The sequence below is a fragment of the Salinibacillus aidingensis genome, from assembly GCF_055393355.1.
On sequence record NZ_AP043759.1, the window covers coordinates 629,362 to 687,032 of the forward strand.

A 57,671-nucleotide genomic window follows, 5' to 3' on the forward strand; every position below is an offset into this window, starting at 1 on the left:
GTCTTTGTCAACAATTACCTGTTCAAGAGATTTTGAGCTTTCAAATACCCGTAAATCCAGACCACTTCTTACTCCCGTTATTTCGATGACTTCTAAATCAGGCATTTTGGAAAGAATACCTAAATTTTTTCCGGAAGAGATAAGCTGTGTTGAACCATCAATGACGAGTTTTTTCAGGTTACTTAACTCGATCATGGTATCAATAGGAACCGCGATTCCCTTTAATTGTAAAGTTTCCAGGCGGGACATTTGCCGTATATAAGTAAAATCTTTTTGCAGTAATTCCCCGAACCTATCGGAGTTTGAGGGTTCAAGTGTTAAACTTTCAATGGCCTTAAGTTTTTGTTCATCAATTTTTTCCGGCTGAATCCCCATGGATCTTGCGATGGATTTTACAAGCAGACTGGATGCATCAAGCGGATACAAAGCGTTGCGAACAAACCTATCATTTTTATAGACCATTCCATTGGATTTATAAGTAATATTAGCGAGCTCTTTGTTCTGATCTAAATAGTGAATGGCCGCGTAATCGGCTTTATCCTGTTTCCAGGCAATCCTGAAATTCACACCTATATCCCCTGATAAAAAAGGGGCTTTCTTTACCTCCAATTGTCTATGCTTCGTTTTGTCTGTCCCAAGGAAGTGATATTCTGTTATTTCCTGACCGTTCGCTTTATCAGTATAAGAGATTCCTTCTCCAAAAACGTGTTCTGCTTCTGTTTTTGTCATGGAAAGGGAAAAATTGGCTTCTATTTCTGAAATCTTGCTGGACACTTCTTCAAATGGTACTCTTTCTCTAGCAGATTCGGTATCCATATCCGAGTCCGTCTGATTAAAGTCGATGAAACTGGAACCTGTCATTATTAAACCTAAAACTAGAAAAGCAGATGCCAATTTAGGGAAGAGATGCTTCTGCTTCTTTATTTTCTTTTTGTCACTTGCTCCTTCCATCCATTGATAGAACCGGTCCTTATTTTCCTGTGTCACTGTTTTGGAAGGACCAATATATTCCTCAAAACGTTGCTTTAATTTTTTATGATTCAAGGAAATCACCCCCAAGCTTGGATTTAAGCTTCTTTTTTCCCCTCATGAATCGGGTTTTCACCGTAGATTCATTGATATCCAGAAACTCACTGATCTCCTTTAAATGATAAGACTGGTAATATCGTAAAACAAAAATTTCTCTGTATTTAACCGGTAACGATAGAATAGCCTCAACTAGATTTGTTTCAGCTTCCCTATTTAACAACTGTTTTTCTGGAGTCTCGTTTATTTTTTCTGCAGGAGTTTGGTCATCAAAGGATGTGAATAGTCTATGGATGGGCGAACGTAAATAATCCTTGCATTTATTGATGGCGATTCGGTATAACCAGGTTTTCAGTTTCGATTTATGCTGGAAGCCATCTATATTTTTATATACACTAATCAGAAACTCCTGAAAAATATCATCGGTTTGGGCATCATTTTTGACATATGTATAAATGAGAGCTTTAATATTTTCACCGTAGTGATTGAAAATAAGTTCCATAAAATCTTCTTTGGTTTCAAATGTGATTTCTCTGTTATGGTCAGGAAAATCTTTGTGCAAGCTCATCACCTCGTCTCCCTTTTCCGTTATCCTCTTTATCCATTAGACGGTTGATTTCCTAAAAGGTCCCATTTTAAATGAATATTTTAGCATAAATAACCAATATATCTGATCAGTTATTAATCTTTAAATGCCTGAACACATACTGGTAATTAGAAGGACTTCACGAGCAAATGTTGAAGTTCTTAATTATACACATAAGTTTTTAAAAAGGAGCGGATGAGTATGCCTTTAACAGCTTCACAGTACATCGAAGTAGACCCTGGCGTTGAGCTTTTTGTTTATGATGTTGGAGAAGGGGACCCGATTGTTTTTGTGCCGGGATTTACCTTTACAGCGGATGTTTTTCATCATCAGGTGAAACACTTTTCAAAGACCAATAGAGTCATTGTTGTGGATCCAAGAAGTCATGGCCGTTCCACGATTACAGTCCATGGAAATGATTATGTCACCCATGGAACAGATTTAGGGAAGGTGCTGGAACAACTGGATATCAAGGATGTAACCCTTGTTGGCTGGTCCTTTGGCTGTTTTACGGTTTGGGAATATGGGAAGCAGTTTGGCTATGACGCGGTGAAAAAGATGGTACTGATTGATATGCCGCCCAAGTCTCTGTCGGTGAATGAAGAGGACTGGGTGGAAGGTCCCCTCGATGATATTGCCGGAATTTACACATCTTCACTGCGAAAACCTCAGGGACACAGAGCTTTTATTAAGGATTACATCACTCAGGTTATGGTTCAAAGAGAGTTGTCAGATGAGGAGCTGGCCTGGCTTGTAGGAGAGTCCTTAAAAACCCCTTATTACATTGCTGCAAACCTGTTTGCATCCGGCATGTTCTCTGATTACCGGGAGGAGGCGGCACAAGCCAGTCAGAATGTACCTACATTAACTGTACTGGCGGAGCATTGGGCGGATACTGCAAAGGCCACCATGAAAAAGGTGACACCGGAAAGTAAGTTTGAAGTCCTGGGTGGTCATATGATGTTCTGGGAGTACAGGGAGCGGTTTAATCAAATGCTGGAGGCGTTTTTGCAGGAGTAATGACAGGTTGGATGGATGAAAGGGGAATGACTAAGTTATGATGATGAAACTAAAAGTAGTCAAAATGATTCTTGCAGTGTTAGTTATTATTCTATCTGTCTATACGATATTCACAACCAACATCAAAGCTCTTTCATACGGAAATTTTTTCATAGGTATCTTACTGATGGTGATTGGGATTGAAGAATTTCAGAAAAAAAGAAAAGGACAAAGCTTTCTATCCATTGCAGCAGGTTTATTTGCCTTATTTGCTTCGTTTCAGATCTTTACTTCTTTGAGTTAAAATAGGGATTTAAAAAAAAGGGGGTTAATCATGCCAAGGCTCCACAAAATCGCTTTAACAGTCTCTATACTTCTATTACTCATCCTAAATAAAAAAGTCTATGAAAACAGGGTCACCGATTATCTCGTTGAAGAACAGGGGTATAAGAAGGAGGAAATAACATCCGTTGAGGGTGTCTGGGGATTTAAAATGCCCAAATTTTATACCACCGTTACTTTTGAAAATGAACCTTATGTTGAGTATACCTACTATGCTCACGATGGGGTCCGGCAATTTGACTATGAAATAATTGACGGTAAACAAAAGGAAATGTCCGTTGAGGATCTGAAAAATCATGAGTAGGATAAGACCCTTTTTACCTTCAGTTTTAGGGACTGCTGACATAGTTCGTAAAAAGAGTGTCATGATTTCATCAGAAAATCATGACACTCCTCAATATCTATTCTATTCTCCCAGGTATTCCAGGACATCTTTAATTGTTTCTTGTGAGGCAATCAAACCTCTGTTCGTCCAGTTACTTTGGTCGTTCAGTATATAGACATTTCCGTTTTCGGCAGCAGGGGTGCTCTGCCACACTGAACTGTTTTCCAGGGTAGTGATTCCCTGTTCACCTTCTTCAGCAAGGATAAAGACATGATCTGCTTTTAACTCTGACAGTTTTTCAAGAGAAATAGGATTCCATTTGGTCTGAGCATCACCTAGGTTTTTTACCAGTTCAGGTGGGGTAACGCCCAATTCAGAATACAGAACTTCAGCACTGTGGCGATTTTCTTCAAAAAGGAAGAATTGATTACCGGTTGCCCATATAACGGCAACGGTTTCATTTCCGACAGTTTGGGAAAGCTGCTCTTTTGCCTCTTTTACTTTATCATTATACTGGTTTAAGACCTTTGTTGCTTTGTCGTCTTTATTAAGAATTTCTCCAAATACTTCTAACTGTTTGCGCCAGCTATTGGTTGTTTCTTCTTTCATAACAAAAGTAGGAGCAATTTTTTTATAGTCTTCATAGGATCCTTCATAACTGTCAATCCCATGCTCCAAAATAATCAAATCTGGTTGATGCTTTAAAACCTGTTCTACAGGCATATTCCATTCAATTTTGGGTATATCCTTCAAATCCTGCTCCAAGTAATTTTGCAGTTGATTTCCAATCGCCCATTTTGCAACGGGAGTCACGCCCAATGCAAGAAGGGTGTCCTCATGGAAAGGCGCTATAATTTGCTCAGCATCACTGGGGAGCGTCACTTCTCCCATTTGGCTATCAACAGTGACTTCGTTATTTTGTTCACTTTCATCTTTCTTTTCTTCTGTGTTACTTTCGCTGCATCCAGCAACAATGAGAATCGAGGTTAACAAAATTGTACCCATCATCAAACGAATTTTGTTAAATTTATACATATGTATTCTCCTCTATGATATAATTCTATTCATGACAATGATAATCATTATCGATTAAAATGTCAATTGACACTGGATATCAATTGCAAAAATTTTAAAACTATTTTACGTTAGATTTATGACAAATAGCAGAAGTATAGGAGAATATGATGTTATCGATTATCCACCGTTCAGGTATTTTAAAAATTCTTATCAATATTGTGATTATCGTTGCTTTAATGTTTTCTATTGGCATGTCTGTAGCCTTAGGGGCTGTTGATATTCAATTGTCTACGGTCTGGGAGGCTCTATTTGATTTTGATAAAGATGTTACCGCCCACCAGGTCATCCAGGAGCTTCGACTTCCCCGGGTATTGGCTGCCGCGATGGTGGGGGCCTTCTTATCGGTCTCAGGTGCCATGATGCAGGGAATGACCAGAAATCCATTGGCATCCCCATCGGTTATGGGAGTCACTCATGGTGCATCCTTTGTCCTTGTGCTGATGCTGGCCTTTTTTCCAGCGGTCTCAAACCTTGGATTAACATTAGGATCATTTATAGGAGCTGGACTGGCTGTGACGCTCATATTTATGGCAGGTTCCTTATCAGCTGGGGGACTTACTCCTGTAAAACTGGCTTTAGCCGGGGTTGCCATTGGTACAATGCTGAGTTCCTTATCATCGGTAATCGCCCTGCATTTCCAGCTCGAAAAACAACTCGGCTTTTGGCTTGCCGGGGGATTGGCCGATGCGAATTGGACTTCTGTTAAAGTTTTAGTGCTTACCGGTCTTATAGGTATGCTTATTGCCTTGAGCATCTCCAAATCAATTACAGTCCTGAACCTGGGTGAAGATATTGCAACTGGTCTTGGGCAGAACCATTTTATAATCAAGGTTTTTGGGATTATAACGGTATTACTTTTAACGGGAGCAGCCGTATCTGTAGCAGGAGTGGTCGGTTTTGTCGGATTAATTGTTCCGCATATCACCCGGTTTATTATTGGTACGGATTATGGCTGGATTGTTCCGACATCAGCTTTATCGGGTGCACTGTTACTGGTTTTAGCGGATATTGGAGCCCGTTTAATTAATGCACCCTTTGAAACCCCGGTAGGAGCCCTGACATCTCTTATTGGAGTCCCTTTTTTCTTGTATCTTGCCCGTGGCAGTAGTGGGGAGGGAAAATCATGAATACAACCAATCAAAAGAAAAACAAACGCTTCCCCAGCTTAGTACTTTTACTTAGTTCACTTATTTTCATTATGTTTTTTGTAACTTTAAGTACAGGAGTCATCCCGATTGCACCAATGGAAGTCATTCAGACCCTGCTTCTTCAGGGGACCGATCAGCAGGAACTTGTACTATTTGACTTTCGATTACCGAGCATTGTGTTAGCCATCCTAATTGGAGCCGGGCTGTCCGTATCCGGGGTGATTCTCCAGGCTGTGACACATAATGAACTAGCTGAACCAGGTATTCTTGGTATTAATACGGGTGCAGGACTTGCTGTTGTGTTATTTATTTACTTTTTCCAGGATACAATGGGGGCAAATATGTCTACTTTTGTCATGCCACTATTTGCTTTGATTGGTGCATTATTTGCTGCACTACTAATCTATGTAATAGCCTGGAAAAATGGGGTCAGTCCGATCCGACTTGTTTTAGTAGGGATTGGCGTAAATGCTGGGTTCAGTGCTGCACTCATCATTTTCCAACTGCAAATGGATCCTCAGAATTTCAGGCAGGCAACGGTCTGGCTATCGGGGGATATATGGAATCCCGGCTGGATGTCTGTATTAGCCCTGCTTCCATGGATTTTGATCCTGAGTTCCTACGCCCTTTACAAAGCGAATGTTTTGAATGTATTACATATGGGGGATGATGTAGCTGCGGGGCTAGGTGCGAAGGTTGAAAAAGAAAGACGAATTCTGTTGATTATTGCGGTTGGGTTAGCAGGTGCCAGTGTAGCAGCTGGAGGAGCCATTGCTTTCCTTGGATTAATTGTTCCTCATATTGTACGAAAACTAATCGGTCCCCATCATCAATACATCATTCCTGTTTCCACTTTAATGGGGGCATTATTGTTAATGACAGCAGATGCCATCGGAAAAAATGTATTAACTCCGACTCAGGTCCCTGTAGGTATTGTTGTATCGATTTTAAGTGCGCCATATTTTGTTTATCTTTTAATGAAATCGAAGTAATAGAGGAGGATCATGTTGGGTAATCAGCCGAACGACCTACACGATGTAACCATTATAGGGGGAGGACCTGCAGGATTATTTTCTGCCTTCTACAGTGGCATGCGCGAAATGAAGACAAAAGTAATCGAGTACTTACCCTTTTTAGGAGGAAAGGTTCCCTATTTTTATCCTGAAAAGATCATTCGGGATATTGGCGGAATCCCTCAGATATCAGGTGAAAAATTAACAGAGCAATTGGTTGAACAAGCCATGACATTTCATCCTTCCGTTGTTTTACGAGAGCAATGTAATGAGCTCGAGCAGCTGGATGATGGAACGTTTGTGTTAACAAGCGATAACGGGAACAGGCATTTTACACGGACGGTAATTCTCGCAACAGGCTTTGGGACTCTGAAATCGGTGAAACTGGATTTATCAAATGCATATGAATTTGAAGGTAATAATCTACGCTATTCTCCTAAACGCTTACATCAGTACAAAGGCAAGCATGTGCTGATTTCTGGTGGAGGTAACTCTGCCGTTGACTGGGCGAATGAATTAGAAGCGATTGCTGAACAAGTAACGCTGGTTTATCGAAAAAACGATTTTTCCGGGATTGAGAGCAATGTATCTAAAATGAAGCATTCAACGGTTGAGGTGAAAACCCCTTATTTTATCAATGGTTTAGCAGGTGAAGGGGGACAAGTTACACAGGCTGAGCTGAAAAATGTGGAAACAGGGGAGACAGAGGTTTTATCTGTGGACGAGATCATCGTCAATCATGGCTTTGAAATTGATTTAGGGCACATTGGCCAATGGGGAATGAAGATGGAAAACGGTAGTATCCAAGTAAATGGTAAAATGGAAACCTCCATTCCAGGTGTTTTTGCAATAGGAGACATTGCAGACTACCAAAACAAACTGCCATTAATTGCAGGTGGATTTAATGAGGGTCCTATTGCAGTGAACAGTGCAAAGAAATACATTCACCCAGATAAAGAACTCAGTCATTTGTTTTCTACTCAGGTAGGTGCCTGTCACCACCCGAATTTTGTCGAATAATATTGAGGAGGTTGATTTCATGCAATCTTTAGAAGGGAAGAAAGCTTTAATTACTGGAGGAAGCAGGGGAATTGGACGTGCAACGGCATTAGAGCTTGCTAAGGAAGGTGTGAAGCTCGGTTTAATAGCGAGGTCTGAAGATAGCTTTACCCAGATACGAAGCGAGTTAAATGAAATGGGGGCGACCTATGTCACTGCAGCGGCAGATATTTCACAGGAGATTGAAGTTCAGCAGGCGGTCAAGGATATCACGGAGCAGCTTGGTACGATCGATATATTGATTAATAATGCAGGGGTTGGAGCCTATGGACCATTTATGGATATTCCGACTGAGACGTGGGAAAATCTGATGAACGTTAATGTGCTGGGGATGGTTCATGTGACAAAAGCGGTTCTGCCGGGCATGATTGATCAAAAGCAAGGGGATATTATTAACATTTCGTCCATGTCAGGACTTAAGGGTACGAAAGGTTCGAGTGCGTATAGTGCATCAAAATTTGCCGTGATTGGGATGAGTGAAGCGTTAATGCAGGAGGTCCGTCCGCATAACATTCGGGTAAACGTCTTTACACCAAGCCTTGTGGAAACCGATCTGACCAGAGAAGATGGGGAAAGAAATCCGGAAAAATTTACACAGCCTGAGGATTTGGCAGAATATATGACCAGCATTCTGAAGCTTGAGCAAAGATCGTTTATCAAAACATCTGCTATATGGGCAACAAATCCTTTTTAAAAAAAGTGCAAAAAACTTTCATCCAACCCTGAGTTCATTGGAAACTCAGGGTTTCATTTGTTTCCAGACATACCCCTATCTGATTTGGGTTAATACCATTTATATCCTGGATTTTTATACAGGAAGAATAAATCAGATCAATGGTTGTTGTTCAAGTATGCTGAACCCATAGTCCTGTTTCCAGGAACCGTCATGTAATTCATTAAAAACTTATATTAATATATTTTGCTTTTTCGAATAGGTTGATAAGGACAGGCACTATTTAAATAACTATCTAAAGGAAGGAGCATAGGAATGGAAGGCTTCTGGCTTATCGGCCGAATCATTTTTGGTATTTATTTCCTTATGACAGGTTTTAATCATCTTACCAATTATCAGGGGATGAAGCAGGCCACTCAGCAAAAAAATGTTCCTTTAGCAGGAGCAGCTGTATCAGGTTCCGGTCTGATTCTTATTTTCGGGGGGCTATCCATACTTACGGGTCTGTATGTTGGTATAGGCGTCCTGCTTCTCGTTGTATTCCTGATTCTTGCGGCAATCCTGTTTCACAACTTCTGGTCTTTTGAGGATCCCATGCAAAAAATGGGGGAGGAAAATCAATTTATGAAAAATATCGCACTGGCCGCAGCCCTGTTAATGATGCTGCAGATTCAGGACTGGACCTGGTCTTTATAAATAAAACCAGGGAAACAAAGGGAGGAGACACCCTCCCTTTTTGTTTACAGGAATTCAAATATGGGACATTTTACATAGCAGTAAAGTCTCTCTTCATAAAAGTGTTATTCATTCCAAACTTTTTCAAGAGCTTTTTCAAAGGTCTCCAGGGGTTGTGCACCTGAGAGGGAGTACTTCTGATTGATGACAAAAAACGGTACCCCATTGGCTCCGATTTGTCGGGCCATTTGTTCATCCGCTCTAACATCATCGGCATAGGCCGTTTCGTCATTCAGTACTTCTAATGTCTTTTCCCGATCCATCCCTGTTTTTTCAGCGATATCTGCAATGGTGTCGATATCCCCTACATTTTTATTTTCTGTAAAATAACTGTACAGAAGGTTTTCCGTTAGTTCTTTCTCTTTACCTTGTGTCTGTGCATATTTAGCCAGACGATGGGCATCAAAAGTATTCGTTGGCTTCATATTGTCATAGTTATATTCAAGCCCGATATCAGCGGCCTGTTCGATAATCCCCTTGTTCATTTCCTTAACCTGCTCAATGCTGGAACCAAATTTTGCAGCCAGGGATTCATAAATACTTTCATCGGTATAGGCTGGTGCATTTGGATCGAGTTCAAAGCTCTTAAACTCCACTTCCACCTCATCTTTATGGGGGAATTGTTCCAGTGCCATTTCCAAACGTCTTTTTCCGATATAGCAAAATGGGCAGACAAAATCAGACCATACTTCAATTTTCATAAATAACACCTCAATTATTAATGTTTTGCCCCATTGTAGCATAGGTATGTCCGGTCGCTAAACGTACTTGCCTGTTGTATGGAAAAGGGGAAGTATAACTTATTTTGAGTGATTCGGATGAATGAATTGTCATTTCCGAAGAATATAGAGGATATCTTTGGATACCTTAAAAGAGACTCTAATAAAGGTTAAGGTGAAAAAGCTATGTTATCCAAAAGACATTTACTATTTAATCTGGCTATAATCATCTTTCCCTGGCTGTCACTACTACTTTTAGGGAAGCGCAATGTGAAGCGGTTTTCAATAGCCGGGATTGTCATTGTGATTATCGAGTTTATTAATCATAAGACTGGTCAGAAACGACAATGGTGGGCGTTTTACGATAAGAAAAAATCTTTTATAACCAATGAGCTTCCTTTTAGCATCGGTCCCTATATGCCGATTGCTATGTGGATTCTAAGATTTTCGTACGGGGACTTTAAAAAGTTTTTACTGACAAATGCAGTATCTGACGGCATTTTTGCTTTTGTATTAATGGATCTTCTCAGGAAAATAAAGATCGTCAGACTAAACCGCTTAAATCATGTTCAATTCTTTTTTTATTTGTATTATAAGGCGTTTATCCTTTATGGTGTTCAGTATTGGGTTGAAAACAGGAGAAGAAAGGAAGAGAATAGCTAACACATAACTTTTATGAGGGACATTTATTCAACGGTGTTTCCGAGTGGTTTTGTCCTTCAATACCTTTTTTTAAAAGAATGGTTTCCCACCCGAAATTATCATTTAATAAACGATTTGGTACAGCATTTCCAATAATAGTAAGATGCTTGGATCTGTAAGAAGCAGTTTTTTTGCTTATCATGGGTTTTAAAGATAGAATTTCCATAACTTCTTTCTTGGCATTGTATCCCACATAATGGAAATGTATGACGTAACCAAAGGAGAGAAAGTGAATGGAAATGATAACTGTAAATGAAAAGCAGCAGCTCGTGGAAGCCACCCCGCTAACACTGGTGATTGGCAATTTTGATGGTGTACATAAAGGTCATCAGGTAATCCTTCAAAAAGCAAGAGAACAGATGAAGGACGGAGAAATCTTAGCTGTAATGGGTTTTGCAGATCACCCGCTTTGGGTGTTAAAAAATGATCAGGATTTTGATAAGAAAATTACCCCGGAACAGGATAAGCTTCATTTGCTTGAACGATTGGGGGTAGATAGATATTATCATTTAAAAATTACGAAGGATGACATTAAAACAACCTTCTGGGAATTTGTTTTTGAGCAATTATCAAATTTAAAGGTTAATCGAATTGTCATGGGTGAGGGTGCTGATTATGATGAGGCTTCCCATACAGAGTTCCTGAACCTTTGTGATTGGCAGGGAATTGAAGTAACTGTGGTCCCAAAAGTGAAAGTGAATGGGACAAAAATCAGCAGCAGAACGATTCGGGATTATATTAAAGAAGGACTGATGGATCCTGTTCATGCCTTGCTGGGACGTCCATTCACGGTAACAGGTACAGTTGTTCATGGGGAAAAGATGGGACGAAAACTTGGCTTTCCTACCCTTAATCTTGGCGAGGTCGATTCTTATGTTGTTCCAAAGCCCGGCGTTTATTTAGGGATTGTCGGTATTCATGAGGATGGGGTTATTTCGGAGTACTGGAATACACTCATTAGTGCGGGATATCGCCCTGCCGTAAATGGACACAGATATCTGATTGAAGCCCACCTGCTCAATTTCTCTGGTGATTTATACGACAAAACCGTCTCCGTCTCATTTTTACGTTTCATGAGAGAAGAATTGAATTTTGATAATCTGGATGACTTGGTAGAGCAAATGGAGAAGGACAAGATAGAAGGAGAAAAATTAATGGGACAAAATTGGTGAAGAAATCCCTTAGGAGGATTTTATTATGGATGTATTAGAGTAGGAGAGGGGGAGGGCCCTCGTTTTTCTTGTTTCAAATTCCTTTTATTGGTAACATCAGGACATGAGGGATAAGGTTTCTTGTCCCAGTGATGAAGGAAACGACTAGGAAAGGTGGAAATGAAGATGAAACATGTTCAGCTCAAAAATGATCAAATCCCCCCAATTGCCTTGGGGACCTGGTCCTGGGGAAGTGGGGCAAATAGCGGAGAAGACATTTTTGGTAACAATCTTACAAAAGAAGATTTAAAGCCAATTTATGATGCTGCGATGAATGCTGGATTTAACTTGTGGGATACAGCTGCTGTTTATGGAATGGGCGCTTCTGAAACGATTTTAGGAAGCTTTACTAAAGATTCGAACAATGCGGTTATATCAACTAAATTTACTCCAGGTGCTCAGGAGGAAATGGAAGAGTCCCTTTCTGAAAGCTTAAATCGCTTAGGTGTTGATCATGCGGACATCTATTGGATACACAACCCTAATGATGTTGAAAAATGGACAGCTGAGCTAATTCCTTTAATGAAGAGTGGAAAAGTCAGACATGCGGGTGTTTCCAATCACAATCTTGAGGAAATTAAGCTAGCTGCTTCTATTCTGGAAGAGGAAGGCTTAGAATTATCTGCCGTACAGAACCACTATAGTTTATTATATCGCTCTTCAGAAGATGCAGGAATTATTGACTGGTGCAATCAAAACAATGTTGTTTTCTTCTCATATATGGTACTAGAGCAGGGCGCATTAACCGGAAAATATACACCTCAAAATCCTTTTAATCCTGAAACGAGGAGAGGAAAAGCGTTTACTGTTGACGTCTTGGAAAAATTGAATCCATTATTGGAAAAAATGAAGAGCATGGGAGAAGAACAAGGTGTGGAACCTACTCAGATTGCAGTTGCCTGGGCAATGGCAAAGGGAACCGTACCGATAATAGGTGTAACAAAATCCAGACATGTTGATGGTGCAGTTTCCGCTGCAAATGTGGAGTTAACCGATCAGCAAATAAAAGACTTAGAAGAAACCGCAAAGGCAACAGGAGTGGAAATCAAAGGTGAATGGGAAAAGGAAATGAAATAGTGCTTTCTTTTCGGGTGCCTGTCACCACCCGAAATTTGTCGAATGAAAGGCAGGTTCATAATCCCTTTTACATCTGGGATAATGAACCTGCCTCTTTCCATTCTGCCCCCATTTCACTGGACTGCATTTCCTGTTTGTACTCTTCTGATTTAAAGTATCGATCATCGAATTGGTTCATGAGTAATAATAAGCCAAATATTAGAGTGAATGCGAGAGCGAATAGCGAAATCGTCCCGGCTATTGCGGCTAACACAAGCTTTTTCCATCCGAGCCTTCTAAGCCTCTCTAACACTTGCTACAACCCCCCAATTAGCAAGGAAAAAGTTCTAATTTACCTCCTTAATATTATAACAAAATCCAGTTAAAAATGAATAGATACAGGACACGATGAACAGGACTATGGTTCCGGGATTATTCGACAAGAAACGGGCGGTGACAGGCACCACCCCAACGAATAACCAGCCCCAAAACCGTGCAAGATATGTATAAGATTATTCGACAAAAACCGGGTGGTGACAGGCACCAGCCACACCACCCCAGGGAGGAATGTGTTATGCCTATTCAAAATGATCATGAGATTCAACAGTTGCATGAGATATCTGAGGAATTGGAGCAGGCCGCTCGTCAGGCGATTAATGATGCTGATCCTGAAGCAATGAAAAAAATCCAAAAACAGCTTCGGGGGGTTCAGGACCAGATTCAGGAAGCGCGCGGAAAGGCGATAAATGGAAGTGGCGGTTCTGGTGAGCCTTTATTTGATGCACAAATGCGTGTGGAGGAAACTCAGCATCAAATGGAACGAGCCATTAACAATATTAGTGCTCAGCAAGATGATGTACAACCATAATCTGAAGGGGACCCAATTGGCATCTGTATGGAAGTGGTAAACCCCTCCGTATGAACAAACAAGCTGCCAACATACAGAAAAAGCAGGTCTATTCCGTTACTGAAAGGAAAAACTTATTGATAAGCAATTTTGGAGGTTTAATTACCTCCATTTTTTTATGTTACTGGCTGCCATTTCGTAATTGTGTATGGCTGTACTTAAATCTAAGTAACAATAATTACATAACTATAACCAACAAAAATTTATTGTAAAACAATAAATTTTATATTAAAATTAAGCTGATCAAAAATTAGTGAGGTGCTTTTTATGAAACGTGGATCAACTCTCTTTTTAAAGATAGCCGTGATTCTTATTGGAATTCCGATTCTTGCCTTATGTATATTGCTGCTGCCTCAGATAGCCAATGAAGCTATTGAGCATGCAACACGGGGAGCAGAGTTGGGTTATATTGTACTTGGCCTATTAGCGGTAATGTATCTTTCGGCTATACCGTTTTATATTGCGTTGTATCAGGCCTTTAAACTTTTAAATTATATTGACAGGAACCAGGCCTTTTCGGAATTATCGGTTAGAGCTCTAAAGAATATAAAATACTGCGCCATTATCATTAGTGGCTTGTATGTGGTGGTCCTTCCGTTCGTCTATATTATAGCGGAGTGGGATGATGCACCAGGTCTTATTTTAATCGGAATGGTTATTGCTGGGGCGTCCTTGGTTATCGCAGTCTTTGCTGCTGTTCTCCAAAGACTTTTACAGGAAGCCATTCATATAAAATCGGAAAATGATTTAACGGTCTGAGGTGAATAAAATGGCAATTATAATTAATATTGACGTAATGCTTGCGAAAAGAAAAATGAGTGTAACAGAGCTTTCGGAAAGAGTCGGGATCACAATGGCAAACCTTTCTATACTAAAAAACGGGAAGGCAAAAGCTATTAGGTTTTCCACTTTAGAGGCAATTTGTAAAGCATTAGATTGCCAGCCCGGAGATATTTTAGAGTACAAAAAAGAAGATGATACTTAAAAGATAAACAATCGAATCTTAAGGGGGACCAAACCATTCTAAAAGAAGGAGAATGGTCCTTTTTATTGAAGTAAAAAGACTAAAATTTATGGCAAATATCAATTAAGTCATAAAACAAATGAATATCTGCCCATTAGCGTCGTGTTCCATCCTAATCATACCTGGCGTATTGAAAAGCTGGAGCAATAGTGAGGACGGGACAGTTCCTATCTCCCTCTGCGAATGAGCTTATTCCGTAACGATACGGGATAGGCTTTTTTTGTATTATGGGAATTTGGAAATAAAGTATTTTGCAATTGAATGAGAAAATAAATCTGTTCCAGCTGTCATGCTTTCTAGTAATCTACCCTAGTTAAAGCGATTTATACTTATCATATAAGTGGATTTATTTCTAATTAAATCAGATGCCCTTACAAGAAAGGGGGGTTCGCATATAGTAAAGTGAAATCTATTATAGAAAGGAATGATGAAATTGCCTCTAAATAATAGACAAAGAGCTCTATTACGTATGCTTAATCAGGTAATGTTAAGAAATCTTGTAGTAGCGAATAATAGTACCAGAGAGACGGAAAATAATTTAATTGATTTACCTGATTTTAATTTTAACTTCGATTTAGATGGTGATGGTGACGACGAGACGGATAATGGAAATGGTACTTCAACAACACTAAGAGATGTACTATCAGATTTGACTAATGAGCAAGTTGAGGTCACGACTTCTTTTGGTCCCGTGACAGGAACATTAATTGCTGTACAGAGTAACTATGTGGTCATTTTGGAAACTACTGGTGACACAGTATTAGTGCCATTTGAACAAATTCAGTTTGTAAGTGAATTATAAAAAGGAGGGTATACGGAATGTTTCAAGATACGTTTGCAGAGGAACTTGCCAGACGTGTAGGTTCTATGGTTGAAGTTGCCACAGATGATAACCTGATAGAAGGGGTTTTATCAACCGTAACCGATGAATTGATTCTGGTTATCAATATTACCAGTGGTTACGGACAAAATACGAATATTTATATTTCCTTAGATGCCATCAGCTTTGTTCGTTTCCCAGTGGCGGCAGCATAGGAATAGATAAAAAAAGAATATAGTTAAAAAGGCGACTCGATTTGGAGTCGCCTTTTTAATTGATGAATGATCTTTAGTTTTATTCAGGATACTCCATTATATTTGGAAGAAGGGATTTGATGGTATGATTCTAAAATAACAGCATACGATATTTAGTGAATGATCTGGAATTGGAAATTTTGTTAATGATGATAAATCGCATTGCTGATTTCTTTGCTCATTTGTAAAGCGTTAATCCCATCGTCTCCTGAAACAGAAGGGGTCCTTTGAGACTCAATACAATCAATAAAGTCTATTAACTGAAGCTGCAGTGGCTGAATATCGTTATCAACTGTGATTGTTTTAGTGTTCGTATCACTGGACACTTTCATTCTTCCTGCTAAAATGTCAGCTTCCACTAAAGCACCCTCTGTCAATACCTTTATCGTTCGTATCTTTCTTTTAGATTTAAAGCTTGCTGTAAATTGAGAAATTACTCCTTTAGAGGATTTGGCTATTACAGTTGCATGCTTTGGGGTGTTTTCAATAATGGTTCCAAGGGTATAAAAGTCTGTCACGTTGTCTTTCAGAAGCTTACGCAAAATATAAAGATCATGAATCATTAAATCCTCTACGACATCAATATTTTTCATTTTATTATCATAGGGATTCATTCTATGAAAGTCGAATCCAATTATTTTTTCGTTTTCCAGTTCTTTTGAAAGCATATTAATCAGTGGATTAAAGAGTTCAATGTGTCCGACTTGGAGTTTGACCCCTGCCTGAGAAGCCTTTTGGATTAAATCCTCTGCTTTTTCACCGGTATCCGTAATTGGCTTTTCCATTAACATGTGTACCTTGTGTTCGGTGCAAAGTAAGCCAATATCATAATGGAATTCCGTTGGTACAGCAATACTAACTGCATCAACAGATTCAAGAAGTCTCTTTAATGACTGAAACTGCTTCACTTTATACTTCTCGGCAATACTTCGTCCTTTTTCCTCATCATTATCGTAAATTCCGATAAACTCGCAATACTCTTTCATAGATAAATACGTTTTGACATGATTTTCCCCCATATTTCCAGTTCCTATTACACCGACTCTCATAAAAGATTCTCCTTACTATTCATGATTGCACAAGATATTCTATGCATGAGCAAGTAATTGGAATAGATTATTTATAATGAATAAATCAAATTTGGCAATGGTCCTGACAAGAATTAATAGATTTTAAGCGGAAAGGAGCTATATATCCATTGTTGAACCTTTTGTTTATTACCGAAAATACGTCAGGCCTGTTAAATAAGCATTATTTTTACTTAGAGCAGGAACTTTCGAAGACTGCGCATGTGAGGGTGTGGAGAAAACCGGGTCATATAAGCTATATTTTAAACCAAATAGAGCAGAGGCCGGATTTTATTCTGCTATTAAACGATATAGATCGACGCATGTACCCGACGATTAAAGGGCTGGCGAATATTGATATTCCCACTGGCCTGTTTGTGAATGATGTTCATCGTTTTACCAGACTTAGAAAAAATTATATTGATCAAAATCAAATTGCGTATCTTTTTTCTGTTGTCCGGGATCCATTCCTTGAAATCTATCCAGAGTACCAAAATAAAATGAAATGGCTTCCCCATGCTGTCCATTTAGATATTTTTAAGGATTATGAGTTGGAAAAGGATATCCCTTTATTAATGATGGGGGCAGTCAGTGATTATTATCCTTTAAGGCAAAGGATATTGGAGGTATATGAAGGTCAGGCGAATTTTGTTTACCACCGGCATCCAGGATACAGACATTATAGTAAGAAAGAAGAACAACAGCATATCATTGGTAATCGGTACGCCAGGGAATTAAACCGGGCACAGATTACGTTCACTTCACCGTCCGTATTCCATTATCCGGTTTTAAAATATTTTGAAGCGCTAGCCTGTAAGACATTACTCCTCGCTCCAACCTTTAATGAATTAGAGGATTTAGGATTTATTCCAGGGTCTCATTTTGTTTCGATTAATGAACATAATTTTAAGGAAAAGGCAGCCTATTTTCTCGAACATGAAACTGAGCGAAACAGGATTGCAGAACAGGGATACCACTTCATACGAAAAAAACATTCCACAAAACTACGAGCACAACAACTTGTTGAAATAATAGAATATATTTTAAGTAACAAATAATAAAGGAGTTAGATATCATGTCGATTCCGGAAAGTGTTCAATTAGGCCGTAACACAGTTATTGAGAAAGATGTTGTGATTGGTGAGAATGTTGTCGTTGGTCATAATACGGTTATCCTGGAAGGGACTCATATTGGGGATGACGTTACGATTGGCAGTAACTGTGTGCTTGGGATTAAGCCAGGTGGAAGCCAGCGTATGAGAAAGAGTACCGAAAAGAAAAGTCAGCTTGTAATAGAATCAGGTACGCGAATGGGGCATTTGGTTTCAATCTATTCTGGGACACATATTTCTCAAAACGTGTTTATTGGTGATCAGGCGAGTATTAGGGAAAAAGTGGCTGTTGGTGAGGAGTCAGTCATAGGCCGATCTGCGGTAGTTGAATTAAATTCAACGATTGGTAAGGCTTGTACGATACAAACCCTGGCTTATATAACAGGTGATACTACCTTAGAGGACCATGTATTTATTGGACCGTGTGTATCTATGTCCAATGATAAGTATATGGGGGCAAAAGACTATAATTTACAAGGAGCCTATATGAAAGAAGGAGCTAAGATTGGGAATAATGCGTCGATACTACCTGGGGTAAACATCGGCAGGGATTCGATAGTAGGAGCAGGTTCCGTCGTGACGAAGGATACAGATGATTATACAGTGGTTGTCGGCGTTCCTGCCAAGGAAAAATAGATCTTAAAACTACCTTTCTATTGATCCACATGAATACGAATGAAATAGAGGTGAGTCGATTGGAATCAGACCAAATGAAGAATATTACAGTTGTGCTGCATGATCGTTTTACGGGAGTTGGGAAAAAAGTAGGCAATGAATTATATGTACCGGTATCCTTAATCGAACAAGGCTATGATGCGGAAAAAGTATGGAACGCGGATAGTAATCAATTAAACATCCATGTCACGAAGGCACGCGCAACAAAAATAAAAGACTATCAATCCCAGGGCAACTATTTACATTTTGATAAAAATAGAGTGGAAAACTGGAATGTGGAATTTGATGATTCTGATATTCCCAAAACGGTTTATTCGTTTGGGAAGTATTATAATCCGGCTACCATTGCTCAATATGGACTCGAGCACTATAGTCTTTATCTGAACAATAAAGATGAACAAAGCAAACGGAAATTTTTAATAGTAGCGGATTGGTTTTTAAAAAATCAGGATAGACAGGGAGGCTGGCCTTATCCATTTGATTTTGCCTATTTCCCCGGACGGAATTTGAATGTGAAAGCTCCGTGGTACTCATCAATCGGATTAGGAATGGCGATGTCAGTTTTATCCCGTGCAGCCTTTCTTACAAAGGATAGGACCTTTAGTAATGCTGCTTTAAGGGCAAAATTCCTTTTTAAAACACCTGTGCCCAGGGGAGTAGTAGCTAAATTCGAGGGCAAGTATTTATTTTATGAGGAATGTCCAACTAATCCTCCATCTTATATCCTAAATGGTTTTATGTATTCCTTAATTGGATTATATGATTTATACAAAGCAACGGGAAACCAGGAATGTAAACGACTATATGATCAAGGCATTGTGACTCTGAAAAGAATGCTTCCTTTGTATGATTTAGGAAACCGTACCGCATATGACTTAACTCATTATACAACAGATGCAGGCTATCCAAACGTAGCAAAATGGGGCTATCATGTTACCCATATCCATTTGTTAGCTGCATTACAATCGATTGAAAAGAACCCGAAAATGGGAAAGATCCTTTTAAGGTGGGAGAACTATTTAAAAGGAATAACTGCAGAAAAAAGCCAACAGAAGTAAGGAACCTTACTTCTGTTGGCAGACCTGCCCATCAAGTTAATTTATTCTGCTGTTAATACGTTTAGAATTTCCTGAGCCGTTTTTCCTGTACCAAAAATCTGTGGAAAATCACTTGGAAAGTGGAGGGTCTGAATACTTTTCAGGATTTTTTCTTTATTTGCGCCAACTAATCGATTTCCACCTGATTGTAAGGTTTCCACCCACTCTGTTTCATCTCTTAATGTAAGACAAGGTACTTGAAGCATATAGGCTTCCTTTTGCAATCCTCCTGAGTCTGTAAGAATCATGCTTGCTTCAGAGGTGATGGTTAACATATCAAAGTAGTCCAGAGGTTCCACAATTTTAATAGTGGATGATGCTAGCAGATTGGATAATTGAAACTGTTCAATCTTATTTTTTGTCCTCGGGTGGAGAGGGATCACAACGGTTTTTTCTAATTGTTGAAATGCCTCCAGGATCGCGGCTAATCGTTCAGGCTGATCTGTGTTTTCAGCGCGGTGAACTGTTGCTAAATAATAGTCTTTTGGTGAAAGGGCGAGGTTTTGTAAAATAGAAGATTGCTGTAGGGCTACGTCTTTAAAATAAAGAACAGAATCATACATAATATCACCTGTGATGTGGACACCCTTTGTGATTCCCTCTTTTTTTAAATTTTCAGCTGCAGATGAAGTGGGACAAAACAGCCAGTCAGAGAGATGATCAGTCACTTTCCGGTTAATTTCCTCGGGCATTTTTCTATTATAGCTTCTAAGTCCTGCTTCTACATGGGCGATGGGAATGTGAAGCTTTGATGCAGCCAAACTGCCCGCCAGTGTAGAATTGGTATCTCCATATACAAGCACCACATCTGGTTTAACGGTTCGCATAATGGATTCTAATTTTTCCAGCATGTCAGCTGTTTGTCTTCCGTGAAATCCTGACCCTGCCCCTAAATGATAATCGGGCTTTGGCAGCTTTAATTGGTCGAAAAATACCTTGGACATATTGTCATCATAATGCTGCCCGGTATGAACGATAATTTCCTTTATCTCCTTGAAAGGCTGAACAGCTTTCGACAGCATACTGGATTTAATAAATTGAGGCCTGGCCCCGACAACGGTTAAGATTTTCATTTTATTCTCCTTTCAAACCAATGTTTTCACCTTTCTGCCATCCACTTAATGCGAAATGAACTCCAAATGATACAACATTTATATATAAAATAAATATAATGAAGAGTGTTATTGGATAAAGAAAAAGAAAGGAGCTCATAAATATGGCCAAAAAGGTATGTATGCTTGTTGCTGATCATCCTTTTTTAGATTCGAGAATCTTTAAACGGGAAGCTCGGAGTTTAAAAAAATTGGGCTATGATGTAACTATGATTGTTCCAAGAAAAAAGGGTTATCTCTATGATATTGATGGAACACCAATTAAGGATCATTTTTTGCAGCAAACCTTCACCTATGAAGGAATCAACTTCGTAACGTACAGTTATGAAGAAAGTCGAACCCCGCTAGGTAAGGTATTATCCCCTGAATCACAGTGGGAACAGGGGTTTTCCAATCCCCTGACAAAATTAGGAGTAGAGCAGGAGGCAGACATTTACCATGTACATGAATATTTATCCCTCTTTGCAGGTGTTGGTGTAAAAAGAATCTTACAGAAAAGAAATAAGAACGTTAGACTTGTGTATGATAGCCATGAATTGACACCTGACCCCTTTGATTCAAACAGTCCTAAACATTTAAGAACGAATTTAAAAGAAAAACTTTTATTAATGTTAAAGGAAGTAGATTATGTAATTACAATTTCTCATTCGATTAAATCCTGGTTTATATCCCAAATTCCCAGCCTTCCTGTAGAAGTCATTTACAATTCCCCTCCACTTGCAAAAGACTACTCACCAAAAAAATATAATCATAACCGTATGGTTGCCTGCTATGAAGGAAATATCGATAACAATCGCGGAGATAAAGATAAAATGATGCAAATAACGGAGATTTGTACGCAATCTATTAATTTTCATTTTAAGATTATCGGTGGTACGAGATTTGGTGAGTCCTTTAAACTTCCTGCTCATTTAAGAGATAAAATGGAACAAACTGGCTGGGTAGATTATTATTCGATTTCAAAACATATGAAAGATGTGGATATTGGCTGGATAGATTATAAGGATCTGGGTGACTCTCTTAACCGGTCCTATGCCTTACCCAATAAGTTTTTTAGTTATTTGAATAATGGTGTCCCAATTCTGGTTAATCGTTGCCATGAGATGGAAGCTTTTATACGTGCACATCGATGTGGACTGGTGATTGATAAAAAGGATGCCACAGCGAAGGATTACGCTGAGGCTATCCTTTATCTCTCTAAAAACAAAACCCTTTTAAAGGAAATGAGTGTAAATGGAAGAAATGTAATGGAAAAAAATTATAGCTGGGAAAGGATGGAGAAGCGTCTTCATAATGTTTATCGTACGTTATCAGGCCAACAGGACATCTTTTATACGTAACCGGTTATTTAGGTGACATGTTTTTTGACCCAATTTACAGTAGCAGAAATTCCTTCTTTAAATGGAGTAGGATTATACGTACCTACCATTTTTTCTAATTTGCAGGTTGATCCCCTGTGGCTTTTCACATCAGCTTTGCGACCTGGTTTTTTCATAATTGTGCCTTGATATTCCATGACATCAACGATAGTTTCTACGACATACTGAATGGATATTTGCTGATCAGTGGAAATATTTACGACATCACCGGGGGAAATGAGCGGAAAGGCTTTTAAAACAAGGTCAACTGTATCCTCTACGAAAATATAGTCTCTCGTTTGTTGGCCTGATCCATGAATTTCCGGAGCTTCCCCCTTTAATATTTTTTTAATGGTAACGGGTACTACGCCAGCAAGTGGTCCTTCAAAGTTTTGCCTGGGTCCATAGTTGTTAAAAGGGCGGAAAATAAAGGCGTCTAAATCAAACATGTTTACATAGGATTGCAGCATTAAATCCGCTGAAGCCTTTCCTGCAGCATAAGTGGTTTCAGGAATAAGCGGATGCTGTTCATCAATGGGTTTATATTGGGCTGACCCATAGGCTTCTGAAGAGGAAAAATGACACAATGTTTGAAATGCCTTTTTTCGTTGTAGTTCCAACAGGTTTTTTAAGACGATTACATTGGTTAGGAAGGCATGAGAGGGATTGATAAATGAATAATTTAAGGCTTTAGTTGCACAATTAAACACAATGTCAATATTGTGTTTCTCTATAAGATAGGAGAGAATTTCCTGATTTTCTGCATCATCAATATGAAAGACGGCTCCGTTGTCTAAGGCGTGGGTTATATTCTCTTTTTTCCCAATAAAAAGGTTATCAATAATGATAATTTTTCTAACCTTCTCGGCTATTAGTTTATCGACTAAATGACTTCCGATAAAACCAGCTCCTCCAATAACGAGCACATTCCTGTTAGTCAGAGAACGTCTATTCAAATCCAACACTTCCTTTCATCATAATAAAATTAAAAATTTAATCGTGATTGGCCACCATCAACTGTGACAGTGGTTCCCACAATCCAGGATGCTTTGTCTGAGGCTAAAAAAACGGCAACATTGGCTATCTCATCTGTTGTTCCAAGTCGTCCGGCAGGAATTTTATCCTCTGCGTATTTTTTCAGGTACTTTGGATCTTTCTTTAAACGGTTTTGCCAGATCCGATTGGGATGATAGATGGCCCCTGGTGCTATCCCAACGACACGTACATGGTCTTTGATTAGCTCTGAACTAAGTGATTTTGTAATGCTTATCAGCGCGGCCTTTGAAGCATTATAAGAAGGAGCTCCACCAGCTTCTTTACCAAAAATAGAGGAGATATTGATGATTACACCATTCTGATTTTTTATCATCGATGTGCTGGCTAATTGACTTAGATGAACAGCTGAGATGAAATTGACCTCCATTGCCTGTTCAAAGACATTTACGGGTGTTTGTAATACACCTTGTCCATGACTGGCACCTACATTATTGACAAGTACATCAATCGAGCCAAAATGGTCGACAAATTCTTCAATTAATTGCTCTCTTTGTTCCGGGATTGCCAGATCCTTTTGATAGATTTCTACACCTGATTCCTCTTTCGTTTTTGCCAGTTCATTCATACTTCTGGCTGCAATGCCGACGTGTGCACCCTCATGGAGAAACGCATTGGCAATTGCCTTTCCAATTCCTATTGTTCCACCAGTTACCAATACGTTCTTTCCCTTTAAATGTAATTCCATTCTCTTTTGCTCCTTTCTGTGTAGTCCATTTGTTCAAATATGAAAAAATAAGCTTAAAGCTGTTACGAGTAAAAAGGTATTCTGCATATAAATCACTAGAAACACATTTAATTAATTCTATGAATGATGGATTAGGGGTGTTCATACTTCTTAGCATTTTAAAAAGACAGGAGGCTAAATTGTGGGAAAAAGGGTTTGTATGCTATTAAGCTATCTGCCTTTCTTAGATGCACGAATTTTTGAATTAGAGGCTAAAAGTCTGGCAAAGCATGGATATGAGGTAACAATTATTGCTCCCCGTCAAAATGGATTTTTGCAGGATATAGATGGAAAACCTTTTACCAGACAATTTCGGAATAAATCGTTTAAATACCAGGGAATAAAAATAATTACGTATGATTGTAAAAGGAAATCGAATCATCCAAGAACGCATCCGTTGTTTCAACTAGGATTACGGGAACGTGCAGATATTTATCATGCCCATGAACTGAGTTCGTTCTATTACGGAAAGGAAATCAAACTTGCCCTCAAAAAACAAAACGTGAAAAATGTGAAATTAATTTACGACAGCAGACAGGTAACTCCAGATCCGTTTTCCCAATCCATGAAAGAAATAGAAAAGCGACAATCGAAAAAGATTCTTCTCGATAGTTTAAAAGAGGCCGATTATACCATAACCGTTTCGGATTCGATAAAGGCATGGTATTTGTCAATGGATCCTTTACTTCCTGTTGAGGTAATTTATAATGCTCCACCCCTTTCTTCCGATTTTAAGGTTAAAGGAGGAAATCCAAACAGGCTTGTTGCAGCTCATGAGGGAAACGTATCAGATAAGAACCTACACACCATCTATACAATCACTGATTCATGCAGAAAAGTAATGGACTTTCACTTTAAATTAATTGGAGGGCCACGATATGGGGAGAAGATTTCTGTCCCCGATCATTTACAAAGCCGTATCATCCAATCTGGCTGGATTCAGTATGAGTCCTTGTCTTCACTATATTCAGATGTCGATATCGGCTTAATTGAATTAGACCCCACGAGCTCACTAAATCATGCTTTTGCCATGCCTGGAAAACTATTTAATTATCTGAATAATGGAGTTCCTGTTATCGTAAGCAAGTGCAGCGACATGGAAAAGTTCGTGAATACCTATCAATGTGGAATAGTGATCAATCGTTTAAATCCAACTGCTGCTGATTATGTTAAAGGAATGGTCTATCTCAACAAGAATAGGTCAATGCTCAGACGAATGAGTATAAATGCGCGGAAAGCGATGGAGGAGGTCTATAGCTGGGAGCATATGGAGAAACGGTTAATTAACTTGTACAAATCCCTGGATACTGATCAAAGACCTTATCTTTTATCTTAAACTTGTGGAGAGGGGGAAAACGAGATGGGGAAGCAGATCTGTTTTTTAGTAACCGAACACCCCTTTTTAGATGCACGTATTTTTAAAAAAGAAGCGAAAAGTCTGGTAAAACAGGGGTATAGCGTTACGATGATCGTTCCTCGCAGAAAAGGTCATCTTTTTGATGTAGATGGCACTTTTTTTACCAATCGCTTTCAGTCACGTACTTTTGTATATGAGGGGATTAAAATCATTACGTATGAACAAATCGATTTTGAGAAAAAAACGAAACAATTACTTCACAATCTTCTAACCGGAACCCACCACCGTTTTACGGATTCTTTAACACAAATTGGGATTGAGGTTGAGGCTGATATTTATCATGCTCATGAATTTTTTTCACTTTACTCTGGAATTGGAATCAAGCGGGCTTTAGCATCCAGAGGGAAAGCGTGCCGATTAATCTATGACAGTCACGAACTGGAACCAGACCCATTAATTATGGAATCTAAAAAAATAAAAAAAGTGAAGCGTCAAATGCTAGAAGCCATGTTTAATGAATTAGATCAAGTCATTACAGTGTCAGAATCGATTAAAGCGTGGTATCACTCCATCCAGCCCTCCCTCCCGATTGAAGTGGTCTATAATTCTCCACCTTTAGCACCTGAATATGATCGAAACAAGGAAACGGCTGATTTAGTAATTGCTTTTGAAGGAATCTTGGGAAGTAAAAGAGGGAGCTTTCAGAAGTTGTTGCGAGTATTGGAATTGGCTAATGAAAAAATTTCTGTAACAGCCAAAATTATTGGTGGCTGGAAAGAACAGGATCAGAAACCCTCTATACCACCTCATTTAAAGAGTAAAGTTTTGTTTAAAGGCTGGTTGGATTATGAAGCGATTCCCATGGTCATACAGGGGGATGCTGATATAGGTTGGGTCGATCTGGATGCTTCCCATTCTTTAAACAATCGATATGCCATGCCCAATAAATTCTTCAGTTATTTAAATAATGGTCTTCCCGTTTTAGTTAACCAATGTGAGGATATGAACAGATTTATTGAACGTTATCAATGTGGATATATCATCGATAAACCTCAGGCCAACGCTGAGGACTATGCACAAGCTTTACAACAGATATACTTCAATAAGGCACAATTAAAGGAAATGAGTTTAAATGCACGAAAAATAATGGAAACTGCCTATAGCTGGGAGCACATGGAAGAAAGGCTTTTCTCGATCTATGCCCGGTTCGTTCAGGATGATAAAAGTCAACGGAAGATGAAAAAAGACAAAGGAGAGGATGGATAGCTTGAAGGCTTTACACATTCCTTATGGATCACCGATGATAGAACTATGTAAAGCGTTGCAAAAGAAAGGAATTGATGCTACCTCCTGCCACTTTTATGATAATAAGTTTAAATTTAAACCAGATGTATCTCTGCATCTAAACCGGAAAAACAACAAGGAAAGAGAGATTGTATTAGAGCGTTTCTTTCAGGAAGCAATGAAAAATTATGATATTTTTCACTTTCATTTTGGAGAAACCTTTTTTTCCGATAAAAGGGATTTGCCAATCCTAAAACAGGCTGGAAAGAAACTGGTTGTACACCATCATGGATCAGATATTCGAATGTATTCACTAGCGAAAAAAAACAATCCTTACGTTCGAGTGAAACCAGAATGGACCGAGGAAAAAATAACCGAAAACGTGCGGACCCTGTCTCATTATATCGATCATGCGATTGTGCAAGATCCGGAATTAGAGGAATATATAAAGCACACTTATAAGCACACCCACATTATTCCCCACACAGTTGATACTTCAAAATTTATACCTGAATATCCAGAAGGCAAAAAGGTCCCACTCATCGTTCACGCTCCCACAATGCGTGATCTTAAAGGAACAGAATTCATCCTGCATGCGGTTAGAGAGTTAAAACGAATGGGGCTAATCTTTCAATTTCAATTAATTGAAAATAAAACGTATGATCAAACGAAAAGGCTACTGTCCCAGGCTGATATTGTGATTGATCAGTTAAGAATTGGAGCCAGCGGTTTTATTAGCTCTGAAGCAATGGCTCATGGAAAACCGGTTATTTGTTTTATCAGGGATGACCTGGTATCCAAGTACCCGTCTGACTTACCGATTGTTAACGCCAACCCATCTAACCTCATCTATGAATTAAAAAGATTACTGGATAATCCTCAAATATGGAGTGAACTTGGTAAACAAGGCAGAAGCTATATAGAAAAACACCACTCTGCATCAGTAGTAGCTGACAGGTACATCAATATATATAAGCAATTATAATTCTATTATTTAGACATCATAATCTTTGTAAATAATGAAAAGAATCCAGTCAGGCTTTTCATAATCACATAGAATACAATAGATTTGATTACTAGCAGGAGGGGTTGAACAAAATGATAGATAATAGCCCTATATTACCCGAAGTCGCCGTTATCGGGCTTGGGAAAATTGGACTTACGTTAGCAGCTGTTTTTGCCAATAATGGTTATAAGGTTTATGGAGCGGATAAAAACAAAGATGTTGTCAATCAGGTAAATGCAGGAAAGTCTCATATAACTAATGAACCCGGGTTAAATCAATTGGTATTACAAGCTCATGATAACCAAATGCTTTTTGCTACAGATTCAAACATTGAAGCTGTTTCAAAAGCAAAAATCATTGTGGTTATTGTTCCGGTATTTGTTGATGAAAACCATGCCATTGATTACCAATTTATTGATGCTGCCGTTCAGGACATAGGTAAAGGAATCCAAAAGGACTCATTAGTCATATTTGAAACAACGTTACCCCCGGGGGATACAAAAGAGAGGTTCGGCAAAGAAATTGAAAGGCAATCAGGTCTGGGAATGGGCGAAGACTTTTACCTTGCTTATAGTCCCGAGAGAGTTTATTCAAATCGAATTATAGAAGATCTGAAAAATTACCCTAAGGTTATTGGAGGAGTGAATGAAAAAAGCCTGGAACTCGCCTCCGACTTTTATAAGCAGGCTCTTAATTGTGAATTAATGAAAGTAAGCTCATTGGAAACTGCTGAATTTTCCAAAGTGGCCGAATGTGTATATCGTGATGTCAACATTGCGTTAGCTAATGAACTTGCTCAATTTGCAGAGCAAAAAGATATTCATATATCAGAAGTCATCTCAGCAAGTAACAGTCAGCCCTATTCCCATATACATGCTCCTGGTATTGGTGTAGGTGGACATTGCATTCCAATTTATCCTTATTTTTTCATTAACAGAGGATTAAATGAGGGGTTAACCCCTTTATCAAGAAAAATCAATGACAGTATGGCTGATTATGCCCTATCAAAAATAGAGAATAGAATTGATACCCTGAGGAACAAAAATGTTCTGATTTTAGGATTATCTTATAGGGGAAATGTAAAAGAACCAACCCAATCAACAACTTTATTGCTGATCGATCAACTTAGAGATAAACAGGCGAATGTGTTTGTCAATGATCCTCATTTTTCGAATAGTGAAATCATTCAGTTTGGAGCATTGCCCTTATCCTTGAATAATAAATTTATTTCAGAAGTAGACGCTATCATCCTGCAAGCCTTTCACAAAGAGTACGAAAGTTTAACTTTTAAAGACTTTAAGAAATGCAAGCTTGTTTTCGATGGAAGAAATAAATGGAAGGAGGAGGAAATCACTAAATTAGGGATTCAATATGAAGGGATTGGTTAGGGAATCCACTTTAAGGAGGTTTTTTTATGCCTGAAAACGAGTTTCGCCAAGTTCCTCTGCTTGATTTAAAAGAGGAATGGAAGCTAATGAGAACCTCTGGAATTGAAAAGATTGTAGAGGTACTGGATAGCGGACAATATATTTTGGGAGAAAAAGGAAGGGAATTGGAAATAAGGACAGCAGACTATCTCAATGTTCCTTATAGTCTGGGGGTAGCAAGTGGGACAGATGCTTTACAGTTAGCACTTAAGGCGCTGGATATCGGACCTGGTGATGAAGTCATTACCTCCCCATTTACATTTTTTGCGACGGGAGAAGTGATTGTACAGGAAGGGGCAAAGCCAGTATTTGTCGATATTGATCCAGTAACTTATAATCTGAATCCTGCAAAAATAGAGGAAGCCATAACCCAAAATACCAAAGCAATCATGGTTGTTCACTTGTATGGCCAGGTTGCGAACATGGGCGAAATTATGGACATTGCCCAAAAACACAATTTGAAAGTGATAGAAGATGCCTGCCAGGCTATGGGTGCGGAGTATGAAGGGAAAAAAGCGGGGACGATTGGAGATATTGGCTGCTTCTCTTTTTTCCCAACGAAAAACCTGGGTGCATTCGGGGATGCGGGTCTGGTTGTAACCAGTCAGCAGGAATTATATGAAAAGGTTCACTCGCTTCGAAATCATGGCAGCCAAAAGAACTATCAGCATTCGCTAATCGGTATGAACAGTAGACTTGATGAGCTGCAGGCAGCCATTTTACTCATTAAAATCGATTATTTAGAAGGTTTTTTAACAAGAAGAAACGAAATAGCCCGACGATATACGGAGAAGTTTAAAAATAAAGTTAAAACCCCACCAATTGTGAGGAATCGCGAGCACACTTTTCATCAGTATTGTATTGAACTAGACAATAGAAATGAGCTCGCTAAAGAACTGAAAAATAACGGCATCGACTCCGCCATTTATTATTTGATTCCGTTGCATTTACAGGAAGCCTTCCATTATTTGGGCTATAAAGAGGGGGACTTTCCAAATGCTGAACACACAGCCAAACGAATATTAGCACTCCCTATTAATCCCACCCTGTCTGTTGAAAAGCAAAATTATGTGATCAAAAGTGTTCTTCACTTCTTAGACTACAATGGATAAAGAATTCTTGTTTTTTTCAGGTTTATCGCAAGTAAACGGATACCCCACTTCAATACTTTAGGTTCAACCTAAAAGGATGAGTGGGGATAAACTGCCATCAATTATAAGTGTTTTAGAAATTCGTTCCATTTTGGTTCGTATTGTTTCGTAATGCTCTTCTGATGTTCCCGAACGTTATAAACGGTGAAATTTTGATAACGAATCGGTGATATCGATAGTAATCGCAATAAAACACTTACGTCTTCATATAGTCTTCCGTCTTCGAATTCAATGACTGGAAAACCCTCTGCCCGCTTTAAAATGGTGGTACGGTATATTCTTGGGCCCAGAGGAAAGCGATAAGACAGTAAATCCTTTCTCCCGCTAACAGGAGTCCCCTTTGCAACCCCCTTAAATAGGACATCTTCGGTTAATTGCTTCCATTTTCTAAGATTACCATAAAGAACGGCTACCTCACTGGAAACCTCTGATAGATAGTTTTTTATAATCGTGACGGCGTCCGGGTCAAGCCAGTCATCTGCGTCGAGTTCCAGTACATATTCAGACTGAACATAAGATAATAAATCGTTTAAGGCTCTTGCTTTTCCTCCATTTTTCTTATGAAATAGTCTAACGTTTTCGATATTCTCCCATCGAAGAAGCTGTTGATAAGAGTTATCTGTGGATCCATCATCCATGATGAGGATCTGGTCAAAAGGTTCACTTTGTAATAGGCACGAAACAAGAGCTGCTTCCACGTATTTTTCAGAATTGTAATTTGTCATCATGACAGAAAGCGATGGGGCTTTCGACACGGACTTCGTATGCTGATATTTCTGGATTATTTTTTCTTTTTCCAAAACAATTGAAGAGTGATTTTTTCTGGACTGCTTAACTAACCCTTCTTTAAATAGCTGTATGGATGGTGATATTTTAGAAAGCCATGCGGGTAAAAGGGCTTCTTTAAAAGGTAAATGTTTGATGGGCGGGAGTCTGTTCTTTTTAAGGAAAGGGGTGGAAATAAGTAATGGGCGCTGAATTATAATGCTTTGATTATGGTAATAGGTTCCTAAAACTTGTTTTGACTCAGGAAGGTTTAAAGCATCGTTATCGATGTTTGGGGAAAGATAATCTGTACCTTGAAGAATGAGTATGTAAGGGGTTGTTATCCTGTCAATCGTGTGATTAAGAAGTTGTCCTAAATCGTCACTTTTACCGCTTATAAATTCAACTTTATTATTCAAACCATACTCCAGCTTTGCCTTTGAAGAAGTATCAGGATTATGGGGAATGATTAGCGACTTTAACCTGGTTTGAATGTATTTTAGTGAAGTGACAGCCTTCTGTAAAACCATCTGATTAGAATCATTGATGAGAATGGCAGTGATGTCCTTCATTTTCTCCCTCCTTAAAAACACTTCATACCTAACTCTTATGTATAATAGTTTCGGGATATGAGGTACAACAGTCAAACGGACATCCATCTATAAAAGTTTCGTCAGGGCATTGATCAGGATCCGTATGACCCTCATTTTTATATTTGTATTCCGATTACAAAAAATAATTGGTCATACATAAATATGGATTAGCAGAAAGCTTATGAATAGAAAAACCCTGCTGCCTCTCGTTTTCAAATGGTTAACTAGGACCTAATTCAAAATTCCTAAAATTCCCACATTTGGAATGGATACCACCATGTAAGGACATCTATTTTCCTGTGTAAATCGATGTGTTTTTAGAAGATTGATTTTTTTTAGAGGAATTTGTCATTCCATTAAAAAACAATAACTGTAATCGCTAATTCAGGATTAACAAAAATTTATGTAAAAAATGGGGGAGGAATTGAATGCTAGTCCGAAAAACTATGAAAGATAAGCTGACTATTTTATTTGCAATCCTTATAGCACTTTTTGTATACCAGCAGGAAAGCTTTGCGGCTGGGGAGGAAAGTGTATCCGTTCAATCACCAGATGGAAGCGTAGAGGTAGACCTTAGCCTATCAGAAAATGGTACGCCTCATTATAAGGTTGTCTTTAATGGCGAGACGATTGTGAAGCCTTCATCACTTGGCTTTGAATTTAAGAATCAGGAATCATTAGGCAACCATTTAAAAATTGTAAAAACTGATATAAAGGAATTCAACAAGACATGGGAGCCGGTATGGGGAGAAAAGTCAAAGATTAAAAACCATTACAAGCAACAGACTGTTTATTTAAAGGAAACGAAAGCACCTTATCGTAAAATGAATCTGGTTTTTCGTGTTTATAATGATGGAATCGGCTTTCGTTATGTGATTCCTGAACAGGAAAATGTAAATCCTGATCTGCAAATCACATCAGAGAATACCGAATTTCACTTTGCAAATGATAACACGTCCTGGTGGATTCCCAATGATTGGGACAGCTATGAATATAACTATAATCAAACACTACTAAGTGAAGTAGAGGAAGTGAGCACTCCCTTTACAATGAAAACACCTCAAGGAATTCATCTATCCGTACACGAAGCAGCCCTAATTGATTATTCCGGAATGGCACTGAAAAAAGCGGAGGGTGAATCCACAAAACTGGTAAGCCATCTGGCACCATGGCCAGACAGTAATGTAAAGGTTAAGAAGGATTCGCTTCCCGTTGAAACACCGTGGAGAACCATCCAAATTGGAGAAGATGCCGGAGACCTCGTAGAATCCGATTTAATTTTAAATTTAAATGAACCGAACACTATTGATAATACTGAGTGGATTGAGCCGATGAAATATGTAGGGGTCTGGTGGGAAATGATCAGTGGTAAATCAACATGGGCATCAGGGCCGGACCATGGAGCTACGACTGAAAATGCAAAACGTTATATCGATTTTGCTTCAGAGTACTTAGACACTGAAAATCAAAATATAGGCTTACTTGTTGAAGGATGGAATAAAGGTTGGGATGGAAACTGGATGGAAAATGGGGATCTTTTCAGTTTTACGGAATCCTACCCTGATTATGATCTGGAAGAAGTTGTTCAGTATGCCCAGGAGCGTGGAGTTTCTTATATTATGCATAACGAAACCTCCGGAGATATTTTAAACTATGAAAGTCAAATGGACGAAGCTTACGATTATTATCAACAACAGGGAATTCATGCTATTAAAAGTGGGTATGTAGCCGATTACGGCATTCATAATCCACCTGGACAGCACCATCACGGTCAATATATGGTGAATCATTATTTGGACACTATTAAGAAAGCAGCTGAGCACGAAATTATGATTAATTCCCATGAACCGATTAAAGGAACAGGACTGTACCGTACCTATCCTAACTGGGTAAGTCGTGAAGGGGTCAGCGGGATGGAATATAGTGCGTTTAGTGATGATACCAACCCTCCGGAACATGAAACGATTTTACCGTTTACGAGAATGATGTCAGGACCAGTGGACTTTACACCAGGTATTTTTGATGTAAATATCTCACATGCCGATACACGTGTACACTCTACTCGTGCAAAGCAATTAGCACTTTATGTCGTTCTTACAAGTGGTACACAGATGGTTGCAGACTTCCCGGAAAATTATAAGGACGAAAATGGTGAAATTTTACCTGAATTTAAATTTATGCGGGATGTGCCAGTTACCTGGGACGACATCATGGTTCCACATGCCGAAATTGGAGATTATGCCTCAATTGTCCGCCGTAGTGGAGAAGAATGGTATATTGGCAGTGTAACGGATGAAAAGGATAGAGATTTGGAAATTGAATTGGACTTTTTAGAAAAAGGGACAAAATATGTGGCAGAAATTTATTCGGATGGTACAGATGCCAATCTTGAAACAAACCCAACTTCTGTATCGATTAAAAAGGTCATTGTTAAGGAAAATGATACTTTAATAGCGTCGCTTGAAGGAGGCGGTGGACAGGCTGTACGTCTTTATCCGGCCTCAAAGGAAGAAATCGCAAAGCTGTCTAATTATAAAGAAGGGAAAATGAAGGTTTCTTACGTTGACATACCAAAGTCTATCCAGTCCAACGATGACCTGGCCGTTAAAGTTAATGTTGAAAACAGAGGTAGTGTAATAAGCGGAAAAACTCTAAACCTTCAAATAGAGGGAGAAACGGTAGCTGAGAAGCATGTACGAGTGGCCCCGGGAGAACAAAAGGAAGTTGTCTTAACCTATGATAAGCTGTTTGATCCCCGTACTTATCGTATTCACGTAAGCGATCTTCCTGCTAAAAAGATTATTGTAACAGAAAAGGAGCCAACCTTTGAATATAGTAATCTGGAAGCTTCTGTTGACCAAGGTGAGATTCATGCTACAGCGAGTGTGACGAACTACGGAAGCTATGCCGGAGAAGTCGAAGTTCCGTTAACCATTGATGGAGAGGTAGTGGATACGAAACGGATTGAGGTATCTGCAGAAGCAGGTGGAGCGACCGAGGAGATCGGTTTCACCTATGATCCGAAAGCAGAGACAGGCCTGTATAAGGTCTCGATAGGTGATTTAAAACCAAAAGCAGTTGCTCTTCCACAGATAGAACTCGCTGGTGAATGGTTGTTTAAACAAGGAGATGATTTAGCCTGGAAAGAACCAGACTTGGATGACAGCAGCTGGCAGGCTGTTCAATTGCCCTCAAAATGGGAGGATCATTCCAACTTATATGAGGACTATGTTTATGGATGGTACAGAAAATCCATTTATATACCAGAAGAGTGGGAAGGGTACTCATTAAAAATGAAACTGGGCCGAATCGATGATGTCGATGCTACGTACTTCAATGGAGAAAAAATCGGCCAATCAGGAACCTTTCCTACCGGAGAGGGTGAAGAAGGGATGATTTCTGCGTGGGATTGGGACCGTGAATATGTCATTCCTTCAGAAAAAATCAATTATGGAGCGGAGAACGTCATCAGTATTCGTGTGTTTGACGCACGCTGGGACGGGGGCTTATATACGGGTCCTTTGGGTCCGCTTGAACTGGTGGAGGAATAGAAAGAATAAAAGGTAAGCGTCTATATCAGAGACGCTTACCTTTTTAGTCTGATTACAATGGCGGCACATGCTATTAATGAACCGCTGCAGGGCTGGTCCGCCAACCTTCGCATCCTGGCTGGTCATCCGATTTGAGAGGCTGTATTTTGTCATTATATCAGGCAGTTTTATACCAATAATCCAGCTTCATTACCGAATGAGGTGCTTCTCCCGGAAGTTGTATATACGAATGGGCTGAACATTCCTATTAAAATGGTTCAGCCACAGCGAGGAAGAATGAAACAATTGGTACAGCTGGCATGTAAAAATGCATATATGAAGTTGCAATGGAATTTATCATTAATGGAATTGGGCAAATAGGTTTGATGCGGTGAAAGGAAGCAGAAATTATCGGAATTACTATGGCAAAGCTACTTATAGATTGTGGCAGGGGATGAATAGCCGAATAATGATGGGAATTGTATACATTTTATTTTTTGTATAAATATGAGCTTATTCCAGACAAATAATCTGGAATTGGCTTATTTTTTAGCATAAGGATGGTACGATCTACTTGTTAATATTCCAAAAAAGCCTCCCATATTTTCAGTCCTTTCGGGGTAATATAGGGGCAGAATGAGACCTTGTCCTGCAGTAATAAATTGAGTATCCCTATAACAAGGAGTGACTCCATGTATTTTTACAGCTATGAATTGAAACCTGAAGAAAATGGTTATGAGGTTATTCTGTACATCAAGCCCCAGCATTCATTAGTAGAGTTTGCGAACGAATTTGGTATAACAGAAAATACGGAAAAGGATCTGAACCGGCTGGCGATTAGCTATGTCAAAAGAAAATTCCCCAATCTACGGGTGAAAGCTATTAAAGTTATTCTGGGGGGAGTACTGGTCACATCGATTATGCTTGGCGGAACCATGTCACCGGCATTTGCTGCAGAAAGTGAGGAGGCCGGGCAGGAAACAGAGACTGCAGATCCAACTGAGAATGTTGAATTTCCGCCCGAAAGTGATGAAGCTTCTGATTATACTCCTACAGATGAGGACCAACCTGCAGAAGTTCCGTCCTCAGAAACGATTCCTGAAGAGGCGGGGGAAACGGATGAGGGTACCACAGAGGATATCTCCATGGATGATCCCGGACTTGTTCCAGGTGATTTTTTTTACTTCGTGGAAGCCATAGCAGAGAAGGTACAGTTGGCGTTAACGTTTGACGATACAGCTAAAGCAGAGTTAATTTCGCAATTTGCCAATGAACGAATTGCGGAGGCGAATGCTTTATTTGATGCCGGTGATACGGATGGAGCCATTCAATTGTTGAACCAGGCATTGGAGAATCAGGAACTTGCCTTAGATTATGTAGCAGATGATGAGCTGGCTGACGGCACTGCACAAGAAGAGGAGGCTCCAACTGACGGAACGAATACCGGTATTATGCCTTCTAAGGATGAGGAACAACCAGAGGATGAAACAGTACATGAGGAAACCGAAACAGAAGACCCAGCTGCTGAATTACGGGATGAGCTGGAATCTCATTTCAGCAGGAACATGACAGCATTGTTACTCGCCATGGAAAAGGTTGAGAACCCAACCGCTAAAGCTGCTCTTGCCAAAAATGTGGAAAAGACTTTTGCACGAATGGAAAAGAGAGCAGGTAAAGCAAGGGCAATAGAAAATGGTATCGCTAATAAAGTTCCTGTGAATGAAGCTTTAGAAATTTTACGGGATGATATTCAAAAGGATGAGAAGGCTCTTAACCGTGACCTGGAAAAGGTGGAAAAGCAAGCAAGGGAGGAACCAGTGAAACCGGCAGCTAAAACACCATCTTTAAAAGAAAAAGCTCCGGAAAAAGCAGGAAAGGGGATAGAAAAGGGGCAGCAGCCGGAAGATAAGGTGAAGAAAGGACAGGCAAAAGTGGAACGGGTTAAAAAAGAAAGAGGGAATAAACAGCAAGAACCTGCTTCCATTTCTCCTGGTCCTGCTTCCGCTCCAGAAGAATTTCGGGGAAATGAAATAGCAAACCCGAATTCCCATCCAAAGCAAAATCGGGAAGTAAACCATATCCCGAATCCGGAAAATGAAACAAAAACTGATTCAGGAAAGAGCGTGAGAAGTGATATAAACACTGATTTTCATCCTTCTGTCCATCCAAAAAGTAATAAAGAAAAAGGAAATCAGGGAAAAGGCTCTGGAAAGCATCCATAGTCCCCCGGGACAGGATAGATATTGACGTATAGGACTTGCTGATATCTATCCTTTTTTATATCAATCAATCCCACATCGTAAACGTCTTCACTTCAAGGGATTTTTTGTTACATTCAGGACAGGCCATTTCTGAAAACTCCAGGTCATCCACGATTTCAGCCTTTCCTTTACAGCGGCTGCAATGTTGATTTGTATTGAACACTTGCTGATGACCATAGCAGATTTTCATGAGGGGACGCACGTAAAGATGATGGCACTGCTGACAATGAAGGAGACGACGGTCAAAATCCACATGATGAATGGGAAGATCCCCAATGGCCTTTTTTACCTGATCTTTCGTTTTTGGATGAAGAATTTCAAACTGGTTCTCGCCAGCATAATATTCATCACCGCCTACCCCCAGCATAAACTCCTTGCTGAAGCCACAGGATCTGCAAACAATTCCATATCCAACTCCCATTAAAATTATCCTCCTTTTTATAGTTTGATGGCCGGGTAGATGCAGTGGACGCTGCGACCGATGGATTCATAGCCGAACATATGTCTATATCTATTTTAACGGATAAATTTGTGTAATAGACAGATAAACCTTCTCTTTTGACTGATTCAGAGTGTCTTAACGGATAAAATTCTAAACAGATTGATATTAGATAAAATTTAACTTAAATGTGGATGTGAGAAACGTATACCCGACGCAAACCGATTGATAAAATGATTAATCAGCCTGATACTTGATGATGGTAATACTTCTCATTTGACATCATACCATGTGGGGTATAAGATAATTCCAGTATATTAAATCTAATAGGAGAGAATCATGAGCATTGCCATCCTAGTTATCATCATATCATGGTTTTTCTATCGCAGGCATGTTCCTGTCCGAGGGGTCGGGAAGCTTCAACTTGATTCCTGTAAACAGGAGGGTGTTGCGATTGTAGATACCCGTGACTACCAAATATCATCAAGGGACAGGATTGATGAAGCCTGCTGTGTACCAGTGGCATATTTGAAACGGCATTATCAGGAAATTCCGAAACAAAGCGTTATTATTGTCGCATCAGATAGAATCGAAAAAAACTTAAGTGCCCGTATACTGAGAAAAAAAGGAATGCGGGTTATTGGATATTCATTAGTAAATAATGAGTAATAGACGGCAGGAGGACAGGCTGTCTTGCTGCAGGAAAAAAGATACGGAAGGAGGGGACGCCCATGGCAAAACAGGTTACCCCTGAAGAATTAGACAGACGCATCAAAAAAGGTGAAGAGGTCTATGTCATTGATGTCCGTGAAAACAATGAAGCAGCAACAGGAAAAATTCCAGGGGCCAAAAATATTCCTCTGGGTCAGTTAGCGGTACGTAAAACAGAATTAGACTCAGAGAAGGAATACGTGGTCGTGTGCCAGTCTGGAAATCGCAGTAAAGCCGCCTGTGGAATTTTGGGCGCATTAGGCTATAAAGTTGAGGATATGACAGGTGGTATGAACAACTGGCAAGGAGACACTGAATAAAGCCTTTTATTTTTCCGTTAATCATAGTTGAGAAAAGGAGTCATATCAATATGAAGCAATTATGGAGAAGCCTTTGACCATCGCAAAAACTCATGTTCCTGGCAGGAATAGTGTTTATCGTTGTATCCTTGATTACCAGAGTTACAGACTAACCTGAAGAATGTAAAGGATTAAGTGGGTGAAACATATACTTGAGGAAGAAAAAATTGGTGTTTTTTTGTCAGTTGATCATTAAGTTTTATCAGCCTAAAAGGAGGATGTTCATGTTTCATTATACGGTTGAAACGGACAGAACGATGGATGATGCCATTGCCGTATTGGAGGAAACATTGAAAGAAGAGAAATTTGGTGTGCTCTGGCAATTTGATATTAGAGAAAAGCTTCAGGCAAAAGGACTGGATTACAATCAGCCGTACAAGGTGTTGGAAGTATGTAACCCTTTTGAAGCTGAACGAGTTTTGACACAGAATCAAATGGTGGGCTATTTTCTCCCATGTAAGATTGTTGTGTATGAGGATGAGGGAAGAACAAACATCGGCCTGCCCAAACCAACTTCACTTATACAATTGGCCAATGATGATTCCCTTAAAGAGCTGGCTGGAGATATAGAAAGACGGTTAATCAGCTGCATCGATAAGAGTCTGGAATCTTCCTCATAATTTAAAAGAACGAAGAGGATCTGTGATAAATCCTTTTCGTTCTTTTTTGTCTTATAGATAAGGAGGGACCAGAAGAAGTTCAGCGTTTTTCCGGGCACTTTCATTAAATTTTCACAAACTTTTTTTATGATTCCTTTAATTGCATACATAAAACGGAGCGATAAAATGAAGAAGGGGATTATTGTTGTAGTACTGGTTGGAATGTTTGTCGGGCTGTTTATGATTTTACGAATTCAGCAGAAAATGCAAATCAGCCAACTGATGAAGCGACTTCAGAAAATGAAGGTAATGAAAAGGGTGGTTATAAAATTGTAAGTCAACCTGATTCTTCAGCAAAACAAGCTGATGCCCCAAAGCAGACAGGTAAAACAGGCTTAAATGTAGGGAATTTAGCACCTGATTTTGAACTGAAGACGTTGGATGGAGAAACTGTACAGTTATCTAATCTTCGTGGACAGCGGGTGATGCTGAATTTCTGGGCTTCCTGGTGTCCGCCATGGAGTGCGGAAATGCCGGATATGGAAAAGTTTTATCAGAATAAGGATGTAAAAATTTTAGCTGTGAACTTAACCCAGACAGAAAGTGGAATTCAGGATGTTAGAGATTTTGTGAAAGAATTTGATTTATCCTTTCCAATTCTGCTCGATCAGGAAAGCAATGTCGCTAACACCTATCAGATTCAGCCCATTCCAACTTCCTATATGATTGATTCTGAAGGTGTGATATCGTTTAAAACGTTAGGTGCCTTAAATTATGATCTTATGGTTCAGGAATTTGAAAAAATGCAATAAGGCCAGGTGCTTGTACCGCGTGTGAGGTGATTTATAGTGAAGCAAACCATTCTGGTAATTGAAGACGATTACATGATAAGAGAATTGATTTCAATATATTTAAAGAAAGCAGGGTATGAGGTTGTAGAAGCAGCAGATGGGGAAGAAGCAAAGGAAGCCTTTCTTACTCATCATCCCTGTTTACTGATTCTTGACTTAATGCTTCCGAAAATAAGCGGGGAAGAGCTGTGTACATGGGTAAGAGAGCAGGAACGCAATGAAGTTTCGATCATTATGCTGTCTGCTAAAGCCAGAATAAACGATAAGATTAAAGGTTTGAAGCTTGGTGCAGATGACTATTTGACAAAGCCTTTTGATCCAGACGAGTTAGTCGCACACGTGGAGGCCGTTTTACGAAGGACCGGTCAGTTCTGTCAAAAAATCACCTATGGCGGCTTGTGTATTAAACCTAGAAAGGGCGAAGTGATGCTGTATGATGAGTCGCTTAAGCTGACGAAGCATGAATTTCAACTACTCTATCATTTTATGGAGAATCCGAATGTTGTTCTGACAAGAGAAAACCTGATTCAGCAATTATATCCGCATGCTGATAAAACCGTGATGGACCGGACGGTTGATGCTCATATTAAAAAATTAAGGGAAAAAATCGAGGAAGATCCTTCTTCACCAAAACGGATTTGTACGGTAAGAGGAATGGGGTATAAATTTGTTCATGAATAAGTGGAAAAAAGTCAGGCTTCCAAGATGTTTATTAGGACGACTGACGCTAATAAATATTACCGTGGTTACAGCTTTCATTCTCCTGACCACCTGGGGAATTTATAATACCTCCTGTTTCCTTGTTGATGGTATCGGCACAATGAACCAAATGACACAGAAGCAATTTGAGTCTGCTCTTTTACAGTATCTCTGGATTTTCACCTTTACGACGATTGTCACCGGGAGCATGATTCATTTTTTTCTGACAAAAAAATTGACAGGTCCCCTAAGAAATTTAATAGATTCAACGAAAACTATGAAAGAAGGTCGATATCCGAGTCCTATTCAAAGGAGGTCAGAGGATGAAACAGGACAGCTTATTGACCACTTTAATGATATGGTTGAGCAATTAAAGAAAAATGAGCAACAACGAAAAAAATGGTCTCTGATATATCCCATGAACTAAGAACGCCATTAGCCAATTTAAACGGGTATTTAAATCCCCTGCATAATGGTATGATTGAAGGCCGTCCAAAGCTGTATAAAGCCCTCTATGAAGAGTCTGAACGTCTTAGTGGAATGCTGGAGCAGCTGGATAGGTTAAAGGAATGGGATGATATCAGTGGACAAACCTTTTCTGAACAGGAAAAAGTTAATATGAAAAGCATCATTGAACAAACGGTAGAGATGTTTCGCTGGGCGGCCAAAAAAGAGGGAATTCCAGTCGAACTTCAACTGGAGTCTCGTATGGTTCAGGTTCATCAGGAGGGCGTTGCACAGGTTTTAAATAATTTGCTGGACAATGCCATTCGCTACCATAAGGGTGGCGGCTCCATTATGGTTCAGGGAAAATGATCTGAATGTAAATACTATGATTCCTTTACGGGTCCGGGAGAAATCATTCCGGAACGAGAGCAGTCCCTCATTTTTGAACGGTTTTACCGTATTGATCCTTCCAGATCACGGGAATCAGGTGGGACAGGCCTTGGTCTAGCTATTTCAAAGGAAATCATAGAGCATCATCGTGGTCAAATAGGCGTTCATTCAGAAGGAAATATTCACACATTTTGGTTCACACTTCCACTCGAGAAGGGGTCATGAAATTTTATAAGTAATAGAAAAATATAATAAAATATGTCGAATTTTTTTGAAAATAGGCCTATTGGATGATGTCACGTTTGACGATCAGAGGTATATTACAGGGTGAATGGATGAATGGAGTAGTGTCTGTACAATTCATTTATCATGAAAGGGCAAATCTATCTGAAAAGAAGGGGCGCAAAGTTACAGGCCTAAGGTGTACAAACTATGGTGGCTGGACTGCTGATGATACAAGCACGACTGACAAGCCGTGCTAAGTTTCTTCAAAAATGATAAGGAGGATTTATAATGAATAATCAGTTATTTCTAAACGGGAAATCTCGTAACTTATTAGTAGCGTTGCTTATGGCGGCTGTATTTGTTTTTGCATTCGGACTCAGTGCTGCACAAGCTGAGGAAGGAGAAGAAACAGATACAACAGAGACGGAAACAACAGCGGATACAGAAGAGACCGGGGAAGCACCGTCCTCAGAAGAAAATACTTCCACAGATGAAGAGAAGTCTGAAGAAGAGGGTTCTGAGACAAGTGAGGAGACGGACACAAATACAGAGGAGGATTCCTCGTTACTGCCTGGCGATCTCTTCTATTTCACGAAGAAAATGATGGAAAACATTCGTCTTGCATTAACATTTGATGATACAGAAAAAGCGGAATTATTGGCAACATATGCGGAAGAGCGTATTAAAGAAGCAGAAGCTCTTTTTGCGAACGGCGAAAAAGAAATGGCTGAAAAGACCCTTGAAGAAGCATTAGCTAAGCAGGAAAAGGCTATGGCTAAATATGAGGAAAGTCAGTCAGAAGAAGAGAATAATACAGATGAAAATGTAGAAGAAGTGGATGATGAAGCAGAAGAAGAAGGCAGTGAAACCGAAGAAGGTACAAAAGAGGAAACGACTGAAGAAAATGGCGAGGAAACAACAGGGGATTCAGTAGATTCCATTCGTTCAGAGCTTGAAGAGAAGTTTTCTGCAAATATTGAAGCTTTAACTGCTGCACTAGAAAAAGTAAGCAATCCGCGAGCGAAAGCAGCTTTACAAAAAAATATTGCCAAAGCACAGAAAAAGCTTGAGTGGAAAGTGGACAAAGAGCTGGCTAAATTGGGCTTAGACAGTGAGGACGAGGAAACTGAATCTGAAGAAGGAACTACATCTGATGAAGAATCAGAAGGAACCGACTCTGAGGAAAATACTGAAGAAGCTGGTAAAGAAGAAGTTGAACAGGTAGCCTTGAAATCAAAAGACACTGAGGAAGCTGAAGAGGATGAGGCTGCAGAAGAAGAGCAGGAAGAAACAGAAGATAAAAACGAAGCAGCTAAAGAAAAGAAAGAAAGAGCTCAAGATAAAGCTGAGGAAAAGCGTGAACGAGCTCAGGAAAAAGCTGAAGAGAAGCGTGAGAAAGCCAAAGAACGCGCTGAAAAGAAAAATAATGGAAAAGGAAATCATCCTGGAAAGGGTAATAATGGAAAGCATAACTAATCCAGGTAAAGCGGCCAAATCACTATGGTGGTTTGGCTTTTTTTATGGTGATCATTCAAAGCCTGCCTTTACTCGAATTGAGCTATGTGTATTAGATGAATGAGCCGAGACTGGTGAAGGTTATTGATTAATAAGGGAAAGTGACTGATGTTGATACAGAACTGGCTGATAAATGAACGAAATGGACTGATAAACTCGTGCACCAGATTGATAAATCCATAAAATCTCAACTCCGGAAAAATGTCGGTCTGCCCCTCTAACCCCTGATCCTCCCCAAGAAACGCCGGGAAACCCAGATTAAATCATTTAATCGGTACTTATCGAAAAATTCAGGTGATTTTATGACGAAATGGACGTTGCTTAAATCGTCATACTCCCCTAAGGTTAATAAAGTATTTGAAATCGAACAGCTTCAAATACATACTATATAACGACTAAGGAGTATCAAAAAACATGTGTGGAATTTTTGCTATGACAGGAGGAATGGCTGAATCTTTAATGACTGAAGTGTTAAACAGTATGCGTCATCGTGGACCTGATGAAGGGAGCGATGTAAAACTGGAGAATTTTCACTTAGGTCATCAGCGCCTGTCTATTATTGGTTTAGAAGATGGAATTCAGCCTATTAAAAATGAAAATGGATCGAAATGGATTGTATGTAACGGGGAGATCTATAATTATCTTCAGCTTAAAGAAGAGCTTAAAGAGAAAGCTACCTTTTTAACGAAATCCGACAGTGAAGTTGTGCTAAAAATGTATGAGCAGGAAGGTGCCAAAGGGGTCGAGAAGCTGGACGGGATGTTTGCCTTTTTTATAGCAGATGAGGCGAATGACACCTTCCTGGCAGCCCGTGACACCCTTGGGATTAAGCCTCTGTATTATGGAAAAGACGACAAGGGCCAATTCGTGTTTTCCTCTGAACTGAAAACCTTATATCTTGTCACGGATGAAGTACGTGAATTTCCAGCCGGGCATTATTATACCCCGGAAACAGGTTTTGTCTGTTATCGTAAAATAGCAGAGCCGAAGCAGAGCGAAATGCTTTCGGATCAATCGTTGGAGGTCATGACAAACAAGATTAAAGATCAGCTTACGAATGCCGTGAAAAAGCGTCTCCTGGCAGATGTTGAGGTAGGTGTACTATTAAGTGGAGGACTGGACAGCAGCCTGATTTCCGCGATTGCCACAAAGCTTCATCAAGGGGAGAAGCCTGTGAAATCCTTCTGTGTGGGTTCTGAAAATAGTGAGGATTTAATGCGTGCCCGTGAAGTAGCAGAAGCGATTGGAACCGAGCATTATGAGTATGTATACACGAAAGAAGAATTAATTGAGGTACTGCCAAAAGTAATCTATCATTTGGAATCTTTTGAGCCATCCCTTGTTCGCAGTGCTTTGCCTAACTACTTTGTATCCCAGCTCGCCGCAGAGCATGTAAAAGTAATTCTGTCCGGAGAAGGGGCGGATGAACTTTTCGCCGGTTATGACTACCTGAAGGATTTTCAGGATGATCAAGGTTTAAATCAAGAGATTATCCGAATTATAAATTCCCTCCACAATATAAATTTACAGAGGGCAGATCGTATGAGTATGGCTCATTCCCTTGAACTTAGGGTGCCATTCTTAGACTTGGATTTAATAAAGGATGCTTTATTCATACCGGCTCAATCAAAGCTTCATACAGACGAGCATATGGAAAAATGGATCCTTAGAAAGTCCTTTGATGGTCTGCTTCCAGAATCGATTTTATGGCGGAAGAAAGAGGAGTTTTCAGCAGGAAGCGGGGCTTTGGATATTTTAGAGGAGCATGCTAATAAAGTGATTTCAGACCATGAATTTCATGCATTGAATGCTGAAGCACCTGTTAAACTGCGCAGTAAACAGGAATGCCTTTGCTTCAAAATTTATAAGGAAATCTTCCCGGAAAAATCAGCATTGGAAGTTATGGGACGCTGGGCAACAGCTTAAGGAACTTTTCCAAAAAGTGCAGGAGCTCCTGCACTTTTTTAATAGGTAAAAAGATGCATTTTTCATACTTTCGTTGGAATAAACAGGAATAAAATCATGTTGTTATTTTTTTCTATCATGATATAACATAGTTGGAAGGTTATATGAAAATGTTGGAGGAAGAGGGGTTTTATGGTTGGTTATGACAAACAAATTTGGGGTTTTGTGTTTATCTCTTTTTATGGTCATGTTTTTAATGGCCTGTGGCAATCATTCTGAAGAAGATGCCAGTGCCAGTGAAGATGAAAAGAAACAGTCGGAGGAGCAGGATACTGAAAAGAATGAGGAACAGAAAAAGGATGAAGACAAAGAGGAAAAGTCTGAAGAGGATGAGGAATCCGGGGATGTATCCTTTGAAGTTCAGCAATCAGCTCCAGAGGACCAAGGGGAAATGGAAGTATGGCTTGAGGGTGACTTCACCATTAAGAATAAGGTAGTCACAGTCAATGGAACGACAAATTTATTGCCGGAATCTGAGCTTTACCTTGATTTTGACTGGCAAGATGGCTCTATTATCGGTGGATATACCCGGACACGAGTAAACGGTAATGGCGTTTTTAAACTTGAGAAGGAACTCCCCAATGATGTAGAAGGAATCATTCACACCGAATTAAGCTTTGATATGTCCAAACAGGATGAAGAAATTCAGGAGCACTATGGCGATAAACTCGCCGGGCACTTTTTGCGGTATGAGACAGGAACAGAAGAAGAAACCTACAGAAAAGCTTCTTTCCAGAAAACGATTGAATTGGATGATAAAGAGCAGTCTTTCTCTATCGAGGAGCCAAGATGGAAGATCCCTGAAAATTCCGGAAATCCTGAGGTTGAGCTCGAACCTTCTATCGAAAAGAAAGGAAAATATGTGGTGGTGACCCTGGAAAGCAATTTGATTGGCGGTGCCTATGTTCGTGCCGATACAGAAATTCCAAACTACATTACATCAGGATACTACGATGATGGCTATACCAATCCGGATGGTTCCGCTACGTTTTACATCCGGGATCCTGAGCGGGAAATGGATGATATCAGTGAGTATGAAATTATGATCAGTATGGACCCGACACATCATAATAATGGTGCTCATGTAAAGGATGCCTATGGCAAGAATGGTGAAAAGCTAAGCGGTGAGTACCTTCGCAAAGATCATGAGGATAAACAGACCATTGAACAAACGTTAACCGTCACAGCAGAATAAGAGATAAAAAAAGGACAGATGGATATCCGATTTTGGATTCCCTCTCTGTCCTTTTTGTATCGAACTCAAAACATATTCTCAGCTTTTTATTCGTTTTCTATAATATTTCCAGTACCATTTTTCAAACTCCTGTGCTGGCAGTGCACGACTGTAAAAAAAGCCTTGGCCATATATTCCTCTACTCATCAGCAATTCAAGCTGCTCGGCTGTTTCCACACCTTCGACAACCACTTTTGCTTTTAATACCTTTCCAATTTTAATGATGGTTTTCAGCAATGAATGAACACGCTTGCTTTCTAAAGCATCATTTAAAAAACGCTGATCAATTTTTAATTCATCCATTTCAATGTCTTTAATCATACTTAATGAAGAGTAGCCGACACCAAAATCATCAATCGAAATGCCAATACCAAGCTGTCGCAGTTCATCAATATTTTCCTTCGCGTCCTCATAGAATAATAGCGCTGACTCGGTAATTTCCAGAGTTAAAAGTTCCGGGGTCATCTGTTCATCCAATAAAATTTCTTTTAGACGGGGAATAAAGCTTGGATTCATGATTTGCTTTGTCGAAATGTTAACGGATATCGGGAATGGCTCCAGGCCATGAGCGCGAAATTCTTTAGAATGTCTGCAGGCTTGCCGAATGACCCATTCCCCAATAGGGATGATAAGTCCAGTTTCCTCTGCAATGGGAATAAATTCACCGGGACTGATATAACCAAGGTCATTTTCCCATCGCAGCAGTGCCTCAGCCCCTGCCAGAGCACTGGTGGATAAATCAATCTGGGGCTGGTAATGGACAGCTAGTTCACCGTTCTCAATGGCTTTGTGCAGGCGGGTTTCCACCATGATTTTCCGTTTCATTTTCTGGTTTAATTCATCATCGTAAAATTTATAATTGTTTTTTCCGCTTTCCTTTGCCAGGTACATAGCGAAATCAGCTTTTTCAATTAACGATTCTGCCTTTTCTTCTGCCACCGGACACATGGTGATGCCAATACTCGGGGTGGAGAAGATTTCATTTCCGTCGACAATAAAAGGGTGATTCATCTGATTAATAATACGTTCTGCAATTTCCTTCACTTCCTGCTCATCTGCGTCCTCAATGAGAACTAAAAATTCATCCCCGCCCTGCCTTGAGACTATATCGTTTTTTCGGATGCAAGACTGCAATCGATCTGACATTTGAATGAGGAGTCGATCTCCTACGCGATGTCCCAGAGTGTCATTGACCCGTTTGAAATTATCAAAGTCAATAAACATAATACCTATTGAAATATTATTTTTTCTTGATGATACAAGAGTTGCTTCCAAATAGTTCTGGAACCAGTTTCGATTCGGCAGACCTGTTAACGAATCGTTATAGGCCATTTTGTTCATGACTTCCTCGGTTTCCTTTTCGCTCGTCACATCAAATACGACTCCGTCTACTCTTACGACCTCTCCGGCATGATTGAAGACAGGTGTTCCACGATCTTCAATCCAGCGTGTCTGCTTGTCAGGACGGATAATTCGGTAGACGACCTTTGTTTTTCTGCCTCTCTTCTGCTTTTGCAGGGCGTCTGTTAAGATTTCGTAATCATCAGGATGGATAGATTCGAACAAGATATGTGGATTTTGTTCAAATTCTTTACGTGTAACTCCATAAATATTGGCATTTCCCTCAGATACAGTTATTTCACCCGTTTTAAGATTCCTCGTCCATAACGTAATATCATTATTATCAAAAATCTCCCGGATATTTTTCTCATTTTTCTTCATCTTCCCCGCCAGATAACCAATCAAAATGGAAGTCACAAAGGCCATTGAGTTAATAAATAAGGCTCTGATCAATTGGTTTGGAGTAAGGGAACTGAACGTCTGAAAATCAACGCTAATCCGTAGCGTCAGTATGATAAGAAGAGAGAAGATGCCACCGAATAACCCTAAGTGATAGGAAAACAAGGATACAGATATCAGGTTCATTAACCAGAAAATCCCTGTATTTAAATGGGGAGAATAAAATTCAATTCCAAGCGCCAACAGGAAAATAATCGTACTAATCATCCATACATAATATAGAATTTGCTTAAGGTTGTATCTGCTCATTGAAGTCACCTGCTACTACGTATGTATTCTTTAATCTTTTCTGAATAGTAATCCGATACTATTAAACCATTTTTGCACCTAAATAAAAAGTCCTAATCGGTATTGGGAAAAAATCCTATATTATATAAAGTTCGGTGCCCCCTTACCATTTACCAGTAAATACCTGACTGAGCCCCATCTTATATGAGGCTTTTTTCATGTATAATAGAAAAATAGACATCGCGAAAAAAGGGGAGAGGATTTTGAAAAAGAGACGCTGGATAAAAATAGGGATAAGTCTGCTTATTACGCTGTTAATCATAAATATTATTGCCAGTATTTATTTTTATAATCTGGCCATTGATCGTGACTTCCCCAAAGATTTTCTAAATGGAAATGATGATTTAGAGGTGTCCGGGGAAGCGATGGAGGTTATGCTTGATGGAGGCTGGCGCGATTGGGTAGCCGATCAGAATTTTGACAGCTGGAAAATGGAATCCTTTGATGGGCTCAAGTTGCAGGGCTATTTTCTGGAGGCCGAGGAACCTTCAGATAAAACCGTCGTATTTGCCCATGGTTATTTGGGAAATGGGAGCCAGATGGGATTGTTTGGCCAGTATTACTATGAGGAATTAGGGTATAATATGTTTACCGCTGACATGCGTGGTCACGGAAACAGTGAGGGAGATTACATAGGCTTTGGCTGGCATGACCGGCTGGACTATGTCGACTGGGTTCATAGAGTCATAGAGGAATTAGGCCCGGATACAGAAATTGTATTGCATGGTGTATCGATGGGAGCTGCAGCTGTGTTAATGGCAAGTGGTGAAGAATTGCCGGATAATGTAAAGGCTATTGTAGCTGATAGTCCTTACACAAGTGTGTATGGTTTATTTGATTATCAGATGGAGCGCATGTTTCATCTTCCGGACATTCCTGTCTTGCCAAGCACAAGCCTTGTCACAAATATACGGGCTGATTATTCATTAAAGGAAGCTTCTGCATTAAAACAGGTTCAGAAAGCAGATGTGCCGATTTTATACATCCATGGTAATGACGATGCCTTCGTTCCAACCCGAATGTCCAGAAAGCTGTATGAGAATACAAAGAGTAAGGCGGAGTTCGTCACATTTGACGGATCAAGTCATGGAGAGGCTTTTGTTATTCATAAAGAGGAATACGTTGCTGAGTTAAACGATTTTCTGAATATGTATGTAGATGGCTAAGTCTATTTTACCAGAAGAATCTATGTTAAAATTTATATAAAAAATGTGATATCATTTGTCAAATAAGACATATCATGATAGTTTTTAAGTACATATGTGTTTTTTGCATAGTACTGTCAAGTTTTATACAGAAGAAAGCGTTTGTGAAAGACGCCTTAGAATGAAAATGATGAAAAATGGAGGGAATTTTTCGTGAATATTATTGTAGCTGGCGGAGATGGCTTCTGTGGGTGGCCAACTGCCCTTTACTTATCAAAACAGGGACATGATGTATCCATTTTAGACAACGAAGTAAGAAGAAAAATTGATGATGAACTTCATTCCAACTCTGTCACACCCATCTCTTCCCTGGAAGAAAGAGTGGACAAGTGGAAGGAGTTAACCGGTAAAGAAATTCGTACATATATCGGTGACCTTAACCATTATGATTTTCTCCGGGAAGTATTGAAAAAAGAACAGCCGGATGCATTCGTTCATTTTGCTGAACAGCGCTCTGCTCCTTATTCCATGATTGACCGCGAACATGCGGTTTATACACAGACAAACAATGTTGTAGGTAACTTAAATGTATTATATGGAATTCGTGAAATTGTACCTGATTGTCACCTGATTAAATTAGGGACCATGGGTGAATACGGTACACCGAACATTCCTATTGAAGAAGGTTTCATTGAAATTGAACATAAAGGTCGCAAGGATGTTCTTCCATATCCAAAACAGCCAGGTTCCTTCTACCACCTTTCAAAGGTACATGACAGTCATAACATTATGTTTGCCTGCAAAATCTGGGGAATTCGCGCGACTGATTTGAACCAGGGAATTGTGTACGGCCTTGAGACGGATGAAACAAAAATGGATCCGCTACTAACTAATCGTCTGGATTACGATGATGTATATGGTACAGCCTTAAATCGCTTTATTATTCAGTCTACAATTGGTCACGACTTAACCGTTTATGGCCAGGGTGGACAAACCCGCGGATTCCTGAATATTAAGGATACTGTACGCTGCATTGAAATTGCTGCGGAAAATCCGGCCGATAAAGGGGAATTCCGTGTATTTAACCAGTTTACTGAGGAATTTTCTGTATTGGATCTTGCCAAACTAGTACAAAAGGTAGCGAAAGAAGAAGGATTCGGCACAGATATCGCTCATCTGGAAAATCCACGTGTAGAACTGGAAGACCATTTCTTCCAGGCTGAAAATACGAAGCTGAAGGATCTTGGGTTAGAGCCACATTTACTGACAGAAGACGTTGTGCGTGACATCCTGAAGGCAGTTGTGGATCACAAGGATCGTGTGATCAAAGAGAATGTGCTTCCTCAAGTATCCTGGACTTAAAAACAAGGAAGTGTCTTTCATGAAAATTGCCATTGTAACGGAGACGTTTCTCCCTTCTACAGATGGAATTGTAACGAGACTGACTGCCTGTATTCGTTACTTCTTGCAGGAAGGACATGATGTACGCATTATTGCACCCGATCTTGGTGTATATGAGTTTGAAGGAGCAAAAGTTGAAGGGGTTCCAGCGCGGACCCTTCCTTTTTATCGTTCCAAGAAGTTTTCCCTGCCTACCCGAAAGGTTAAGAAGCTTTTGGCAGATTATGATCCTGATGTTGTCCATGTAGTGAATCCGGCATTGGTCGGTTATTCAGGAATTAAGTATGCAAGGCAGCTGGGATACCCACTGGTTGCTTCCTACCATACCAATATCGCCCAATATCTGGATTATTACAGGCTTTCTCCATTTAAAGGCCTTATCTGGTGGTATTTCCGCAAGCTTCATAACCAGGCAGACTTAAATCTCTGTACATCCAAAACCGTTCAGGATGAGCTGATTGACCTCGATTTTTACAATGTTCATGTATGGAAACGCGGGGTCGATACGGAAATGTTTCAGCCTAAACGTTATGATGAAGAGATGCGTGAGCGTTTAACAAATGGACAAAAGGATAAAATATTATTACTGTTTGTTGGCAGACTTGCTGCTGAAAAAGAAATTGAAAAGATAAAAACCGTTTTAGATGAATCTGATGACTTTGTTTTGGCAGTGGTAGGGGATGGTCCGCATCGCGATACACTGGAAAACCATTTTGAGGGAACAAACACAGTTTTTACCGGATTTTTACACGGAGAAGAACTGGCGAAAGCATTTGCTTCTTCAGATGTATTTGTCTTTCCTTCCACAACTGAGACACTTGGGCTTGTCATTATGGAAGCCATGGCATCAGGACTGCCGCTTGTTGCTGCCAAAAGTGGACCGACATGTGAGCAAATTGAGGATGGCAAAACAGGTTTATTATATGAACCGGAGAAGTCCATGAACTTTAAAGAGACCGTTTTACAGTTCAAGGATGAAACGCTGCGAAAACGCCTGGCTGTATCTGCCCATGAGGAAATTAAGGAACTTGGATGGACAGGTGCTGCCGATCAAGTGTTACAATTTTATAAGGAAGTAGCAGGAGTCGATGAGAAGCTGAATCAGGAGCAATCATAAAATAAGTCATTGAACATCTGATAGAGGGATTCCATGGGAAATCATAAAAAGAAAAAAGGCCCTTTTCAATTTATGCAATTTAGTGTTATTGGGGTTGCAAATGCAGCTATTGACATAGGAGTATTAAATCTCTTACTGTTATTTTTTCATACAGATAATCAGGGACTGTTATTGTTTTATAATACCATAGCTTATACACTGGCTGTAGCTAACAGTTATTTTTGGAATGCCAGCTTTACCTTTCGACGTTCAGCGGAAGGGAGCAACTGGCAGCGCCTGACCTTTATTGGACAGGGGATCGTGAGTTTAGGTGTAAATAACTTTGTCTTTTATATCGGCAATTTACTATTGGGATTTATTGGTATACCAAATTGGCTGCGCTATAATATTGCAAAGGGATTAGCCATGTTTCTCTCATTCCTCGCAAGCTTTTTTATGATAAAATATTTGGTGTTTAGAGATTTTGGAGCAAAGAAAGTGAAAGAATAATATCATTTTTAACAGGGAAGCTCAAATCACAGATGGTGTGATTTGGGCTTTTTTCGATATATCGGGATTCTTCATCCAGTTGCAGTGCACAGCTGGACCCTTTTAGAACCAAATCGACGACCCCCACAATCCAAATTAAATTATATAAAGACTTGAAAAGAAAGGATGTGACCTGCGTCAATTTTTATCAAATTATTTGATTTCCTGGGAGAAAGAAAGAATTTCGGCAACACCTTGTTCATTATTTCACAAAATAGACAAAGGTTTGTTACAGAAATGTGAAATAGTGAACAAAGTCATTTGCAAATCTAAAATTCATGTTAAGATATAAGTGTAATAAGGAAACAGCAAATGCGGTAAGGCCATGGCACCGCTTCTGTTACCTTATAATACGACAATATGTGAAATACTGAACAAATTTTAAGGGGTGGATTTATATGTTTAATCATTTTCTTCGTAATAACAAATATGTTGCAGGTGTGTTAGCTTTTCTTAGGATATATATTGGATATCATTTTCTTACAGCTGGCTTTGGAAAAATAACTGGCGGTGGATTTGATGCAAGTGGATTTATAAAAGGTGCAATTGCAAGCGCTGGTGGGGAGCATCCAGCTGTTCAGGGCTGGTGGGCAGCATTCCTGGAAAACGTTGCGTTACCAAATGCTGAAGTATTTACGTTCTTAGTTATGTGGGGAGAGCTTTTAGTAGGTCTGGCCCTTATCCTGGGGATTTTCACAAACTTTGCAGGGCTAATGGGGCTGACAATGAATTTTGCGTTCCTATTCAGTGGTACAGTTAGCACAAACGCCCAAATGGTATTAATAACGGTATTCATCGTTGTGGCAGGCTACAATGCAGGACGTTTCGGTCTGGATCGCTGGGTAATGCCTTTCTTAAACAATCACAACTTAACATTCAAGAGCCGTAAGAAACATAAAGAAGAAGTAGCGGTTGCATAACTGAATATTTATCATCCGGACAAGAGAAAACCTTAAAAGACGCGACCACAGCCGCGTCTTTTAAGGTTTAAGGGAAGATAAACAAGTTTATGACATATTATATCCATGATTAATCACAATGGATGAATACTAAGAAGAAGAGCATGGCTATTTCAGGGGTGAAATGGACATGCTTTTATATTTATCGGCTAGAAAGAGATATGAACCAAAAAGTTCCTTGCAACAGTTTGAATCTTCAGAAATGTATGATATAGTGTTTATAAGTGGAAATTTGAGGGGTAACAGTTAAACATACTGACTGGTTAGTATACTATATTGTAATTCAGCTTTTTTATTTCACACTTATGAAAGCGTTATCAAAGGGGAGGAGATCTTTTGAGTTTAATTCAGGATTTATTTCAATTGGACGGAAAGGTTGCCATTGTTACAGGCGGGGGTCGTGGCCTTGGGAGACAGATTGCTTTGGCCTATGTCGATGCCGGAGCTAAAGTTGTGATCTGTTCCCGAAAGCTTGAAAATTGCGAGACCACAGCTAAAGAAATTGAGGAAAAGGGCGGAGAGGTTTTAGCGCTGCAGTGTGATGTTCGAGAGCCTGATCAGGTTCAATATGTCGTAGATCAGACGATTGAGAAGTTTGGTAAAATCGATATCCTCGTAAACAATAGCGGGGCTTCGTGGGGAGCGCCCGTATTAGAAATGCCGCTGGATGCCTGGTACAAGGTCATGAATGTAAATGTGACAGGTACCTTCCTGATGTCACAGGCGGTTGGAAAGCATATGGTGGAACAGGAAAGCGGAAAAATTATTAATCTATCATCGATTGCAGGTTTAAGAGGGGTGGATCCACGTGTGATGGATGCTGTGGGCTATAACGCCAGTAAGGGTGCCATTATTACAATGACAAAGGATTTAGCTGCAAAGTGGGGCCCTCATAATATTCATGTAAATTGTATTGCACCAGGATTTATTCCGACGAAAATGTCTAAAGGAGTACTTGAGCATGGGGGAGGAGTTGTTTCAGAATTAACGCCTTTACGTCGCTTAGGAGAGGAGGAAGAAATTCAGGGGATTGCTCTATTCCTGGCTTCAAAAGCATCCAGTTATATTACTGGGGAGACCATTTCCGTTGATGGCGGGATGAGTGCTACTTAAAAGTTGTGAGGAGGAATGAATATGGAAAAAGTCTGGCAAAACCATTATCCGGATCATTTGAACAGTGAGCTTGTGATTCCCAATATTACAGCCGTGGATATGCTACACCAGACGGTTAAAAAATACGGGGATTATAAGGCCATGCATTTTTACGGAAGAGAGTTTACTTACAAAGAGCTTGGACAGCAGGCAGGAGCATTTGCGTCCAAGCTTCAGGATGAGGGTCTCAATAAAGGAGACAGGGCGGCGATTATGCTCCCGAACTGCCCGCACTATGTAATAAGCTACTATGGCATTTTGCAGGCAGGTGGTACGGTTACCCAGGTAAATCCAATGCTGGCGGGGCCTGAACTTGAGCATATACTAAAGGATTCCGGTGCTGAGACGATTGTCATTTATAAGCCACTTCTACCCGTTCTCAATCAGATTATTGATCAGACAAACGTAAAGAAGGTTATTCAGGTTACGCTTGGTGAAGAGAGCTCGGATGATGATCTGGCTGTAGAATTTACCGATTATTTAAAGCAGGCAACCCACCCGCCAAAGGCTGTTGAATTCGATCCGAAAGAAGATATTGCGATTCTGCAATATACTGGTGGTACCACAGGTCGATCGAAAGGAGCCATGCTTACTCACCGAAACATTGTCACCAACACGCTTCAAGCCTATGAGTTTTTTAAGGATGAAATCGAATTCGGCAAAGAACGCTATCTTACGGTCATCCCTCTGTTCCATGTTTTTGGCATGACATCATGTATGAACCTCTCCATTTATACAGCTGCAATGAATATTTTACTTCCTAAGTTTGATTTAGAAGAAGTCCTGCAAACAATCAAAGACCTCAAACCGACATCATTTCCAGGTGTACCAACCATGTATGTAGCCATCAACAGCCACCCAAAAGCAGAGGAGTATGGGATTGACAGTATAAAAATCTGTAATAGTGGAAGTGCTCCGATGCCAGGGGAGCTCATGCGTTCCTTTGAGAAAAAGACCGGTGCGAAAATTCTGGAAGGCTATGGCCTGTCTGAAGCATCCCCAATCACCCATTGTAACCCGATGTTTTCGGATAGAAAGCCGGGAAGTATCGGTATTGGGGTACCATCCACGGAATATAAAATAGTGGATTTAAGCGATGGTACAAAAGAAGTTCCATATGGGGAAACAGGGGAGCTGATTATTAAAGGACCTCAGGTGATGAAGGGATATTGGAATATGCCGGAGGAGACAGCAGAAACGTTGCGTGATGGCTGGCTGTATACGGGAGATATCGCTCGAATGGATCAAGATGGATACACTTATATAGTAGATCGGAAGAAGGATATGATTATTGCGAGTGGATACAATGTCTATCCTCGGGATGTTGAAGAAGTATTGTATGAGCATCCAGCTGTTCAGGAAGCTGTGGTTGTAGGTGTTCCGGATGAATATCGCGGAGAAACCGTTAAGGCTGTTGTTGTCCTGAACGAAGGGGAGAACAGTTCAGAGGAAGACTTAATCAGATTTTGCAGGGAAAACCTGGCAGCCTATAAAATTCCGCGTATGATTGATTTCAGAGATGAACTGCCAAAAACCAATGTCGGAAAAATCCTCCGTCGAAAAGTTCGTGAAGAGCTGGTGTAACCCTCTTTAAAATGGAAGCGCTTTAATTTTGGGAGGGTTGAAAATGAAGAATCAAATCATTCAAGCCTGTGTAGAAGCTTTTGAGAAAAAGGGATTCAGTGAAACCTCTATTCAGGAGATTGTTGACCGCTTAGGGGTAACTAAGGGAACCTTTTATTATTATTTTGCCAGCAAGGAACAGGTTTTAATGACGATTCATCGCAGGTACATTGATGAATTACTCATACAGCAAAAAGAGTTGGTAAGGCGTGCAGATGTAAGCTATACAGAAAAGCTTTACGGTCTCATTCGGGTGCTTATTTCCAATATTACTCCGTTAGGAAACAGCGCCCGAGTTTTTCATCGTGAATATCGTCATCTGAATGAAACTCACATGAAGGAAGTACGGGAAAAACGAAACCAGGTACGCTTGATTGTGGAAGAAGTTATTCGGGATGGAATCAAGGCTAAGGAATTTCGACAGGATCTGAAGGCAGATATTGTAACCCTTGGCATTCTGGGTATATGTAACTGGAGCTATCAGTGGTTTCAGTCGGACGGAATGTTCACCGACTTGGAAGTGGCAGACATTTTTATCGATATGATTAGCAGGGGAATTGAATACAGTTAGCTTTTCTGCTCAATGGAATGGATTACATTAAGCTTAGCCGGCAAATGGATGGAAAGGGAGGGTGAACAGTTTGAAGCATGAATGCAGAGTGAAAGCGAGGGCATTTGAAACAGATGCCTTAGGTCACGTCAGTAACATTAGCTATTTTATTTATCTGGAAGAGGCGCGGATTGAAATGTTCAGAGATTTAGGTGAGCCTATGAAAATGGATTCATGGCCCTTTATTTTAGCATCAACGAGTTGTGATTTTAAGCAGCAGGCCTATTTTGATGAGGTTATGACCATTCAAACCACTGTCAGTAAAATGGGCAACTCCAGCTTTCATTTAAAACACGAGTTTGTGAATAACAGGGGGTTGATCGCAGAGGGAAAGGCCATCATGGTGTATTTTGATTTCCATCAG

59 protein-coding genes, 2 pseudogenes and 1 riboswitch (2 of these 62 only partly in view) are annotated in these 57,671 nt (G+C 39.8%); of the genes and pseudogenes, 49 read left to right on the forward strand and 12 right to left on the reverse strand.

What is annotated here, in order from left to right:
- Both ACZ5OK_RS03520 and ACZ5OK_RS03525 read right to left on the reverse strand, forming a co-directional pair.
- Positions 1-1,044, reverse strand: partial view of a hypothetical protein gene (locus ACZ5OK_RS03520; protein WP_343839235.1) — the 5' portion only. It extends 60 nt beyond the left edge of the window; only the first 1,044 of its 1,104 coding nucleotides appear in the window; its start codon is at positions 1,042-1,044; its stop codon lies beyond the left edge, outside the window.
- Entirely contained in the window at positions 1,034-1,594 is a 561-nt protein-coding gene (locus tag ACZ5OK_RS03525) for a sigma-70 family RNA polymerase sigma factor (protein WP_343839237.1), read from the reverse strand. The genes ACZ5OK_RS03520 and ACZ5OK_RS03525 overlap by 11 nt, the downstream gene beginning before the upstream one ends.
- A 219-nt stretch (positions 1,595-1,813) precedes the next feature.
- Between ACZ5OK_RS03525 and ACZ5OK_RS03530 the strand changes: the two genes are divergently transcribed.
- From ACZ5OK_RS03530 to ACZ5OK_RS03540, 3 genes are read left to right on the forward strand one after another with little or no spacing between them, the layout of a single operon-like run.
- Entirely contained in the window at positions 1,814-2,632 is an 819-nt protein-coding gene (locus ACZ5OK_RS03530) for an alpha/beta fold hydrolase (RefSeq protein WP_343839239.1), read from the forward strand.
- Between the two features lie 37 nt (positions 2,633-2,669).
- On the forward strand, positions 2,670-2,915 hold the full coding sequence (locus ACZ5OK_RS03535; protein WP_464758430.1) for a YczI family protein: 246 nt from the start codon (positions 2,670-2,672) through the stop codon (positions 2,913-2,915).
- 30 nt (positions 2,916-2,945) lie between these two features.
- Entirely contained in the window at positions 2,946-3,257 is a 312-nt protein-coding gene (locus ACZ5OK_RS03540; RefSeq protein WP_343839245.1) for a DUF3139 domain-containing protein, read from the forward strand.
- 102 nt (positions 3,258-3,359) lie between these two features.
- Here the strand turns inward: ACZ5OK_RS03540 and ACZ5OK_RS03545 are convergent, their stop codons facing one another.
- On the reverse strand, positions 3,360-4,313 hold the full coding sequence (locus tag ACZ5OK_RS03545; protein ID WP_343839248.1) for an iron-hydroxamate ABC transporter substrate-binding protein: 954 nt from the start codon (positions 4,311-4,313) through the stop codon (positions 3,360-3,362).
- Positions 4,314-4,462: 149 nt separating this feature from the next.
- Between ACZ5OK_RS03545 and ACZ5OK_RS03550 the strand changes: the two genes are divergently transcribed.
- The 5 genes from ACZ5OK_RS03550 (at position 4,463) to ACZ5OK_RS03570 (ending at position 8,944) form a co-directional block, all read left to right on the forward strand.
- A complete protein-coding gene (locus ACZ5OK_RS03550) occupies positions 4,463-5,482 on the forward strand; it encodes a FecCD family ABC transporter permease (RefSeq protein ID WP_343839251.1) in 1,020 nt (339 codons plus the stop codon).
- Positions 5,479-6,495 (forward strand): FecCD family ABC transporter permease, encoded by a 1,017-nt coding sequence (locus ACZ5OK_RS03555; protein WP_343839254.1) that lies wholly within the window; start codon positions 5,479-5,481, stop codon positions 6,493-6,495. The genes ACZ5OK_RS03550 and ACZ5OK_RS03555 overlap by 4 nt, the downstream gene beginning before the upstream one ends.
- Positions 6,496-6,507: 12 nt before the next feature.
- A complete protein-coding gene (locus ACZ5OK_RS03560) occupies positions 6,508-7,536 on the forward strand; it encodes an NAD(P)/FAD-dependent oxidoreductase (protein ID WP_343839256.1) in 1,029 nt (342 codons plus the stop codon).
- A gap of 19 nt (positions 7,537-7,555) precedes the next feature.
- A complete protein-coding gene (locus ACZ5OK_RS03565) occupies positions 7,556-8,269 on the forward strand; it encodes a 3-ketoacyl-ACP reductase (RefSeq protein WP_343839258.1) in 714 nt (237 codons plus the stop codon).
- 294 nt (positions 8,270-8,563) lie between these two features.
- Positions 8,564-8,944 carry a DoxX family protein gene (locus tag ACZ5OK_RS03570; RefSeq protein WP_343839260.1) on the forward strand — a complete coding sequence of 127 codons (381 nt, stop codon included), beginning with the start codon at positions 8,564-8,566 and terminating at the stop codon, positions 8,942-8,944.
- A gap of 107 nt (positions 8,945-9,051) precedes the next feature.
- On the opposite strand, the pseudogene ACZ5OK_RS03575 reads toward ACZ5OK_RS03570, so the two are convergent.
- Positions 9,052-9,684: pseudogene (locus ACZ5OK_RS03575) on the reverse strand (DsbA family oxidoreductase); the annotation flags it as partial.
- Between the two features lie 204 nt (positions 9,685-9,888).
- Here ACZ5OK_RS03575 and ACZ5OK_RS03580 point away from each other — a divergent pair.
- From ACZ5OK_RS03580 to ACZ5OK_RS03590, 3 genes are all read left to right on the forward strand, one after another.
- Entirely contained in the window at positions 9,889-10,365 is a 477-nt protein-coding gene (locus tag ACZ5OK_RS03580) for a hypothetical protein (RefSeq protein ID WP_343839262.1), read from the forward strand.
- A 272-nt stretch (positions 10,366-10,637) separates the two neighbouring features.
- Entirely contained in the window at positions 10,638-11,576 is a 939-nt protein-coding gene (ribF, locus tag ACZ5OK_RS03585; protein WP_343839265.1) for a riboflavin biosynthesis protein RibF, read from the forward strand.
- A gap of 165 nt (positions 11,577-11,741) precedes the next feature.
- Positions 11,742-12,692, forward strand: a complete 951-nt coding sequence (locus ACZ5OK_RS03590) for an aldo/keto reductase (protein ID WP_343839268.1) — start codon at positions 11,742-11,744, stop codon at positions 12,690-12,692.
- A 67-nt stretch (positions 12,693-12,759) separates the two neighbouring features.
- On the opposite strand, the gene ACZ5OK_RS03595 is transcribed toward ACZ5OK_RS03590, so the two are convergent.
- A complete protein-coding gene (locus tag ACZ5OK_RS03595; protein WP_343839271.1) occupies positions 12,760-12,984 on the reverse strand; it encodes a hypothetical protein in 225 nt (74 codons plus the stop codon).
- 261 nt (positions 12,985-13,245) lie between these two features.
- Between ACZ5OK_RS03595 and ACZ5OK_RS03600 the strand changes: the two genes are divergently transcribed.
- The 5 genes from ACZ5OK_RS03600 (at position 13,246) to ACZ5OK_RS03620 (ending at position 15,637) form a co-directional block, all read left to right on the forward strand.
- Positions 13,246-13,539, forward strand: coding sequence for a hypothetical protein (locus ACZ5OK_RS03600; RefSeq protein ID WP_343839273.1), 294 nt, complete (start codon positions 13,246-13,248; stop codon positions 13,537-13,539).
- A 306-nt stretch (positions 13,540-13,845) separates the two neighbouring features.
- Positions 13,846-14,337: a DUF2975 domain-containing protein gene (locus ACZ5OK_RS03605; RefSeq protein ID WP_343839275.1), complete on the forward strand. Its 492-nt coding sequence runs from the start codon at positions 13,846-13,848 to the stop codon at positions 14,335-14,337.
- Positions 14,338-14,347: 10 nt separating this feature from the next.
- Positions 14,348-14,563: a helix-turn-helix domain-containing protein gene (locus ACZ5OK_RS03610; RefSeq protein ID WP_343839277.1), complete on the forward strand. Its 216-nt coding sequence runs from the start codon at positions 14,348-14,350 to the stop codon at positions 14,561-14,563.
- Between the two features lie 463 nt (positions 14,564-15,026).
- On the forward strand, positions 15,027-15,404 hold the full coding sequence (locus tag ACZ5OK_RS03615; RefSeq protein ID WP_464758437.1) for a hypothetical protein: 378 nt from the start codon (positions 15,027-15,029) through the stop codon (positions 15,402-15,404).
- Between the two features lie 17 nt (positions 15,405-15,421).
- Positions 15,422-15,637 carry a hypothetical protein gene (locus tag ACZ5OK_RS03620; protein ID WP_343839281.1) on the forward strand — a complete coding sequence of 72 codons (216 nt, stop codon included), beginning with the start codon at positions 15,422-15,424 and terminating at the stop codon, positions 15,635-15,637.
- A 182-nt stretch (positions 15,638-15,819) separates the two neighbouring features.
- Here ACZ5OK_RS03620 and ACZ5OK_RS03625 read toward each other — a convergent pair whose 3' ends face one another.
- Positions 15,820-16,725 (reverse strand): Gfo/Idh/MocA family oxidoreductase, encoded by a 906-nt coding sequence (locus ACZ5OK_RS03625; protein WP_343839284.1) that lies wholly within the window; start codon positions 16,723-16,725, stop codon positions 15,820-15,822.
- Between the two features lie 149 nt (positions 16,726-16,874).
- Here ACZ5OK_RS03625 and ACZ5OK_RS03630 point away from each other — a divergent pair, with 149 nt between their 5' ends.
- Genes ACZ5OK_RS03630 through ACZ5OK_RS03640 form a run of 3 tightly spaced genes read left to right on the forward strand, consistent with a single transcriptional unit; the run spans position 16,875 to position 19,587 of the window.
- Positions 16,875-17,801: a glycosyltransferase gene (locus ACZ5OK_RS03630; RefSeq protein WP_343839286.1), complete on the forward strand. Its 927-nt coding sequence runs from the start codon at positions 16,875-16,877 to the stop codon at positions 17,799-17,801.
- 17 nt (positions 17,802-17,818) lie between these two features.
- Positions 17,819-18,490, forward strand: a complete 672-nt coding sequence (locus ACZ5OK_RS03635) for an acyltransferase (RefSeq protein WP_343839289.1) — start codon at positions 17,819-17,821, stop codon at positions 18,488-18,490.
- A gap of 29 nt (positions 18,491-18,519) precedes the next feature.
- A complete protein-coding gene (locus tag ACZ5OK_RS03640) occupies positions 18,520-19,587 on the forward strand; it encodes a D-glucuronyl C5-epimerase family protein (protein WP_343839291.1) in 1,068 nt (355 codons plus the stop codon).
- A 41-nt stretch (positions 19,588-19,628) separates the two neighbouring features.
- Here ACZ5OK_RS03640 and wecB read toward each other — a convergent pair whose 3' ends face one another.
- A complete protein-coding gene (gene wecB / locus ACZ5OK_RS03645) occupies positions 19,629-20,699 on the reverse strand; it encodes a non-hydrolyzing UDP-N-acetylglucosamine 2-epimerase (RefSeq protein WP_343839293.1) in 1,071 nt (356 codons plus the stop codon).
- 143 nt (positions 20,700-20,842) lie between these two features.
- On the opposite strand from wecB, the gene ACZ5OK_RS03650 reads away from it, so the two are divergent.
- Positions 20,843-22,078 carry a glycosyltransferase gene (locus tag ACZ5OK_RS03650; RefSeq protein ID WP_343839295.1) on the forward strand — a complete coding sequence of 412 codons (1,236 nt, stop codon included), beginning with the start codon at positions 20,843-20,845 and terminating at the stop codon, positions 22,076-22,078.
- An 8-nt stretch (positions 22,079-22,086) separates the two neighbouring features.
- On the opposite strand, the gene ACZ5OK_RS03655 is transcribed toward ACZ5OK_RS03650, so the two are convergent.
- Both ACZ5OK_RS03655 and ACZ5OK_RS03660 read right to left on the reverse strand, forming a co-directional pair.
- Entirely contained in the window at positions 22,087-23,052 is a 966-nt protein-coding gene (locus ACZ5OK_RS03655) for a dTDP-glucose 4,6-dehydratase (RefSeq protein WP_343839298.1), read from the reverse strand.
- Between the two features lie 29 nt (positions 23,053-23,081).
- The gene (locus ACZ5OK_RS03660; RefSeq protein WP_343839300.1) at positions 23,082-23,837 is read right to left on the reverse strand and encodes an SDR family NAD(P)-dependent oxidoreductase; all 756 of its coding nucleotides are present in this window, start codon (positions 23,835-23,837) and stop codon (positions 23,082-23,084) included.
- Between the two features lie 181 nt (positions 23,838-24,018).
- On the opposite strand from ACZ5OK_RS03660, the gene ACZ5OK_RS03665 reads away from it, so the two are divergent.
- The 5 genes from ACZ5OK_RS03665 (at position 24,019) to ACZ5OK_RS03685 (ending at position 30,062) form a co-directional block, all read left to right on the forward strand.
- Positions 24,019-25,212 (forward strand): glycosyltransferase, encoded by a 1,194-nt coding sequence (locus tag ACZ5OK_RS03665; RefSeq protein ID WP_343839303.1) that lies wholly within the window; start codon positions 24,019-24,021, stop codon positions 25,210-25,212.
- 24 nt (positions 25,213-25,236) lie between these two features.
- Positions 25,237-26,499, forward strand: coding sequence for a glycosyltransferase (locus ACZ5OK_RS03670; RefSeq protein ID WP_343839306.1), 1,263 nt, complete (start codon positions 25,237-25,239; stop codon positions 26,497-26,499).
- Positions 26,492-27,502 carry a glycosyltransferase family 4 protein gene (locus ACZ5OK_RS03675; RefSeq protein WP_343839308.1) on the forward strand — a complete coding sequence of 337 codons (1,011 nt, stop codon included), beginning with the start codon at positions 26,492-26,494 and terminating at the stop codon, positions 27,500-27,502. The genes ACZ5OK_RS03670 and ACZ5OK_RS03675 overlap by 8 nt, the downstream gene beginning before the upstream one ends.
- A gap of 113 nt (positions 27,503-27,615) precedes the next feature.
- A complete protein-coding gene (locus ACZ5OK_RS03680) occupies positions 27,616-28,911 on the forward strand; it encodes a nucleotide sugar dehydrogenase (protein ID WP_343839310.1) in 1,296 nt (431 codons plus the stop codon).
- A gap of 26 nt (positions 28,912-28,937) precedes the next feature.
- Complete coding sequence (locus ACZ5OK_RS03685; RefSeq protein WP_343839312.1) at positions 28,938-30,062, forward strand: DegT/DnrJ/EryC1/StrS family aminotransferase; 1,125 nt, start codon at positions 28,938-28,940, stop codon at positions 30,060-30,062.
- 101 nt (positions 30,063-30,163) lie between these two features.
- Here the strand turns inward: ACZ5OK_RS03685 and ACZ5OK_RS03690 are convergent, their stop codons facing one another.
- Positions 30,164-31,438: a glycosyltransferase family 2 protein gene (locus tag ACZ5OK_RS03690; RefSeq protein ID WP_343839315.1), complete on the reverse strand. Its 1,275-nt coding sequence runs from the start codon at positions 31,436-31,438 to the stop codon at positions 30,164-30,166.
- Between the two features lie 467 nt (positions 31,439-31,905).
- Between ACZ5OK_RS03690 and ACZ5OK_RS03695 the strand changes: the two genes are divergently transcribed.
- The 3 genes and pseudogenes from ACZ5OK_RS03695 (at position 31,906) to ACZ5OK_RS03705 (ending at position 37,211) form a co-directional block, all read left to right on the forward strand.
- Positions 31,906-35,010: a glycoside hydrolase family 97 N-terminal domain-containing protein gene (locus ACZ5OK_RS03695; protein WP_343839317.1), complete on the forward strand. Its 3,105-nt coding sequence runs from the start codon at positions 31,906-31,908 to the stop codon at positions 35,008-35,010.
- Positions 35,011-35,160: 150 nt separating this feature from the next.
- Positions 35,161-35,370, forward strand: a pseudogene (locus ACZ5OK_RS03700) (excinuclease ABC subunit C); the annotation flags it as partial.
- A 311-nt stretch (positions 35,371-35,681) separates the two neighbouring features.
- Positions 35,682-37,211, forward strand: coding sequence for a DUF5667 domain-containing protein (locus ACZ5OK_RS03705; RefSeq protein WP_343839319.1), 1,530 nt, complete (start codon positions 35,682-35,684; stop codon positions 37,209-37,211).
- 64 nt (positions 37,212-37,275) lie between these two features.
- On the opposite strand, the gene ACZ5OK_RS03710 is transcribed toward ACZ5OK_RS03705, so the two are convergent.
- A complete protein-coding gene (locus ACZ5OK_RS03710; protein ID WP_343839322.1) occupies positions 37,276-37,671 on the reverse strand; it encodes a hypothetical protein in 396 nt (131 codons plus the stop codon).
- Positions 37,672-38,028: 357 nt separating this feature from the next.
- On the opposite strand from ACZ5OK_RS03710, the gene ACZ5OK_RS03715 reads away from it, so the two are divergent.
- The 12 genes from ACZ5OK_RS03715 to ACZ5OK_RS03770 all read left to right on the forward strand — a co-directional run bounded on the left by ACZ5OK_RS03715 (position 38,029) and on the right by ACZ5OK_RS03770 (position 46,645).
- A complete protein-coding gene (locus tag ACZ5OK_RS03715) occupies positions 38,029-38,358 on the forward strand; it encodes a rhodanese-like domain-containing protein (protein ID WP_343839324.1) in 330 nt (109 codons plus the stop codon).
- A 62-nt stretch (positions 38,359-38,420) separates the two neighbouring features.
- Positions 38,421-38,720 carry a rhodanese-like domain-containing protein gene (locus tag ACZ5OK_RS03720; protein WP_343839326.1) on the forward strand — a complete coding sequence of 100 codons (300 nt, stop codon included), beginning with the start codon at positions 38,421-38,423 and terminating at the stop codon, positions 38,718-38,720.
- 263 nt (positions 38,721-38,983) lie between these two features.
- Positions 38,984-39,379, forward strand: coding sequence for a DUF302 domain-containing protein (locus ACZ5OK_RS03725; RefSeq protein ID WP_343839328.1), 396 nt, complete (start codon positions 38,984-38,986; stop codon positions 39,377-39,379).
- A gap of 165 nt (positions 39,380-39,544) precedes the next feature.
- The gene (locus ACZ5OK_RS03730) at positions 39,545-39,694 is read left to right on the forward strand and encodes a hypothetical protein (RefSeq protein WP_343839330.1); all 150 of its coding nucleotides are present in this window, start codon (positions 39,545-39,547) and stop codon (positions 39,692-39,694) included.
- Positions 39,695-39,795: 101 nt separating this feature from the next.
- Complete coding sequence (locus tag ACZ5OK_RS03735; RefSeq protein WP_343839333.1) at positions 39,796-40,170, forward strand: TlpA disulfide reductase family protein; 375 nt, start codon at positions 39,796-39,798, stop codon at positions 40,168-40,170.
- Positions 40,171-40,206: 36 nt separating this feature from the next.
- Positions 40,207-40,890 carry a response regulator transcription factor gene (locus tag ACZ5OK_RS03740; RefSeq protein WP_343839336.1) on the forward strand — a complete coding sequence of 228 codons (684 nt, stop codon included), beginning with the start codon at positions 40,207-40,209 and terminating at the stop codon, positions 40,888-40,890.
- Positions 40,883-41,335, forward strand: a complete 453-nt coding sequence (locus ACZ5OK_RS03745) for a HAMP domain-containing protein (RefSeq protein WP_343839340.1) — start codon at positions 40,883-40,885, stop codon at positions 41,333-41,335. The genes ACZ5OK_RS03740 and ACZ5OK_RS03745 overlap by 8 nt, the downstream gene beginning before the upstream one ends.
- Positions 41,308-41,724 carry a HAMP domain-containing sensor histidine kinase gene (locus ACZ5OK_RS03750; RefSeq protein ID WP_343839342.1) on the forward strand — a complete coding sequence of 139 codons (417 nt, stop codon included), beginning with the start codon at positions 41,308-41,310 and terminating at the stop codon, positions 41,722-41,724. The genes ACZ5OK_RS03745 and ACZ5OK_RS03750 overlap by 28 nt, the downstream gene beginning before the upstream one ends.
- 90 nt (positions 41,725-41,814) lie before the next feature.
- Complete coding sequence (locus tag ACZ5OK_RS03755) at positions 41,815-41,970, forward strand: ATP-binding protein (RefSeq protein WP_343840254.1); 156 nt, start codon at positions 41,815-41,817, stop codon at positions 41,968-41,970.
- A gap of 141 nt (positions 41,971-42,111) precedes the next feature.
- Positions 42,112-42,197, forward strand: a riboswitch (cyclic di-GMP riboswitch).
- A 61-nt stretch (positions 42,198-42,258) separates the two neighbouring features.
- Entirely contained in the window at positions 42,259-43,446 is a 1,188-nt protein-coding gene (locus ACZ5OK_RS03760; protein ID WP_343839344.1) for a DUF5667 domain-containing protein, read from the forward strand.
- A gap of 453 nt (positions 43,447-43,899) precedes the next feature.
- A complete protein-coding gene (gene asnB, locus ACZ5OK_RS03765; protein ID WP_343839348.1) occupies positions 43,900-45,411 on the forward strand; it encodes an asparagine synthase B in 1,512 nt (503 codons plus the stop codon).
- Between the two features lie 181 nt (positions 45,412-45,592).
- Complete coding sequence (locus ACZ5OK_RS03770) at positions 45,593-46,645, forward strand: hypothetical protein (protein WP_343839350.1); 1,053 nt, start codon at positions 45,593-45,595, stop codon at positions 46,643-46,645.
- A gap of 78 nt (positions 46,646-46,723) precedes the next feature.
- On the opposite strand, the gene ACZ5OK_RS03775 is transcribed toward ACZ5OK_RS03770, so the two are convergent.
- Positions 46,724-48,733, reverse strand: a complete 2,010-nt coding sequence (locus tag ACZ5OK_RS03775) for a putative bifunctional diguanylate cyclase/phosphodiesterase (protein WP_343839352.1) — start codon at positions 48,731-48,733, stop codon at positions 46,724-46,726.
- Between the two features lie 239 nt (positions 48,734-48,972).
- On the opposite strand from ACZ5OK_RS03775, the gene ACZ5OK_RS03780 reads away from it, so the two are divergent.
- From ACZ5OK_RS03780 to ACZ5OK_RS03820, 9 genes are all read left to right on the forward strand, one after another.
- Complete coding sequence (locus ACZ5OK_RS03780) at positions 48,973-49,938, forward strand: alpha/beta hydrolase (protein WP_343840256.1); 966 nt, start codon at positions 48,973-48,975, stop codon at positions 49,936-49,938.
- 192 nt (positions 49,939-50,130) lie between these two features.
- Positions 50,131-51,279, forward strand: coding sequence for an NAD-dependent epimerase/dehydratase family protein (locus ACZ5OK_RS03785; RefSeq protein WP_343839355.1), 1,149 nt, complete (start codon positions 50,131-50,133; stop codon positions 51,277-51,279).
- A 19-nt stretch (positions 51,280-51,298) separates the two neighbouring features.
- Entirely contained in the window at positions 51,299-52,435 is a 1,137-nt protein-coding gene (locus ACZ5OK_RS03790; protein ID WP_343839357.1) for a glycosyltransferase family 4 protein, read from the forward strand.
- A gap of 33 nt (positions 52,436-52,468) precedes the next feature.
- On the forward strand, positions 52,469-52,924 hold the full coding sequence (locus tag ACZ5OK_RS03795) for a GtrA family protein (protein ID WP_343839360.1): 456 nt from the start codon (positions 52,469-52,471) through the stop codon (positions 52,922-52,924).
- A 437-nt stretch (positions 52,925-53,361) separates the two neighbouring features.
- Positions 53,362-53,883: a DoxX family protein gene (locus ACZ5OK_RS03800; protein WP_343839362.1), complete on the forward strand. Its 522-nt coding sequence runs from the start codon at positions 53,362-53,364 to the stop codon at positions 53,881-53,883.
- A gap of 375 nt (positions 53,884-54,258) precedes the next feature.
- Positions 54,259-55,035, forward strand: a complete 777-nt coding sequence (locus ACZ5OK_RS03805) for an SDR family oxidoreductase (protein WP_343839364.1) — start codon at positions 54,259-54,261, stop codon at positions 55,033-55,035.
- A gap of 15 nt (positions 55,036-55,050) precedes the next feature.
- Positions 55,051-56,658 carry a long-chain-fatty-acid--CoA ligase gene (locus tag ACZ5OK_RS03810; RefSeq protein ID WP_343839367.1) on the forward strand — a complete coding sequence of 536 codons (1,608 nt, stop codon included), beginning with the start codon at positions 55,051-55,053 and terminating at the stop codon, positions 56,656-56,658.
- A 43-nt stretch (positions 56,659-56,701) separates the two neighbouring features.
- Positions 56,702-57,268 carry a TetR/AcrR family transcriptional regulator gene (locus ACZ5OK_RS03815; RefSeq protein ID WP_343839370.1) on the forward strand — a complete coding sequence of 189 codons (567 nt, stop codon included), beginning with the start codon at positions 56,702-56,704 and terminating at the stop codon, positions 57,266-57,268.
- A gap of 70 nt (positions 57,269-57,338) precedes the next feature.
- Positions 57,339-57,671, forward strand: partial view of an acyl-CoA thioesterase gene (locus ACZ5OK_RS03820; protein ID WP_343839373.1) — the 5' portion only. Its footprint extends 87 nt past the window's final position; only the first 333 of its 420 coding nucleotides appear in the window; its start codon is at positions 57,339-57,341; its stop codon lies beyond the right edge, outside the window.

Bases quoted from the DNA above. Each gene is read 5' to 3' on its own strand.
- ACZ5OK_RS03770 (WP_343839350.1), top strand. From the start codon at position 45,593: ATGACAAACAAATTTGGGGTTTTGTGTTTATCTCTTTTTATGGTCATG.
- ACZ5OK_RS03545 (WP_343839248.1), bottom strand. From the start codon at position 4,313: ATGTATAAATTTAACAAAATTCGTTTGATGATGGGTACAATTTTGTTA.
- ACZ5OK_RS03750 (WP_343839342.1), top strand. From the start codon at position 41,308: ATGGTCTCTGATATATCCCATGAACTAAGAACGCCATTAGCCAATTTA.
- ACZ5OK_RS03715 (WP_343839324.1), top strand. From the start codon at position 38,029: ATGAGCATTGCCATCCTAGTTATCATCATATCATGGTTTTTCTATCGC.
- ACZ5OK_RS03720 (WP_343839326.1), top strand. From the start codon at position 38,421: ATGGCAAAACAGGTTACCCCTGAAGAATTAGACAGACGCATCAAAAAA.
- ACZ5OK_RS03810 (WP_343839367.1), top strand. From the start codon at position 55,051: ATGAATATGGAAAAAGTCTGGCAAAACCATTATCCGGATCATTTGAAC.
- ACZ5OK_RS03710 (WP_343839322.1), bottom strand. From the start codon at position 37,671: ATGGGAGTTGGATATGGAATTGTTTGCAGATCCTGTGGCTTCAGCAAG.
- ACZ5OK_RS03560 (WP_343839256.1), top strand. From the start codon at position 6,508: ATGTTGGGTAATCAGCCGAACGACCTACACGATGTAACCATTATAGGG.
- ACZ5OK_RS03650 (WP_343839295.1), top strand. From the start codon at position 20,843: ATGGCCAAAAAGGTATGTATGCTTGTTGCTGATCATCCTTTTTTAGAT.
- ACZ5OK_RS03685 (WP_343839312.1), top strand. From the start codon at position 28,938: ATGCCTGAAAACGAGTTTCGCCAAGTTCCTCTGCTTGATTTAAAAGAG.
- ACZ5OK_RS03565 (WP_343839258.1), top strand. From the start codon at position 7,556: ATGCAATCTTTAGAAGGGAAGAAAGCTTTAATTACTGGAGGAAGCAGG.
- ACZ5OK_RS03795 (WP_343839360.1), top strand. From the start codon at position 52,469: ATGGGAAATCATAAAAAGAAAAAAGGCCCTTTTCAATTTATGCAATTT.
- ACZ5OK_RS03690 (WP_343839315.1), bottom strand. From the start codon at position 31,438: ATGAAGGACATCACTGCCATTCTCATCAATGATTCTAATCAGATGGTT.
- ACZ5OK_RS03760 (WP_343839344.1), top strand. From the start codon at position 42,259: ATGAATAATCAGTTATTTCTAAACGGGAAATCTCGTAACTTATTAGTA.
- ACZ5OK_RS03570 (WP_343839260.1), top strand. From the start codon at position 8,564: ATGGAAGGCTTCTGGCTTATCGGCCGAATCATTTTTGGTATTTATTTC.
- ACZ5OK_RS03640 (WP_343839291.1), top strand. From the start codon at position 18,520: ATGAATACGAATGAAATAGAGGTGAGTCGATTGGAATCAGACCAAATG.
- ACZ5OK_RS03635 (WP_343839289.1), top strand. From the start codon at position 17,819: ATGTCGATTCCGGAAAGTGTTCAATTAGGCCGTAACACAGTTATTGAG.
- ACZ5OK_RS03790 (WP_343839357.1), top strand. From the start codon at position 51,299: ATGAAAATTGCCATTGTAACGGAGACGTTTCTCCCTTCTACAGATGGA.
- ACZ5OK_RS03525 (WP_343839237.1), bottom strand. From the start codon at position 1,594: ATGAGCTTGCACAAAGATTTTCCTGACCATAACAGAGAAATCACATTT.
- ACZ5OK_RS03670 (WP_343839306.1), top strand. From the start codon at position 25,237: ATGGGGAAGCAGATCTGTTTTTTAGTAACCGAACACCCCTTTTTAGAT.
- ACZ5OK_RS03730 (WP_343839330.1), top strand. From the start codon at position 39,545: ATGAAGAAGGGGATTATTGTTGTAGTACTGGTTGGAATGTTTGTCGGG.
- ACZ5OK_RS03615 (WP_464758437.1), top strand. From the start codon at position 15,027: ATGATGAAATTGCCTCTAAATAATAGACAAAGAGCTCTATTACGTATG.
- wecB (WP_343839293.1), bottom strand. From the start codon at position 20,699: ATGAAAATCTTAACCGTTGTCGGGGCCAGGCCTCAATTTATTAAATCC.
- ACZ5OK_RS03675 (WP_343839308.1), top strand. From the start codon at position 26,492: ATGGATAGCTTGAAGGCTTTACACATTCCTTATGGATCACCGATGATA.
- ACZ5OK_RS03540 (WP_343839245.1), top strand. From the start codon at position 2,946: ATGCCAAGGCTCCACAAAATCGCTTTAACAGTCTCTATACTTCTATTA.
- ACZ5OK_RS03610 (WP_343839277.1), top strand. From the start codon at position 14,348: ATGGCAATTATAATTAATATTGACGTAATGCTTGCGAAAAGAAAAATG.
- ACZ5OK_RS03695 (WP_343839317.1), top strand. From the start codon at position 31,906: ATGAAAGATAAGCTGACTATTTTATTTGCAATCCTTATAGCACTTTTT.
- ACZ5OK_RS03775 (WP_343839352.1), bottom strand. From the start codon at position 48,733: ATGAGCAGATACAACCTTAAGCAAATTCTATATTATGTATGGATGATT.
- ACZ5OK_RS03550 (WP_343839251.1), top strand. From the start codon at position 4,463: ATGTTATCGATTATCCACCGTTCAGGTATTTTAAAAATTCTTATCAAT.
- ACZ5OK_RS03605 (WP_343839275.1), top strand. From the start codon at position 13,846: ATGAAACGTGGATCAACTCTCTTTTTAAAGATAGCCGTGATTCTTATT.
- ACZ5OK_RS03815 (WP_343839370.1), top strand. From the start codon at position 56,702: ATGAAGAATCAAATCATTCAAGCCTGTGTAGAAGCTTTTGAGAAAAAG.
- ACZ5OK_RS03600 (WP_343839273.1), top strand. From the start codon at position 13,246: ATGCCTATTCAAAATGATCATGAGATTCAACAGTTGCATGAGATATCT.
- asnB (WP_343839348.1), top strand. From the start codon at position 43,900: ATGTGTGGAATTTTTGCTATGACAGGAGGAATGGCTGAATCTTTAATG.
- ACZ5OK_RS03555 (WP_343839254.1), top strand. From the start codon at position 5,479: ATGAATACAACCAATCAAAAGAAAAACAAACGCTTCCCCAGCTTAGTA.
- ACZ5OK_RS03745 (WP_343839340.1), top strand. From the start codon at position 40,883: ATGAATAAGTGGAAAAAAGTCAGGCTTCCAAGATGTTTATTAGGACGA.
- ACZ5OK_RS03625 (WP_343839284.1), bottom strand. From the start codon at position 16,725: ATGAGAGTCGGTGTAATAGGAACTGGAAATATGGGGGAAAATCATGTC.
- ACZ5OK_RS03725 (WP_343839328.1), top strand. From the start codon at position 38,984: ATGTTTCATTATACGGTTGAAACGGACAGAACGATGGATGATGCCATT.
- ribF (WP_343839265.1), top strand. From the start codon at position 10,638: ATGGAAATGATAACTGTAAATGAAAAGCAGCAGCTCGTGGAAGCCACC.
- ACZ5OK_RS03660 (WP_343839300.1), bottom strand. From the start codon at position 23,837: ATGGAATTACATTTAAAGGGAAAGAACGTATTGGTAACTGGTGGAACA.
- ACZ5OK_RS03535 (WP_464758430.1), top strand. From the start codon at position 2,670: ATGATGATGAAACTAAAAGTAGTCAAAATGATTCTTGCAGTGTTAGTT.
- ACZ5OK_RS03580 (WP_343839262.1), top strand. From the start codon at position 9,889: ATGTTATCCAAAAGACATTTACTATTTAATCTGGCTATAATCATCTTT.
- ACZ5OK_RS03620 (WP_343839281.1), top strand. From the start codon at position 15,422: ATGTTTCAAGATACGTTTGCAGAGGAACTTGCCAGACGTGTAGGTTCT.
- ACZ5OK_RS03590 (WP_343839268.1), top strand. From the start codon at position 11,742: ATGAAACATGTTCAGCTCAAAAATGATCAAATCCCCCCAATTGCCTTG.
- ACZ5OK_RS03530 (WP_343839239.1), top strand. From the start codon at position 1,814: ATGCCTTTAACAGCTTCACAGTACATCGAAGTAGACCCTGGCGTTGAG.
- ACZ5OK_RS03705 (WP_343839319.1), top strand. From the start codon at position 35,682: ATGTATTTTTACAGCTATGAATTGAAACCTGAAGAAAATGGTTATGAG.
- ACZ5OK_RS03800 (WP_343839362.1), top strand. From the start codon at position 53,362: ATGTTTAATCATTTTCTTCGTAATAACAAATATGTTGCAGGTGTGTTA.
- ACZ5OK_RS03680 (WP_343839310.1), top strand. From the start codon at position 27,616: ATGATAGATAATAGCCCTATATTACCCGAAGTCGCCGTTATCGGGCTT.